This window comes from Saccharopolyspora taberi (assembly GCF_039534165.1).
Classification (GTDB): domain Bacteria; phylum Actinomycetota; class Actinomycetes; order Mycobacteriales; family Pseudonocardiaceae; genus Saccharopolyspora_D; species Saccharopolyspora_D taberi.
This window is the reverse complement of sequence record NZ_BAAAUX010000029.1, coordinates 34485-89154: the sequence shown is the minus strand read 5'-3', so window position 1 is coordinate 89154 and position 54670 is coordinate 34485. Positions and strand designations below refer to the sequence as shown.

Sequence of the window (54670 nt, the reverse complement as noted above, 5' to 3'; positions counted from 1 at the left end):
CGGCGTGCTGGTTTACCCCGGTGTGCTGGTTTCGCTGCCAGGCGAGGTCCCCGATGTGGCAGTGGCCGGCCCGGGACCAGATCCGCCGCGCGAGCCGCTGCATCGCGACCAGGTCGTCCGGCCCCGAGCAGCACCGGCTCACTGCGCGGACATGATCCGCTGCAACGCGTCCAGCGCCCGGCTCGCGGTGGACTTGACGGTCCCCTTCGACACCCCGGTGGCCTCGGCGATCTCGGCCTCGGACAGGTCGCCGTAGTAGCGCAGCACCAGCACCTCGCGCTGCCGCGGCGGCAGCTGCCCCAGCGCGGCGACCACCGCCTGGTGCTCGGCGGTCAGCATCGCCAGCGACTCCGCGGAGCGCGCGTCGGCCTGGTGCGGCGGCTGGTACTCGCGGGCCGTCTTGCGCCGCCGGAGCACCGACCGGCTGCCGTTGACCACGGCCGTGCGCAGGTATCCGATCGCCGCCCGCGCGTCCCGCAGGCCGGACCAGTTGCGGTAGAGGCCGGTGAACGCCTCCTGCACGACGTCCTCGGCCGTCGCGGGTTCGTCCACCAGCAGGATCGCCAGCCGGACCATCCGCATCCGCTGCTGCCGGTACAGGTCCTCCAGCGTCAGCGGCCGGTCCGCGGCTTCGGCGGACGCGGTGTCCAGCGCTCGCAGGTGCCCCAGGGTCCGCTCGACGCTCCGCTCGACTCCAGGTCCCAAAGAATCCCCGACCATGATCCGGGAACCTACCGGCTCGCTACTGCCCGTTGTCCCCCGACCGGGTAGCGTCGGCGAATCGGATCAGTGCCCCGATGCGGACCGTGCGGAGGACGAGGATGGCGAAGTTCGTGGTCGAGCTGGTGTACGGCGCGGACCGGGACCACCGGCTGGAGGTGCGCCCGGCGCACCGCGAGTACTCCAAGGGCCTCGGCGAGCGCGGGGTGCTGCTCGCCGGCGGGCCCTACGCCGACGACCTCGGCGCGCTGCTGATCTACGAGGTGGCCGACGCCGACGAGCTGCGCGAGGTGCTCGCCGCGGACCCCTACACCGAGGCCGGGGTGATCGCCGAGACCCGGATCCGGGAGTGGAACGCGGTGACCGGCTCCTGGGTCGCTTGATCCATACTCGGGTGGACAGGCGTGTGAGGATGTCCACAGGAGCAGTTCTCATCTGAATCCTGTCACCGGCTGGAACGCCGGGCCCCGGTGCGGCACTGTGACTCGAAAGTGTCGCGCCGATCCGGCACGCCCAGCTGCGGTGCCTCATAGGATGCGGCGCATCTTCCGCCACCCACAACTGACTCCACCCCGAGGAGGACGACCGATGCCCATCGCGACCCCCGAGGTCTACACGGAGATGCTGGACCGGGCGAAGGCGGGCGAGTTCGCCTACCCGGCCATCAACGTGACCTCGTCGGAGACGCTCAACGCGGCGCTGCGCGGTTTCGCCGAGGCCGAGAGCGACGGCATCATCCAGTTCTCGACCGGCGGCGCCGAGTTCGCCTCCGGCACCAAGGTCAAGGACATGGTCACCGGCGCCACCGCGCTCGCCGAGTTCGCCCACGTCGTGGCCGAGAAGTACCCGGTCAACATCGCGCTGCACACCGACCACTGCCCGAAGGACAAGCTGGACGGCTTCGTCCGGCCGCTGATCGAGATCAGCCAGGAGCGGGTGAACCGCGGCCAGAACCCGCTGTTCCAGTCGCACATGTGGGACGGCTCGGCGGTCGAGCTGACCGAGAACCTGGAGATCGCCACCGAGCTGCTGGACCTGGCGGCCAAGGCGAAGATCATCCTGGAGCTGGAGGTCGGCGTCGTCGGTGGCGAGGAGGACGGCGTCGCCAACGACATCAACGAGAAGCTCTACACCGCCCCCGGCGACTACGAGCGGACCGTCGAGGCGCTGGGCACCGGTGAGAAGGGCCGCTACCTGCTGGCCGCGACCTTCGGCAACGTGCACGGCGTCTACAAGCCGGGCAACGTCAAGCTGCGCCCGGAGATCCTCAAGCAGGGCCAGGAAGTGGTGACCGAGAAGCTGGGCCTGCCCGCCGGGTCGAAGCCGTTCGACCTGGTCTTCCACGGCGGTTCCGGCTCGCTGCTGGAGGAGATCCACGAGGCGGTCTCCTACGGCGTGGTGAAGATGAACATCGACACCGACACCCAGTACGCGTTCACCCGCCCGGTCGCCGACCACATGTTCAAGAACTACGACGGCGTGCTCAAGATCGACGGCGAGGTCGGCAACAAGAAGACCTACGACCCGCGCAGCTACCTCAAGGCCGCCGAGCAGTCGATGGCCGCCCGCGTGGCCAACGCCTGCGAGACCCTCAAGTCCGCAGGCCGCATGCTGGCGGGTTGAGGATCTTCGCGTCAGCGGGGTGGACTCCAGCGGCGTTCGCCGCGCCAGGACAGGGCGGCCCGTTCGCTTCGGCGGACGGGCCGTCGTCCGTTCCGGGCTCTGGGAGGATGGCGGCATGACGAACCTGCTTGAGCCGCCGGCGACGCTGCTGCCGGACAACGAGTCGGCGCAGGCCGAACTGGACGGCGGCGCCGCGCCCGCCGAGGTCGCCGCCCACCACCCGACCTTCTCCGCCGCATGGGCCCAGCTCGGCGAGAACGCCCTGGAGTCCGGCGAGGTCGTCGCCGCCTACGCCTACGCCCGCACCGGCTACCACCGGGGCCTGGACGCGCTGCGCAAGGCCGGCTGGAAGGGCTTCGGCCCGGTGCCGTGGAGCCACCGCCCGAACCAGGGCGTGCTGCGCTCGATCGCGGTGCTGGCCAAGGCCGCGAAGGAGATCGGCGAGGACGCCGAGTACGACCGCTGCCGCCAACTGCTCAGCGACAGCGACCCGGCTTCGCTGGAAGCCACCGGCCTGGCCTGACACCCGACCCGTGGGCCTTCGGCACCCGAAGGCTCACGGGACTTCTTTTTGGCAGGGACTTCTCTCTGGGCAGTTGGGCGGGGACTTACTCCAGGCGGGACTTGAGGTCGTCGAGCCGCGCCCGCCAGTACTCCCGCGTCGGCTCGACGTCGTCGGCCGACTCCAGGCGGCTGTGCTCGATCTGGATGCTGCACCTGGACTCGCCCCTGGCCACCACGAACACGTTGACCCGGGCGTGGTCGCCCCAGTCGAACCGCGCCGACTTCGGCGCCCGCGCGGTGCGCAGCCGCAGCGGCGCGTCCGCCAGCCAGTCCCGGCGCTTGCGGTCGTCGGTCACCGCCAGGTGCACCGCCGCGGCGTCGGCGTTGATCGTCTTCGACGCGTTCACCGTGAAGCCGTCGGCCTGCTGGTGCGCTTCGCGCATCCCGCGTTCCTGCTCGTAGGCGACCGCGACGGTCTGCGCCCACCAGCCGTCGACGCCGTGTTCGTCGCGCAGGTGGGCCGCGATTTCGGTGTGGTTGCGCCCGGTTCCGCCCCAGGCGTCGAGCAGCGCGAACCAGTCGTCCCAGCCGCGACCGGTGCGGTCGGTCAGCGCGTCCTCGGAAACCCGGTCGCGTTGTCGGCGTGGTGGCACGCGCACCTCCGTGATTCGTGCGGTCGTCCGCGTCCGAGGGGCCGCGGGTGGCGGACAATGTCCAGTGTGCACCGATTGCGTCAGGAGCTCAGCCGCCGAATGCGCCGCCTCATGCGCACCGGCGTCCCCATCGTCCAGTGCGCGATCGCGGCCGGGCTGGCGTGGGCGCTGGCCACGACCGTGATCGGGCATCCGCAGCCGTTCTTCGCGCCGATCGCCGCCGTGGTCTCGCTCGGGGTCTCGCTCGGCCAGCGGCTGCGCAGGTCGGCGGAACTGGTCGTGGGGGTCAGCGTCGGGATCGGCGTCGGCGACGTCCTGATCTCGGTGATCGGCACCGGGTGGTGGCAGATCGCGCTGGTCGTCGCGCTCGCCATGAGCACCGCCGTGCTGCTGGACAGCGGGGTCGTGATCGTGCTCCAGGCGGCGTCGTCGTCGGTGCTGGTGGCGACGCTGCTGCCGCCTGCGACGGCGGGCGGGCTGACCCGGATGATCGACGCCGCGGTCGGCGGTGCGGTCGGGCTGGTGGTGGCCGCGCTGCTGCCCGCGAACCCGCTCGCGGTCGCCCACCGCAACGGCCGGGTGGTGCTCGGCGCGCTCGCCGACGCGCTGCGCGGGATCGCCGGTGCGGTGGCCAGGCTGGACGCCGGGATGGCCTCCGACGTGCTGGCCAAGGCGCGCAAGAGCCAGGACTCGGTGGAGGAGTTCCGGTCCGCGCTGGAGGCGGGCCGCGAGATCGCGCGGATCGCGCCGATCCGCTGGCGGCGGCGCGGCGAGCTGGAGCGCTACGAGAGCGCGGCGACGCCGATCGACCGGGCGCTGCGCAACACCCGGGTGCTGGCGCGGAGAGCGCTGGCGGCGCTGCGCGATTCCGAACCGGTGCCCCGCAGGCTGCCCGGGTTGCTGGAGGAGCTGGCGGGCGCGGTGGTCCTGCTGCGCGACGAGCTGGCCAGCGGCGTGGATCCGCAGCAGGCGCGGGACGCCGCCCGCGCGGTGGCGAAGGGGTCCACTGTGGAACTCCTTGGCGAGGGCGACTTCTCGATGCAGGTGGTGGTGATGCAGGTCCGTTCGATCGCGGTCGACCTGCTCCAGGCCACCGGGCTCAGCCGCACCGAGGCGATCGCCGCCCTGCCCCCGCTCCACCCGCCGGAGCGCAAGAGCTGACGGTGGTTCCGCGCGGGAGTGCCGCGCGGAACCGGCGGGAACGTCAGCAGGAGCCGAGAGCCGTGGAGAGCGCGCCCTTCTCGGCCTCGGTGATGGTCAGCTGGTACTTGTGCTTCGAGGCGACCCACATCGAGGCGTAGGTGCAGTGGTAGCCGGTCTCCGACGGCATCCACTGGTCCGGGGTCTGGTCGCCCTTCTCCTGGTTGACGTTGTCGGTGACCGCGATCAGCTGCGGCGCCTCCAGGTCGTTGGCGAACTGCTCGCGCTGCTCCTGGGTCCACTGCGCCGCGCCCGAGCGCCACGCGGCGGCCAGCGGCACGACGTGGTCGATGTCGACGTCGGACGGCTGGGTCCAGCTGCCGCCGTCGTACGGGCTGTTCCAGGTGCCCGAGGTCGGGTAGCAGTCGGAGCCGACCTCCACGTTCTCGCCGTCCCGCTTGAGCACGGCCTCGCGGGTGTTGCAGCCGTCCGCGCCCTCGCTCCAGTGCGGGAACTTCTCCCGGTCGTAACCGTCCATCGAGCCCTCCGGGCCGACCTTCAGCTCGCCGAGCCAGGTCTGGGCGGTCGCCGGGTCCGGGATGCCCGGCGGTTCGGCACCCGCGGGCATGGCGAGTGCGGCGGTCAGCGCCCCGGCGAGGGGGAGCGCGGTCAGGGTGGCGCGCAGCGATCGGCGGAGTTGCATGGATCTTCCCTTCGCAGGGGGCGATTTCGCCGATGACCATGAAGGAGCCAGGTGGCCGAAGCAATGCTTCGGGGTGGCCGACAGGTGACCTGGCGTGAAATCGCCACCGATTCTCACACCATTCGGTGATTCATGCACCGGCCAACCGGAGGTCTTCGGTGTGCCGGTACCAGCCCCACTTCTCCGCCGGGCGCGGGTGCGCGACGCCGTCGCGCAGCACGGTCGCCGACCGGAAGCTCGCCTGCACCGCGCGACCGCGCGCGATCTCGGTGCGCCTGCGCAGGAACCCGCGCCGCACGGTGGTGACCCGGACGCCGTCGACCGCCGGTTCGAGATCGGCGGCCAGCGGGTCGGCGGTCGGTTCCGGCAGCGGTTTCGCGTTCGGGTCGGGGGAGATCTCGATGCTCAGCGCGGGGCCGTTGAGCACCTGCTGGTCGTCGCAGTAGACCTGCCCGGTGATCGGCTCGATGCGCCCGGAGGCGACCAGCAGCCCGCCGGAGTCGTCCCGGACCAGCGGCACCGGCCGGGCCGCGCCGTGCAGGGCGGCCTCGAAGCCGAGCGGCAGCCCGTAGAGCCGGGTCGCGGCGGACTCCTCGACCGGCGCGTAGCCGACGACGAGGTCGGCGATCCGGTTCTTGCGCAGCAGGCGCACCAGCACCGCGGCGAGGTCGGCGTCGGTGCCGTGCACGACCAGCCGGTCCTCGGTCTCGGCCAGCAGCGAGTCGACGTCCGCGCGCCCCGGAACGGCCGGGACGTCGACCCATCGCACTCCGTGCCCGGACGGGCGCGCTGTGCGATCGACGTTTCCGCAGGACAATGCAGTCGTACTCACGTTTGGCTCCTGGTTTACCCTGATCGACCGGCATACCCGTGGTGGACGCAGGTCCGCGTGAGCGACCACCCACAGTCCAGGTTGGAGTTTCACATGCCGGCGATCGTGCTGATCGGTGCCCAGTGGGGCGACGAGGGCAAGGGCAAGGCGACCGACCTGCTCGGCGAGCAGGCGCAGTGGGTCGTGCGCTACCAGGGCGGGAACAACGCTGGTCACACCGTCGTGCTGCCGGACGGGCAGGACTTCGCGCTGCACCTGATCCCGTCGGGGATCCTCACCCCGGGCGTGACCAACGTGATCGGCAACGGCGTGGTCGTCGATCCGGGCGTGCTGCTGGAGGAGCTGGCCGGGCTGGAGGAGCGCGGCGTGGACACCGGCCGCCTGCTGCTGTCGGCCGACGCGCACCTGATCATGCCGTACCACGTGGCCATCGACCGGGTCACCGAGCGCTACCTCGGCAAGAAGCAGATCGGCACCACCGGCCGCGGCATCGGGCCCTGCTACCAGGACAAGATCGCCCGCGTCGGGGTCCGGGTGCAGGACCTGCTGGACGAGAAGATCCTGCGGCAGAAGGTCGAGGCCGCGCTGGACATCAAGAACCAGATCCTGGTCAAGGTCTACAACCGCCGCGGCCTGGACGTCGACGAGGTCGTCGACACGGTGCTGGGCCAGGCGGAGAAGTTCGCGAACCGGATCGCCGACACCAAGCTGCTGATCAACCAGGCGCTGGACCGCGGTGAGACGGTGCTGCTGGAGGGCTCGCAGGGCACCCTGCTCGACGTCGACCACGGCACCTACCCGTTCGTGACCTCGTCGAACCCGACCTCGGGCGGCGCCTGCGCCGGTTCCGGCATCGGGCCGACCAAGATCAACGCGGTGATCGGCATCCTCAAGGCGTACACCACGCGCGTCGGTGCGGGCCCGTTCCCGACCGAGCTGACCGACGACGCGGGCGAGAACCTGCGCAAGGCGGGCGGCGAGTTCGGGGTCACCACCGGCCGCTCCCGGCGCACCGGCTGGTTCGACGCGGTGATCGCCCGCTACGCGACCCGCGTCAACGGCATCACGGACTACTTCCTGACCAAGCTGGACGTGCTCACCGGCCTGCAGACCATCCCGGTCTGCGTGGCCTACGACGTCGACGGCGAGCGCGTGACCGAGATGCCGATGACCCAGACCGGCGTGCACCACGCGGTCCCGGTGTACGAGGAGCTGCCGGGCTGGTGGGAGGACGTCAGCGGCGCCCGCAGCTTCGAGGAGCTGCCCGCCAACGCGCGGGCCTACGTCGAGCGGCTGGAGGAGCTCTCCGGCGCCCGGATCTCGGCGATCGGCGTCGGGCCGGGGCGGGATCAGACCATCGTCCGCCACACCATGGCTTGATTTCTTCCTGGTTCTGTCCTGCGTCCGAACGGCCGCCGGTCTCACCGACTGGCGGCCGTTCCGGTGCGGGGAATAGGCGGTGGCGGGCCGGGGTTGTGCAGCGCAGTTCGATCACTGCCAGAGAGGCCGTCATGCGCGCACTTCTTGTCACCCCAGGCACTACCTCCGGTCTGAAGCTCGGCGAGGCGGACGATCCCGTGCCCGCTGCGAACGAGGCTCTGGTGGACGTCGAGCACGTCTCGCTGAACTTCGGCGAGGTGTTCAACGCGCGCGAGTCGGGTGCCGAGCCCGGTGCGGTGCACGGCTGGGACGCCTCGGGCGTCGTCGCGCGGGCGGCGGCCGACGGCTCCGGTCCGGCGGTCGGCTCCCGCGTCGTGACCTTCGGCTACAGCGGGGCGTGGGCGCAGCGCCGGGCGGTGCCGGTCGCCGAGCTGGCCGTGGTGCCGGACGAGGTGGATCTGGCCGTGTCGTCGACCCTGCCGGTCGCCGGGGTCACCGCCCTGCGCGCCCTGCGGCGCTCCGGCCCGCTGCTGGGGCGGACGGTGCTGGTCACCGGGGCCTCCGGCGGTGTCGGGCGGATCGCCGTGCAGCTGGCCGCGCGGGCGGGCGCGCGCGTGATCGCGCAGGCCCGCCGGGGCGGTGGGCTCGCCGAGCTGGGCGCGCACGAGGTGGTGCCGGACCTCGACGGGGTCGGGGAGCTGGACGTGGTGCTCGACAACGTCGGCGGGCCGCAGCTGGTGCGGGCGTGGGAGCTGGTGCGGCCCGGCGGGGTCGTGCAGAGCATCGGGTGGACTTCCGGGGAGCCCGCCGTCTTCCAGCCGTACGCGACGGTCGGACCGGCGAAGTCGCTGACCTCGTTCCAGCCGGGCACGGAGTTCGGCGCGGACCTGGACTACCTGCTCGGCCTGCTGGCGCGCGGTGAGCTCGCGGTCGAGGTCGGCTGGCGCGGTTCGTGGCAGCGGTACGAGGAGGCCGCGGAGGCGCTGCTGGGCCGGAAGGTCACGGGCAAAGCCGTGCTTGACGTGGACTGACGATCGCGGATCGTCACGGATTTACCGCATGGGTGTCACCTGCTCGGGTCGAGCTGTCTAGGATTCACCGGTGCCGTGACGATCTGCTACCACGTTGCGGGCACCGCTCATGACCCGGCTGTCTGAGGATTGAACTTGAGCGATCAGCAGAGCACGAGCAAGAGCAGAGGACTGTGGCTTTCCCGGGCGGCGCTGGGATTCGTCGCGCTGGCGGCGGTGATGGGCTGGGGCGCGAGCTTCGTCGGCCTGCACGCCTACGGCCAGGACCAGATGGTCGGGTTCAGCTACTGGTCGGCCTGGCTGATCCCGGCGACCTTCGACGGAGCCGCCTTCGGCGCCACGCTGATCACCTACCGGGCGTCGATCCACGGCCGCAGCGCCCTGCGCGGCAGGCTGCTGATGTGGATCTTCACCGCGATCAGCTCCTGGATCAACTGGATCCACCAGACGACGCCGGAAGCGCGCATCGTGGCGGCCGGCCTGCCGGTCGCCGCGGTCGCGGTGTTCGACGTGGTGCTGGCGGAACTGCGCGCGGACTACGAGGAGAGGCACGGGAAGCGGCGCCTCCGGCTGCGGCCGGGCCTGCTGGCGCTGCGCTGGCTGGTGGACCGCGGCGGCACGTCGGTCGCGTTCCGGCAGCAGGTGACCGACATTCCGGTGTCGGAGATAGCCGGGCTGGGGACGTCGTACGTCGGCGAGGTTTCCGCCGCGCCGGAGCGCCCCGCGCTGTCGGATGCCGTGGTGGAGGCCGTCGCGGACCAGTCGGCGCGGGCGGAGGTGCCTGCGGCGAAGGCGGCGCCTGCGCTTGGGGCGGAAAGTGCCGCGGTGGAAAGTGCTGCGGTGGAAAGTGCCGCTGTGGCAACGGCATCGGTCGAAGGGCCGGTCGAGAAGGCTCAGGAGCCGGTGCGGGAGCCTGAGCCCGAGCCGAAGGCGGTCGAGGAGCCGGAAGCGAAGCCCGAGCCCGAGGCGGTGTCGGTCCCGGAGCCGGTCGTGGCGAAGGAGACCGAGCCCGAGCCCGAACCTGAGCCTGCGCCGAAGGCGGCCGAGGAGCCGAGCCCCGAGCCTGAACCGAAGCCCGAGCCTGAACCGGAGCAGGAATCGGCCCAGAAGCCCGAGCCGAAGCCGGTCCAGGCCCCGGAGCCGGAACCTGCCCAGCAGAAGGCGTCGGAACAGCCGGAGAACGAAGAACCCGGGAAGACGAACGAGGAATCCGAGAAAACGGAAATCCTCCCGGTGGTCAAACAAGAACCGATGACCGACCAGGAAAAGCGCGAAGCGGCCCGCCGCGACTACCGCCGCTCCCTGGAAGAAGGCCAGCCGCTGAGCGGCTCGGCCCTCGGCCGCCGCTACGGCTTCTCGCGGAGCTGGGGCCAGAGCCAGATCACCGCGGTCCGCGCCGAGCGCGCACGCGAAGAAGAACTGGTCGGCGTCGACTGAAACCCCCGCAGGACAGCCCCGCGGGCCCATGGACTGAAGCCCCGCGGGACCCGTGGACCGAAGCCCCGCAGGGCCCCGTGGACTGAAGCCCCGCGGGCGCCGCGAACTGAAAACCCCGCGCCTGGACTGAAACCCCCCGCGGGGCCTCCGGAATCCTCCGAAGGCCCCGCGGTCGGCCGAGCTCAGCGCCCTGCGAACTCGTCCCGTGCCTGCACGGCGATGTCCGGGTGGCCTGAGCAGAGGCAACCGCACGCATGTCCAGCAACCCGCTGGGCGCGGAACGCGCGCAACGCCTCTGTGCCTTTGGCGAGCAGGTTCTCCAAACCGAACTCCGAGGTGACGAGCTCGAACACATTCGGATCGCCGTCGCCGATCCGGAACTCGATCTCATCAGCACAGACGTTGTAGGCAATCGCGCAGCGATCGATCACCACCCACGCTTCCAGGTCCAGATCGCTCAAGGTTCCTCTCCCTCCGATGACTCCGGTCCTGTGTGCTGCGCTCAGGATGAGCATGCGCGGATTCGCTGATCACCTAGGTCTCGCTCTGCGCACGGTGGCGAAATGGGAGCAGCTCGGTGCGGACACTGTTCCGCGACCAGACACGCAAGCCGTTCTCGACACCGCCCTCGCGCGTGCTGACGCGGCGTCACAGGAGCGTTTCCAGGCGCTGCTCTCAGCGGTGCCCAATGTTCGTGCCGATGTTCCCAAGCCCCGCGCAGCCGAGTACGAGACGTGGACGGAAGATCTCGACCGGGTCGTCGTGTGCTTGAGCCGCCAGAACTTCGCGTTCGCGCAGAACCTGCTGAACCGGTGGCTGTGCCGGTGCGCCCCGCAGAACGTCGATGACAGGGCAGCTTGAGACTTCTGCTCGGCGGTACGAGAAGCTGGCGAAGGATGAGCGACTCAGCGGACGCGATCGCGCCCGAGCCCTCCTTTGGGTGGGAACGGCGCTCAGCAAGAACGGGAACAACGCCGCTGCGATCGAGGTGATGACGACCGCCGCCCGCGAGTTCGAGGACCTCGCGGAGCCCGAGGACTGGTGTGTCGCGCACCAGAAGATCGCGCTCGCCCACCGCGGGATCGGTGACCTCGTGCAAGCCGCTCGACACATCGAGATCGCGCGTTCCGCCGCCACCGCCGACTCGCCCTTGCATCGCGTGCGGCTGGACACCGCGCACGGGCACATCCTGCTGTCCGACGAGGCGACACGGGATTACGGACAATCCGTCCTGGACGGAGCAGCGCAGGTGGCCGGGCGCTACGGGCTGGGCCACCAACTGCGCAGCATCGAAGGCATCCGGCGGTCGTACGGCGAGCCGTCGAGTGCGTCAACGAAGTGAAACCGGGAGGCCCGATGCCGGGTGTGCTCAGTGAAGCGCAGTGGGACGACGCGAAGCTGATCTGGGACTACCACCAGATGAGTCACGAGCTGCGCCCGTGTTCGGCTGCGATCGGTCTCGGTAGCCACGATCTGGGTGTGGCGGCAAGGGCGGCTGAGCTGTACCGGGCCGAGTTGTTCCCCGTCCTGGTGTTCAGCGGTGGCAACAGTCCGACCACGGCCGCGCGCTTTCCTCGTGGCGAGGCCGTTCACTTCCGTGAGCACGCGCTGGAACTCGGTGTCCCCGCCGAGGCGATCCTGATCGAAACCGAAGCAAAGAACACCGGGCAGAACATTGCGTTCTCGCGTGCAGTGCTGGGAGAGGTCGAATCCGTGCTGCTGGTCTCCAAGCCGTACATGGAGCGACGCGCCTACGCGACGTGCCGCAAGATGTGGCCGGAAGTCGATGTCGTCTGCGCTTCCGAGTCGCTGGAGCTCGACGACTACGTCAAGTCCATCGGTGACGGGAAGCTCGTCGTGGACATGCTGGTCGGTGATCTGCAACGGATCGTCGAATACCCGAGGCTCGGCTTCGCCGTGGAACAGCACGTGCCACGCGATGTGCACTCCGCTTACGAGCGGCTCGCGCGCGCCGGGTTCGACAGCCGGCTCCTCTGAAACCCCCCGCGGGGCCTCCGGAATCCTCCGAAGGCCCCGCGGTCGGCCGAGCTCAGCGCCCGGCGAACTCGTCCCGCGCCTGCACGGCGATGTCCGGGTGGTCGGCGAAGACGCCGTCGATGCCCTGCTCGAACAGGGCGCGGTGGAAGGCGAACACGTCGCCCCACGCCGCCTTGTCCTCCGACGAGCGGAAGTCGGCGGGCAGGAAGTTGTTCTCCGCCCGCACCGTGTACGGCACGACCGTCAGGTCCGCGGCGTGCGCGTCCGCCACGACCGTCGTCGGCTCGGTCAGGTTGCCCTGCTCGTCCACCGGCAGGATGACCTTGGTGTCCGGGCCGATCACGTCCGCGTAGGTCGCGATCTCCTTCAGGCCCTCCGGCTTCACCATGTCCGCGTAGGTGCGCGGGTCGCCCGCCTCGACGAAGTCCTGCGGCGCGCCGCTGTTGCTGATCAGCTGCACCAGGCGCACCTTGAGCGGCCCGTTGAGCTGCTTGAGGTTGGCGACCTCGAAGGACTGCACCACCACCTTGGCCTTCTCCTGGTTCAGGCCGTTGCGGTCCAGCGCCTCGACCACGCCCGGCTCCAGCGGCAGCCCGATGCGGGCGAAGTAGCTGGGGTGCTTGGTCTCCGGCGCGATCCCGATCTCGCGGCCCAGCTCCTTGGACAGCCGGGCCCGCAGGTCCAGCACCTCCTGGAAGGTCGGGACCTCGAAGCGCCCGTTGTAGATCGTGTTGTTCGGGCGCAGGTCCGGGATGCGCTCGATCGCTCGCAGGGTCTTCAGCTCGGCCAGCGTGAAGTCCTCGGTGAACCAGCCGGTCAGCTCCGCGCCGTCGACCACCTTCGTGGTCCTGCGGTCGGCGAACTCCGGGCGCTGGGCGACGTCGGTCGTGCCGCTGATCTCGTTCTCGTGCCGCGCGACCAGCACGCCGTCCTTGGTGGGCACCAGGTCGGGCTCGATGTAGTCCGCACCCGTGCGCGCCGCCAGGTCGTAGGAGGCCAGCGTGTGCTCCGGCCGGTAGCCGGATGCGCCGCGGTGGCCGAAGACCTCGATCCGGTCTGCCTCGGCGGGATGGGCGGGAGCGGCGGACGCTGGCAGCTGGGCCACCGCGCCCAGCACCGCCGCTCCTGCGACGGCCAGCGCCGTCAGTCGTGCCCGGATCATGGAACCTCCATCTGGATCTCGTGGGCCGCGGCCCGATCGAACCGGGGCAGCCTCGGTCAAGACCCAATCCGGTGCAGGCAACGGCCCGTCCACCTGCAGTCGACCGGGCGGTGAACACGGGCCCACAGCTCCGGCTTCCGATCAGTGCACTGCGGGTGTCGATCACGTGAACATCTGCCGAATGTCCGATCCGACACATCTCAACGGGGGGCAGGGACCACCTGGAAGGCCGGAAGTTCTACGCTGCGGCCGTGCGAATCCTCGTGATCGGTGCCGGTGGCCGGGAACACGCGATCGTGCTGGCGCTGTCCCGCGACCCGTCGGTGACCGCGCTCGCCTGCGCCCCGGGCAACGCCGGGACCGCCGCCATGGCCGAGTCCTACGGCGTCGACGTCGCCAAGCCCGCCGAGGTCGCGGAGCTGGCCCGGACCTGGCGCGCCGACCTCGTCGTGTTCGGCCCGGAGACCCCGCTGGTCGCGGGCGCGGCCGACGCCTGCCGCGCGGCGGGCATCGCCTGCTTCGGCCCGTCGAAGGCCGCCGCCCGGATCGAGGGATCCAAGGCGTTCGCCAAGGACGTGATGCTCTCCGCCGGGGTCCCCACCGCGCACAGCGAGATCGTCGACAACCCGGCCAAGCTCGACGCCGCGCTCGACCGCTTCGGCCCGACCTGGGTGGTCAAGGACGACGGGCTCGCCGGCGGCAAGGGCGTGCTGGTCAGCGGCGACTTCGACGCCGCGCGGGCGCACGCCATGCGGCTGCTCGACGACGGCCACCCGGTGCTGCTGGAGTCGTTCCTGGACGGCCCGGAGGCGTCGCTGTTCTGCTTCGTCGACGGCACGACCGTGGTGCCGATGGTTCCCGCCCAGGACTTCAAGCGCGTCGGCGACGACGACCACGGCCCCAACACCGGCGGCATGGGCGCCTACGCGCCGCTGCCGTGGGCGCCGGACGACCTGGTCGACACCGTGGTGCGCACCGTCGTGCAGCCCACCGTCGACGAGCTGGCCAAGCGCGGCACCCCGTTCTCCGGGCTGCTCTACGCGGGACTGGCCCTGACCTCGTCCGGCCCGCAGGTGATCGAGTTCAACTGCCGCTTCGGCGACCCCGAGACCCAGGCCGTGCTTGCGCTGCTGAAGACCCCGCTGGCGTCGGTGTTCCAGGCCGTCGCGCACGGCGAGCTCGCCCAGCTGCCGCCGCTGGAGTGGGAGCCCGGTTCCGCGGTGACCGTGGTCATCGCCGCCGAGGGCTACCCCGGGCGGCCGCGCGTGGACGACGTCATCACCGGCGGCGACGGCCGCGGCGTGCTGCACTCGGGCACCCGCCGCCGGGAGGACGGCGCCGTGCTGTCGGCCGGAGGCCGCGTGCTGTCGGTGGTCGCGACCGGCGCGGACCTGGAGGCCGCGCGCGAGGAGGTCTACCGGCGGGTCGGCACCGTGCACCTGCCCGGATCGCACCACCGCACCGACATCGCGCTGCGCGCGGCGCGCGGGGAGATCAGAATTCCCTGACCCGCAGGGCGTTTCGCGTGAATCCGCCTGGCGATTTCCGGGAAATCCCGGTCGCCAGGCGGATTTTTCGGCCATCATGGCGATCGCTGGAACCGATCGGCTCCGCGCGCCATCACAGTGGCGGTCGAACGCGAGGAGGGGCTTGTGACCCAGGCCGGTTACAACATGGAAGCGCTGGAGAACTGCCGCTCGACGCTGGAGGGCAAGGCTGGTCCGGTCGGCGCCATCGGGGACGGGTTCGAGAACCAGCACGTCGACGCGGCGATCTTCGGCAAGCTCGACGCGGCGGGCACCATCGTCTCGGCGATCACCAACCTCGACAGCAGCGCCAAGCAGCAGTTCGACGCCGCCGAGCAGCTGCTGCGCAGCGCCAGCGGCGCCCTGGACGCGGTCCGCACCACGGTCGACAACATCGATCAGGCCAACGCCGACTCGATGAAGGTCTGAGAATTCGGGGACATGGGGAAACTTCGGGGTAGACATGGGGATCTCTGGAGAGGTAGCGGGCAAGCCGGGCGGCGCGGCCCTGGCCGAGCACCTGCGCAAGATCGAGGACAGCAAGCCGGAAGCCATCCGCGAGATCGGTCAGCGGTGGCGCGACGCGGCGACGAAGACCGGTGAGGGCGGCCAGGAGATCGGCCGCGCGGTCACCGGTCTGGACGGCGCCTGGGAAGGCGGCTCGGCGGACGCGTTCGTCGGCTACATGGGCAAGCTGACCGGCGGGTTCGACGCGGCGAAGCAGGCCGTGGAGTCGGCGGCCAGGGCGCTGGACAAGGCCGCCGAGGTCGTGAGCACCGCCAAGGACGCGGTCAACGCGATCGGCGAGCGCGCGCTGGCCGACGCCCGCAGGGCGGAGCAGGAGTACCAGCAGGCCGTCGAGAAGGCCGGGGACGACCAGGCCGCCAAGGACCGCGCCGCGCAGGAGCGGGACGAGAAGATCAAGACCGCGATGGAGCAGCACGCGCGGGAGGCCGGGACCAAGATCTCCGAGGCGAACGAGGGTCTCAACGGCGCCAACGGGGAGCTCGGCAAGGCCGCGGGCGGGCTGGACGGCGTGTTCTCGAAGCTGCCGAAGGCCGGCGAGCAGGCGTTCACGCCGGCGCCCGGGCGCAAGATCGACTGGGAGATCACCCCGGCGCCCGCGCCCGCGCCGACCGAGCAGCAGGGCGCCGGGCCCGGTGGTGCGGGCGGTGCCGGTGGTTCGGAGTCCGGTTCCGGTGCTGGGGGTTCCGGTTCCGGCTCGGGCGGCTCCGGCGGCTCGGGCGGTTCCGGCTCCGGGGGTTCGGGTGGTGCGGACTCCGGTGGCTCCGGCGGCGGTTCCGGCGGCCTCGGGCCGAGCGGTGGTCCGCCGTCCGGCGGCCCGCCGCCGGGCAACGTCGAGGACTGGATCCGGGAGGCCATCAAGATCCTCCAGGCCAACGGCGTCCCGGTCACCGAGGAGAACATCGACGAGATCTGGCAGATCATCGAGAAGGAGTCCGGCGGCAACCCGCACGCCATCAACAACTGGGACTCCAACGCGGCCAAGGGCACCCCGTCGAAGGGCCTGATGCAGTGCATCGACCCGACGTTCCAGGCGCACAAGCTGCCGGGGCACGACGACATCTACAACCCGGTCGACAACATCATCGCGGGTGTCCGCTACACCTTCGACCGCTACGGCGGGTTCGAGGGGCATCCGGGGCTGAAGTCGATGGCCGGCGGCGGCGGTTACCAGGGGTATTGATCGGCGGGCTTCGGCGGTTTGCGTGGCGGTGCGGGTGGCGGAACCTCAGGCGCCCGCTGGCTCCGGAATCTTTTTCCGACGTATGTCCAATACGACGGAAAAAGCTGTCCTCGCCAGCGAACGCCTGAGAACCCGCGGCGGTGCCGGTTGGTCGGGTGGGCTAAGCGGCTGCGCCGCTTGAGGACGATGGCTGGGCTGGGGGTGCGGGTTCCCGGCTGGCTTACGGTGTGGGCATGTCCGACTCCGCCTTCGCTGCTGCTGCCCGGGCCGACGTGCCGCCGTTCCACGTGATGGAGGTCGTCTCGGCCGCCGCTGCCCGGCAGCGCGCGGTCGGTGACGTCGTGTCGCTGGCCGCGGGCCAGCCCTCCAGCCCCGCCCCGAAGGCGGTCCGCGAAGCCGCCGCCGACGCGCTGCACCGGCAGGCGCTCGGCTACACCGAGCAGCTCGGCCTCGCCGAGCTCCGCGACGCGATCGCGTCGCACTACGACCGCGCCTACGGCCTGGCGGTCGAGCGCGACGACGTCGTCGTGACCACGGGCGCCTCCGGCGGATTCCTGCTCGCGTTCCTCGCCGCGTTCGACGCGGGCGACCGGGTGGCGCTGGCGCGTCCCGGGTATCCCGCGTACCGCAACATCCTGCGGGCCCTCGGCTGCGAGGTCGTCGAGCTGCCCTGCGACGAGTCCACCCGGTTCCAGCCGACGGTGGCGATGCTCGAAGCGCTCGACGAGCCGGTGCGCGGGCTGATCGTGGCGAGCCCGGCCAACCCGACCGGCACCGTGCTCGGCCGCGACGAGCTAGCCGAGCTGGCGGTCTGGTGCGAGCGCAACGGCGTCCGGCTGATCAGCGACGAGCTGTACCACGGCATCAGCTACGCCGAGCCGCTGCACTGCGCGTGGGAGTTCTCCCGCGAGGCGATCGTCGTGAACAGCTTCTCGAAGCTCTGGTGCATGACGGGCTGGCGGCTGGGCTGGATGCTCGTCCCGCCCCGGCTGCTGCGCGCGGTCGACTCGCTGACCGGGAACTTCACGCTGTGCCCGCCCGCGCTGTCGCAGTACGGCGCGCTGGGCGCGTTCGAGGCGGCGAGCTACGCCGAGGTCGAGGCGCACGTCGACGTCTACCGGACCAACCGGGAGCTGCTGCTGTCCGGGCTGGCCGAGCTGGGCATCACCCGCGTCGCGCCCGCCGACGGCGCCTTCTACGTCTACGCCGACATCGGCCACCTGGCCGGGGATTCGATGGACTTCTGCCGCAGGCTGCTCGACGACACCGGGGTCGCGGTGGTCCCGGGCATCGACTTCGACCCGGTGCAGGGGCACCGCTTCGTGCGGATGTCCTTCGCCGGGAGCACCGCCGACATCACCGAGGCGCTCGCCCGGATCGCGGCCTGGCTGCGCTGAGGGGGTTCGCCTGGCGGACGGCTACCACGCCGCGAGCCGCCCGCCAGGCGAGTCTTCAGGCGACGAAGTCGCGGACCTGCTGGGACACGCCGTCGTCGGTGAGCAGGGCGAGGTGGTTGATGCACCCGGTCCGGGTGTTCGAGGCACCGTCGACGACCGTGCTGTCGGCCGGGTTGATGACCCCGTCGCAGGTCGACCACCAGGTGCCGTAGTTGGTCCCGTCCGGGGTTTCGTCGCCCTCGTTGAGCCGGCCGAGGAACTCCGAGCCGACGCGCATCTCCTCGCAGGAGGTGTCGAAGCACAGGCCGGCGACCTCGGTTCCGTGGTTCGGGCCGCCGATGGAGACCCAGTCGTCGACCTTGGCGGTGCCGCCGAGGAACTTCAGGTACCAGCGGGAGTTCAGGCCGCCCATGGAGTGCGTGATGATGTCGACCTTCTCGGCTCCGGTGGCGGCGAGGGTTTCGCCGACGAGGGTCGAGAGCTCCTCCGCGGTGGTCTTGTTGGACTGGGTGTGGTCGTAGTCCCAGGCGATGAGCCGGTCGTCGGCGTACCCGGCCGCCTTGAAGTCGGAGACCATGTCGTTCCAGTTCCAGGCGCCGCCGTTCCAGCCGTGCACGAAAATCACCGGATCGGGGTCGGCGGGGGCGGCGGTGGCCGGTGGGGCGGCCAGTGCTGTGACGGAGGTCAGCGCGGCGACGGCGGTCAGGATCCAACGTGCGGAGCGCATGCTCACCCTCTCTCCAACGGACACCGGCACCTTTGCCGGCATGCCTGGAGAACGAGCATGTGATCGGGGAGTTTCAGCGCGCCCGGTCAATGTGTCCGTGCTGTGACCTCGGTTACTTCTTGTGGGGCAACGCGGTGCTACCCCGAGAACCCTGATATTTCCCCGAATGTCGCTTCGACCAGGTCATCCGCGTGCCGCGGTCTGGCACGCTGGAGCCGTGGCCCCGTCCGGGGCCGGGTTAGAGGTGCTTGCACATGTTGTGGAAAGTCATCGGCGCGCTGCTGCTGATCTGGCTCGTGATCTCGGTGGCGGGCGTCGTGATCAAGGGCCTGTTCTGGCTCGCGGTGATCGGCGGCGTGCTGTTCGTCGCGACAGCGGCGCTCGGCTGGGCAAAGGACCGCAAGCAGCTCAAGTGACCTCATTGTCGCGAGCCCGCGGCTTGCGTGGCGGTGCGGGTGGCGGAACCTCAGGCGTCCGCTGGCTCCGGAATCTTTTTCCGACGTATGTCCAATACGACGGAAAAAGCTGTCCTCGCCAGCGAACGCCTGAGAACCCGCAGTCGGTCGCCGTGCTCGGGTGGGCTAAGCGGCTGGCGCCGCTTCAAAGAGTGAGCAGGCCCCGCGCCGCCAGTTCCCGGCGGGCCGCTGCCGCGCCCTGCCAGATCGACGCGTGCAGGCCGGCCCGGATCGCGGCGTCGACGTTGTCCTGCCGGTCGTCGAAGAACAGGCACTCGGCGGGCCGGGCGCCCAGCACGTCCAGCAGCGCCCGGTAGATCGCCTCGTCCGGCTTGACCACCTCCAGGTCACCGGAGAAGACCAGGTGCTGGAAGTGCCCGGCCCAGGGCTGCTGCTCGACGGCCCGCCCGAACGACGACGGCGCGTTGGACAGCACCGCGAGCGGCACCCCGGCGCGGTCCAGGTCCTCGATCAGCTGCACCGCCTCCGCGTCTATGTGCAGCCAGCCGACGATGTCGTGCCCGGTCAGCGCGTTGACCAGCGAGTCGTCCGGCGCGGCCCCGAAGTGCGCGGCCACCGCGTGCCAGAACTCCAGGTCGGTGCAGCCGCGGTCGTAGGCGACGCGCTCGGCGTAGTAGGCGCGCGCGAACTCGTCGGCGTCCACGCCCAGCATCCCGGCGAGCGCGGGCAGCGCCGGGGTGGGCTCGCTGATCACCTCGCCGTAGTCGAACACCACCCACTTCATGACGGCTTGCCCAGCCGCCGCAGGGCGTCCTCGATGTCGTCGCGGCCGACGTCGCGGTGGGTGACGAAGCGGACCTGCCCGTTCATCGGCACCGCCAGCACCCCCGCCCGGCGCAGCCGCTCCAGCGTCCGGCCGGTGTCGGGGACCGCGGCCAGCACGATGTTGGTCTGCGGGGTGGTGACGTCCCAGCCGCGTTCGGCGAGCCCGTCGGCCAGCAGCCGCGCGTTCTCGTGGTCGGTGGCCAGGGAGTCGATCCGGTCCAGCGCGACCAGGCCCGCCGCGGCGAGCACCCCGCCCTGCCGGACGCCGCCGCCGAGCATCTTGCGCATCCGGCGCGCCTCGGTGACGAACTCCGCGGTCCCCGCCACGACCGAGCCGACCGGCGCGCCGAGGCCCTTGCTCAGGCACGCCTGCACGGTGTCCACGCCGACGGTCAGCGCGGCGGGCGGCACCTCCAGCGCCACCGCCGCGTTCCAGATGCGGGCGCCGTCGAGGTGGACCCGCAGGCCGCCGTCGCGCGCGGCGGCGGCGAGCTGCGCGTGCTCGTGCGGCGGGACCACCGAGCCGCCCGCGCTGTTGTGCGTGTTCTCCAGGCACAGCAGCGTCGTGTGCAGGGCGTCGTAGCGGGTGCTCCGGCCGCGCAGCGAGCGGACCAGGTCGGCGGTGGGCCTGCCGGGTCCGGCGTTCCACTCCAGCGCCTGCGGCATCCCGCCCGCGAGCCACGCCGCGGTGCCGAGCTCGTGGTCGAGCACGTGCGCGCCGCGCGGGGCGAGGAACCGGTCGCCGCGCTGGAGGTGCAGGGACAGGGCGATCAGGTTGCCCATGGTGCCGCTGGGCACCCACAGCGCCGCGTCGGTGCCGAGCAGGCCGGCCACCCGCTCCTCCAGCGCGCGCATCGTCGGGTCGTGGTCCAGCACGTCGTCGCCGACCTCGGCCGCGGCCATCGCCGCGGACATCTTCTCGTCGGGACGCGTGACCGTGTCGGATCGGAGATCGATGGCCACCGGTTTGGTCACGAACCGATCACACCACACCGGGGCCCCGACGGGGAAACGGCCCGGTGGGTGAACGCGAGCCGGGCTTCGGTATGAATCCGGGTGTGAACGCCCCGGTCGACCTGCGCGGCGACCGCTGAGGCCGCCCTTCGCGCGGGGCGGGTTCAATGGCAGGCTCAGGAAGCTGGATCGGCGGCATCCCGCGTGCAACCGTGGGGGCCGGGCGTTCCGTCCAACCAGTGGCAGCACGGACGAGCGGAGAGTTCCGCGTGGACCAACGCGAAGAGCAGGAGTTCGCGGAGTACTTCGTGGCTCGGCGGGAGGCGGTGCGTCGGATGGCGTACATGATGTGCGGTGACTGGCACCGCGCGGACGATCTCGCCCAGACCGCGTTCATCGCGCTGCACCGGCACTGGCGCAAGGTCCGGGACAAGGGGGCCCTCGACGCCTACGTCCGGCGCACCCTGACCAGGGCGGTGATCGACGAGTCCCGGCGGCCGTGGCGCCGGGAGCGCTCGACCGAGGTGCTGCCGGACGCGCCGTCGGCCGCCGGCGACGTGGAGAACGCGGTGGCCACCAGGCAGACGCTGCTCGCCGGCCTGCAGAAGGTGCCGACCAAGCAGCGGGCGGTGCTCGTCCTGCGGTTCCTGGAGGGGCTCGACGTCGCGGGGGTCGCCGAGGTCATGAAGTGCAGCGAGGGCACGGTGAAGAGCCAGTGCGCGCGTGGGCTGTCCGCCCTGCGGGAGGCCCTCGGTGACCAGCTCGGCGACCTGCGGTCGGCGTTGTGAGGAGGTGCGGGTAGGTGGACGAGCGCAAGCTTGAGGAGCTGTTCCGCGACGCGGTGCAGTCGGTCCCCCCGGCGTCTTTCGACGAGGCCGACGTCGCGCGGGGCGCGCGCCGGGTGACGGCGCGCCGCCGGACGGCCGCGGCGGGCGGATCGGTGGTCGCGGCGGCGGCGCTGTTCGTCGGCGTCGGGGTCGGGACCGGGATGTTCGGCGGTCAGGAGAGCCAGCTGGCGTCCACACCGGAGACGCCCGAGGTGCGGACCGAGAACGTCCCGAAGACCAACGGCCCGATCGTCATGGGCGACCCGAACTCGCGCTCCGGGTGCGGAACGCCGGACTCGGCCCTGGCCGGGGCGCTGGCCGCCGAGCTGCCGGAGGCCGCGGGGCGGCCGTCGGTGCCTGCCAGCGGGCCGTGCCCGTCGGGGTCGAAGTCGGCCGGGTTCGCGGTCAGCGAGGGACCGGCCGCGGGCAACGTCAGCGTGATCCTCAGCCCGGCTTCCGCGGTGGCGCCGGAGCAGGCGAAGCCGACCGAGGTGCGCCGCCCGGACGGCACCGAGCAGGTCGTGCGGCACGCGGGCAGCGGTGACGTGCTGACCGTGCGCAGCGATCCGGACGGGGCCACGGCGGCGCCGTTCGGTGCGCGCCTGGTCGCCATCGCGGACGGGCTCGCTCCGCGGCTCTGACGGGTTGGCGGCGGGTCTGAGGATGGCCGTGGGTTTGCGGCGTGGCCGCGGTGCTGTAGGTCAGTCGACGTGGAGTTGGTGGCGGGTCTGAGGACGGCTGCCGGTTTGCGGCCGTGGCGATGGCGCTGTGGGACGGCCGGCGGGGAGTGCGCGGCGGGTCTGAGGACGGCCGTTGGCCTGAGTGGTGGACGGGCGCGGCTTGCCGGGTGGCCGCGGGTCTGAAGGACGCCCGCGGGCTCTGAGGAGTTGACGGCCGGGTCTGGCCTTGGTCGCCGCCGGGTCTCGCCCTGGTCGCCGCCGGTCCTGACCCTTGCCGCCACCAGCCCCGGCTCTGGCCCAGCCCCAGCCCCAGCCCCAGCCACCTCCACCTTCCCGCCCCAGGTGCGGTCGGTCACCAAAATGGTACCCACGTACCAATATTTAGGTACGTTGGTACCAGTTCCCCGGATGAGAGGTGACCGGAGATGGCCTGGGTCGTGTTGATGCTGTCCGGCATGCTGGAAGCCGGGTGGGCCATCGCGCTCAAGATGTCCGACGGCTTCAGCAGGCTGTGGCCCACGGTGTGGTTCGCCGTGCTGGCCGCGGGCAGCTTCGCCGGGCTGGCGTGGGCGATGCGGACGCTGCCCGTCGGACCCGCCTACGCCGTGTGGGTCGGCATCGGTGCGGCGCTGACCGCGATCATCGGCATGGTCTGGCTCGGCGACGGCGTCTCGGTGTTCAAGATCGTCTCGATCGTGCTGATCGCCGCCGGTGTGGTCGGGCTCAACCTCAGCGGTGGCGGGCACTGATCCGCCGAATAGGATCGGCGACCATGACTGCGGCCAGTACCCCCAAGGGCGAGCGGCGACGGCAGGCGCTGGTGGTGGCCGCCGGGCAGCTGCTGGCCGAAGGCGGCTTCGACGCGATCCGGCATCGCGCCGTGGCCGAGCGGGCCGGGCTGCCGCTGGCGTCCACCACCTACTACTTCTCCAGCCTCGACGACCTGGTCGGCGCGGCGGTCGAGCACGAGGCCCGCCAGGAGCTCGCGGCCGGACGCGCCCAGCTCGACGCGCTGGCCGACGCCCGCCGCGACACCGGCACGGTCGTCGAGCTGATCCTGGACCTGCTGCTGGGCACCGAGTCCAGGCACGGCGGCGTCGAACCGGTGCTGCTGCGCTACGAGCGCCTGGTCGGCACGCCCCGCCGCCCCTACCTGGCGCCGCTGATCCGGGAGCTGACCGCCGAACTCCAGCAACTCGTGGCCGAGATCCTCGCGCGCAGCGGGGCCGAGGCCGGCCGCGAACACGTGCGCTACCTGTTCGCGCTCGTCGACGGCTCGGTGGTCAACGCCCTGATCGAGAGCGACCCCGACCCCCGCGGCGCCGCCCGGCGGATGCTCAGCGCCCACCTGGAGCAAAGTCCCTAAGCAGGCGCCCCCGCGGCGCGGTGCAGCGCGGCGTAGGAACCTCCTGCGGCAAGCAGCTCGTCGTGAGTGCCGAGCTCGACGATCCGGCCCTCCTCCATCACCGCGACCTGGTCGGCGCTGCGCGCGGTGTGCAGCCGGTGCGCGATCGCGATGACGGTCCGACCGGACAGCAGCGTCGACAACGACTTCTCCAGGTCCCGCGAAGCGGCGTTGTCCAGCAGCGAGGTCGCTTCGTCGAGCACGAGCGTGTGCGGGTCGGCCAGCAGCACGCGCGCGAGCGCGATCTGCTGCGCCACCGCCGCGGGCACCGGGTGCCCGCCCGCGCCGAGCGTGGTCGACAACCCCGAGGGCAGCCGGTCCACCCAGTCGGCGAGACCGACCGTCTCCAGCGCCGAGAGCAGCTGCTCGTCGCTGCGCTCGGCGTCGGCGGGCAGCGACAGGTTCTCCCGCAGCGAGCACGCGAACACGTGGTGCTCCTGGGTGAGCAGGACGACCTCGCGGCGCAGCCGGTCGGTCGGCATCGAGGTGACCTCGGTGCCGCCGAAGGCCACCGAACCGGAGTCCGGCCGGTTCACCCCGGCGATCAGCCTGCCCAGCGTGGACTTGCCCGCGCCGGACGGGCCGACGATCACCAGCCGCTGCCCGGCGGCGACCTTCAGGTCCACGCCGTGCAGGATCTCGGCACCCTCCCGGTAGGAGAACCGCGCTCCGCGCACCACCAGGTCCCGCGTGCGGTCCTGGTCGTCGGCCGGGTCGGTCGCTTCCACCTCCGGGTCTCCCCGGCCGACGCCGAGGATCCGGCGCAGCGCCGCACCGCCGATCTGGAGCTCGTCGATCCACGCGAGCAGCTCGTCCAGCGGGTCGACCATCGCCTGGGCGTAGAGCACGACCGTGGTGATCGTGCCCAGCGCGACCAGCCCCGACTGGTGCGCCCAGCCGCCGATCAGCAGGATCGCCGCGATCGGCAGCACGTACGACATCCCCAGGAACGGCAGCCAGATCGCGATCAGGTTCCGCTGCCTGCGCTCGGAGTCCACGGCCGCGCCGAGGACGCGTTCGTTGTGCGCGATGCGCCGCTCGGCCAGCCGCAGCGACTCGACCGTGCGGGCGCCCTCGACCGATTCGTGCGTGCTGGACTGCACGTCGGCCCACGACGAAAGCGTCCGCTCCAGCACCGGCCGCACCCGCGGCAGGTACCAGCGGGTGCTGAGCACGATCAGCGGGACCGCGACGAGCATCCCGGCGGCCAGCAGCGGCGAGGTGGCGACCATGGCGATCGTGGTCAGCACCAGAGTGATCAGCGCGACGGCGATCTCGGGGACGGCCTCGCGGACCGTGTGGTCGAGCCGGTCGACGTCGGTCGTGGAACGGCTGAGCAGGTCACCGGTCCCGGCGGCCTCGATGGTGCTCAGCGGCAGCCGAAGCGCGTTCCCGACGACCTCCTCGCGCGAGCGCGCCAGCAGCTGTTCGCCGAGCAGCACCGCGCGCATCCACGCCGCCCGCGTCAGCACCGCCTCAAACACCAGGACCGCGAGGAACACCGCGGCGAGCACGTCCACGCGCAGCGTCGAGGTGCCGTTGACGACCGAGTCCACGAGCATGCCGAGGACCTGCGGGCCGACCAGGCCGACCACGGTCGACAGCCCGAACAACGCCAGCAGCGCCAGGTAGCGGCCCCGGTAGGCGCGGGCGGTCCGCCCGATCCAGCCGCGCACGGCGGCCCGGTCCGCGATCGGCAGATGGGTGTCCATCAGCGGATTCCTCCCAGCACCACGGTCCTGTCGGCCGCTTTGCTCCACAGTGGACTCTGGCTGAGCACGACCGTGGTGCGTCCCGCGCGCAGGTCGCGGACCCGCCGCACGATCCGCGCCTCGGTGTGCGCGTCGACCGCCGAGGTCGGCTCGTCGAGCACGAGGACGTCCGCGTCCGCGCACAGCGCGCGGGCCAGCAGCAACCGCTGCCGCTGACCGCCGGACAGCGACCGCGCGCGCTCGTCGAGCATCGCGTCCGCGGGCAGCGCCTCGACCACGTCGTGCGCGTCGGCGGCGTGCAGCGCGGTGTCGACGTCCACGGCCGAGCCGAGGTCGAGTTCGGCCCGCAGCGGGCCCGAGAACAGCAGATCCTGGTTGTGCGCCAACAGGATCCGGCGACGCACCTCGGCGGGGTCGGCCTCGTCCAGCGCGACGCCGCCCGCCAGCACCCGGCCGTCCCGCCGGTGCAGGCTCAGCCGCTCGGCGAGCGCCTCGCCGTCGGCGCCCGCGTCGATCACCGTCAGCACTCCGGCCTCTATCTCCAGCCCGCTGGTCTCGTCGGACAGCGACAGCGCACCGGCGGGCAGCGGCTTGGGGTTCGCGGGCGGTTCGATCTCCGGCCTGATCGCGAGCAGCGTGCAGACGTGCCTGGCGGCCACCTGCGCCCCGGCGTAGGTGTAAGCGGCCTCGCTCGCGGTGCGAACGGGGACCACCAGGTACGCCGACACGCCGTAGAAGGCGACCAGCTCGCCGACGCTGATCGAGCCGGACAGCGCCAGCCGCGCGCCGAGCCAGGTGACCAGCACCGTCACCAGCCCGGGCAGCAGGATCTCGGCCGCCGCCAGCCACGAGGCCACCCGGCCCGCCGCCACACCCGCCGCGCGCACCTGCTGGCTGGCTTCGGTGAACCGCCGGTGGAACCGCGACTCCCCGCCGACCCCGCGCAGGATCCGCAGGCCGGACACGATGTCGGAGGCCAGCGCGCTCAGGTCGGTCAGCCGTTCGCGCTGGGCGTCCTCGCGGCGGCGCAGCGGCGCCAGCAGCGGCCCGATGCCGAGCGTGGCCAGCGGCACGCCGATCAGCACCACCAGCCCCAGCACCGGTGAGAGCAGCAGCACCGCCACCGCCGCGGCCAGGAACGCGACCAGCGACCCGGCGGCCCGGCCGACGACCCCGCACAGGTTCGCCACCTGGTAGATGTCCGACGAGCTGATCGCGACGACCTCGCCCGCGCGGGTCCGGCGGGTCAGCGTGGCGCCGAGCCGGGCCACGTGGTCGAGCGCGACCCGCTGGGTGTCGGAGGCGCCGCGGAACCACAGCGTGTCCGCGGTCCAGGACAGGCCGCTCGAACTCGCCGTCTGCACCAGCCCGAGCCCGATCACGGCCAGCAGCCAGCCCAGCAGCGCGCCGCCGTCACCGGGGCGGATCCCGGCGTCGATGGCGTTGCCGATCGCGATCGGCATCAGCGCGCTCGGCAGCATCCAGAGCGCGCCGGTCAGCACGGACGCGGCCAGCAATCCCTTGCGGCGCACCAGCACCGACCAGAGGAAGCGGGTGGGACCGCGGGTGTCGAGTGCAGTCATGGTGCGGCCGACGGTAGCCGCGGGCCGAGTCCGCGAGCGACTGATTTTGCGGCAGGCCCCGGAAGCCAGAAGTCAGAAGTCCCAGAAGACCGCCGAGAAACCCGAGTCCTCGACTTCCCGCGCGCATTCCGGGCACAGTTCGGTGACCGCTTTCGAAGCGGGTTCCCGGCCCAGCGGGGTCGCCTGCGGAATCTTCACCCGCGCCGCGCACAGCACGGGTACCTGCTGTCCGGAATAAACCGCGCCAGGGCGCATGGTCGTCGCGTGCCGGAGCCGGGCGCCGGTACCCACTATCCAGAAAACGTCCTGGCGTTCCTGGCCGAACATGTCACGAGACCATCCGTTCGAGTTCCTCCGCGACCCGGGTCGGCGTTGTTCCGGGCGATGCGGGACACGATCGCACCCGAGCGGCGGCGAATCCAATATTGAGAATTCAATTGACTGGATAACACAGTCCGCACGAACGGACGAAGGCGGCGAACCGTCCGCAATGGACCCGCATTTCGCCGCAATTGCGCGATCTGCCCTGATGACGGCGTTGCCCGCGGGTCAGTTCCGGGGCATCGCCATGATGATCATCACACCCGCGGCGCAACTCCCGCCGCGTCCGCGCGTCCTCGCTCGTGCAACCCCTTCGCGCAGCCGTCCGTACTGCGGGTGGTGGTGCGGAAAGGGGATCGACCGGATGCGGGCCGAAAAGGAGCAGTCCTTCCGCGAGTTCGCCAGGGACCGCGCGCAGCCGTTGCGGCGGTCGGCGTACCTGCTGTGCGGGGACTGGCACCTCGCCGAGGACCTCGTCCAGAACGCGTTCATCAAGCTCTACCGGGCTTGGCGGCGGGTGGACGAGACCACGGCCGACGCCTACGCGCGCCGGACCCTGCTGCGGGTGTGGCTCGACGAACGGCGCAAACCCTGGCGCCGCGCGGAACAGCGCGACGGCGTCGTGCCGGACTCCGGCGATCACCTGTCCGACCCTGCCGTAGCAGGCCAGCGGGCGCGGGACCGGGACCTCGTCCTGCGCGCGCTGGCCGAGGTCCCGCCGCGGCAGCGGGCGGTGCTCGTCCTGCGCTACTGGGAGGACCTGCCGACGGCCGAGGTGGCCGCCGCGCTCAGGTGCTCCGAAGGAACGGTCAAGAGCCAGGCATCGCGCGGCTTGCGACATCTGCGGGAAGCGATCGCGAGAACCGACTCCGAACTGGCCGGAGCGGTCGCGAGGAGGAGCGAGTGATGGATCCGGAAGTCCTGCGCGACGGTCTGCGGGCGGCCGTCGCCGACGAGCCGCCGCTGGGCTTCGACCCGGACGACGTGGTGGCCGAGGCCGCGCGGCGGCACCGCCGGAGGCGGGCGACCGCGGGCGCGGGCGTGGCGACGCTCGCGCTGGTGGCGGTGATCGCCGGAGCGGTGCCCGCGCTGCTGGAGCCGGCGGAGGTCCCGCCTGCGGGAACCGAGGTGGCCGACGCCGAGCAGTGGCCGCCGCCGGGGACGCGACCGCTGGAGATCACCCGCGAGGAGCTGCGGTCCCGCACCGACCGGGTCCAGCTGGACTGGGCGCGGGCTGTTCGCGGCGCGGTGCCGGACGCGATGGGCCTGCGGGTGAGCCCGTCCGAGACCCGCGGTCCGGCCCCCGGTCGCCGGGGCTCGGCGGTCTTCGGGCTGTCGTCGGACTTCGTCCGGAAGGCCCCGGGAGGCAGGGTCCACCTGACCGGGCGGATCTTCGGACCTGGGTCGGTGCGGCTCTCGCTGCGGGACGCCTGCGAGTACCCGGACGGCCTGGTGGAGGTGCTGGAGTGCCGCCGGAAGGCGCTGCCGGACGGGTCGCTGGTCGTCGACGTCGTCAAGCGGCTGAAGTCCGGGCCGCCGTCGCACGAGCTCTACAACCTCCGGCCGGACGGGACGGTCGTGCAGGTCTCCGCGGACTTCGGCGCCGACAGCGCGGACGCGGTCTCCGAACCGCCGCTGAGCTCCGCCGAACTCATCGCCCTGGCCACCGACCGGCGGCTCACGCTCGCCGAGTGAACGGAGGAAGCACGCATGAACGCCAGGACCTGGATCGCGGGGGCGGTCGCGGTCGCCGGGGCGATCGGGCTGGGCGGGTTCGTCCTCGCCGAGCCCGAGCCGCCGCCGGTCGCGGCACCGGTGGACCGGGAAATGCCGTGGCCGCCTCCCCGCGCCAAGCCCGTCGAGCGGACCGAGCCCGAATTCCGGGCGGCGATCGAGGATTTGAGCGGATATGTGGGGTCGGTCTTCCCCCGGCTGGTGCCGGAGGCGACCGGCATCCGGTCCGCGGTCGACTGGCAGTCGACGCTCTCGCTCCCCGGCGAGACCGGGGTCGGCATCAACGTCCGGTACTCCGACGCCTTCGGGCCGATCACCGCGGTCGTCCGGGTTTCCGCGCCGACGACCGTCAAGGAGCCCCCGCGGCGGGAATGCGAGAACGACCCGATCTCCACCATGGCGCCCGCGGACTGCCGGGTCCTGCCGCAGCCCGACGGTTCGGCCCTGGTGGACGTGCTGTTCAAGAGCAAGGACGAACCGATGATGCCGCCGACGATCCGCTCGGTGGAGCACTACCGGACGGACGGCTCGGTCGTCTCGGCCACCGCGTACCTCTACGACATCCACCTGGCGGAGGAGCAGGTCCTGCGCAGCGAGATCGCACTCACCTCGGGACAGCTCACCGCGCTGGCCACCGATCCCCGCCTGACGCTGGCCGGGTGACCGCGCCTCATCGCCGCAGGCCCGGCCCTGCGCTGGGCCGGCGGCGCGCAAGTATCCTGGCTGCTCGTGACGGTCAAGCCCACCCTTCCGAACGTGCTCGCCGCCCGCTACGCCTCGCCGGAGCTGGTCGAGCTGTGGTCCCCGCAGCACAAGGTCGTCCTGGAGCGGCGGCTCTGGCTGGCGGTGCTGCGCGCGCAGGCCGACCTCGGCGTCGAGGTGCCCGAGCAGGCGCTCGCCGACTACGAGCGGGTGCTGGAGCAGGTCGACCTGGACGCGATCGCCGAGCGCGAGCGCACCACCCGGCACGACGTGAAGGCCCGCATCGAGGAGTTCAACGCCCTGGCCGGGCACGAGCAGGTGCACAAGGGCATGACCTCGCGCGACCTCACCGAGAACGTCGAGCAGCTGCAGATCCGCCGCAGCCTCGAACACGTCCGCGACCGGGTGGTCGCGGTGCTGGCCAGGCTCGGCAAGCTGGCGGGCGAGTACGGCGAGCTGGTCATGGCGGGCCGCTCGCACAACGTCGCCGCGCAGGCCACCACCCTGGGCAAGCGGTTCGCCACCGCCGCCGACGAACTGCTCGTCGGCTTCCGGCGGCTGGAGGAACTGCTCGACCGGTACCCGCTGCGTGGGATCAAGGGCCCGGTCGGCACCGCCCAGGACATGCTGGACCTGCTCGGCGGCGACCCGGACAAGCTCGCCGAGCTGGAGCGCCGGGTCGCCGCGCACCTGGGCTTCGGCTCGACGCTGACCAGCGTCGGCCAGGTCTACCCGCGGTCGCTGGACTACGAGGTGCTGACCGCGCTGGCCCAGCTCGCCGCGGCCCCGTCGAACGTGGCCACCACGGTCCGGCTGATGGCGGGCAACGAGCTGGTCACCGAGGGCTTCAAGCCCGGCCAGGTCGGCTCCAGCGCCATGCCGCACAAGATGAACACCCGGTCCTGCGAGCGGGTCAACGGGCTGTCGGTGGTCCTGCGCGGGTACGTGTCGATGACCGGCGAGCTGGCAGGCGACCAGTGGAACGAGGGCGACGTGTCCTGCTCGGTGGTGCGCCGGGTCGCGCTGCCGGACGCGTTCTTCGCCTTCGACGGGCTGCTGGAGACGTTCCTGACCGTGCTGGACGAGTTCGGCGCGTTCCCGGCGGTGGTCGCCCGCGAGCTGGACCGCTACCTGCCGTTCCTGGCGACCACGAAGGTGCTGATGGCCGCGGTGCGCTCCGGCGTCGGCCGGGAGACCGCGCACGAGGCGATCAAGGAGAACGCGGTCGCGGTCGCGCTGGACATGCGCGAGCGGGGCGCGGAGCGCAACGACCTGCTCGACCGGCTGGCCGCGGACGCGCGACTGCCGCTGGACCGCGAGGCGCTGGACGCCCTGCTCGCCGACCGCCTGGCCTTCACCGGCGCCGCGGCCTCCCAGGTCGCCACGGTGGTAAACGAGATCGAAAAGATCCTCCACCGCCACCCCGAGGCAGCCACGTACACCCCGTCACCGATCTTGTAGGGCCCCCAACGCAACCATCGTCCTCAAGCGGCGAAGCCGCTTAGCCCAAGCACGCAACCGGCACCGCCACCCGCACCGCCACGCAAAGCGGGTCTGGAATCAGACCTTCCAGTGCGCGTTGAAGAAGTCGAGTTCGCATCGGGTGGCCTGTTGGAAAATACGCAGACACCGCGCCCGCTCCCGCTCGTCCAGCTCGGCGCCGACGCGGTCCAGCTCGCCGCACAGCCAGGTCACCCAGCGCTGGAAGTCCGGGTTGCGGTGCAGCGCGATCCACTCGGCGTGCACGAAGTTCTCCGGTGGGGCGGCGGGCGCGCGCATCGCCCACTCCAGGTAGGTCCACTCGGCGACGGTGAGCACCGCCAGCACCTCGGGGTAGCTGCCGCGGGCGTTGGTGTCCGACATCAGCTCCCGGAACGCCAGCGTGGCCTCGTCCAGCGCCGGGTGCACCCGGTCGGACTCGCCGACGCCGAGGGCGTCGAACGCCCGCTGGAAGTAGGTGTTCTCCTCGTTGGTGACCACGCCGATCGCGCCGGAGAGGACCAGCCGCGACGAGTACCGGTCGGCCTTGGCCACCGCCGAGCCCAGCAGCGCCAGGAAGTCGTCCACGAACTGGTAGTCCTGCACCAGGTAGGAGCGCATGTTCCCGGTCGGGACCAGCCCCTCGAACAGCGCCTCGGTGAAGGGGTGCGTGACGGTCGCCGTCCAGTCCGGTTCGCTGCGCGCGCGGAGCCAGTCCGTGAATGTGTCGGTCACGCCGCCAGTGATACCAGCCCCGACCGGTCGGTGCCCGCCGCCGATGGGGGAGAATCCCGGCGTGGCTGCACTCGCTGATTACCCCCAGATCGCGGCGGGCAAGGTCCGCCAGCTGCACGCCGTGGACGACGAGCACCTGCTGCTGGTGGCCTCCGACCGCATCTCGGCGTTCGACCACGTCCTCAGCACCCCGATCCCGGACAAGGGCCGGGTGCTGACCGCGATGAGCGTCTTCTGGTTCGGGTTGCTCGGCGACGTCGTCGCCAACCACCTGGTCGCCTGGGACGACCCGCGCATCCCGGCCGAGGTGCGCGGCCGGGCGCTGCTGGTCCGCAGGCTGGAGATGCTGCCGGTCGAGTGCGTCGCGCGGGGTTACCTGACCGGCTCGGGCCTGGCCGACTACCGCGCGACCGGCGCGGTCTGCGGCGTCGAGCTGCCCGCCGGGCTGACCGAGTCCTCGCGGCTGCCGGAGCCGATCTTCACCCCGGCGACCAAGGCGGAGCTGGGCCAGCACGACGAGAACGTCAGCTTCGACGCGGTCGCCGCCGAGGTCGGGCAGCAGCGGGCCGAGCAGCTGCGCGAGGTGACGCTGGAGGTGTACGGGCGGGCGGCCGAGCACGCGGAGTCCCGCGGCGTGATCCTCGCCGACACCAAGTTCGAGTTCGGCGTGGCGCCGGACGGTTCGCTGGTCATCGGCGACGAGGTGCTGACCCCGGACTCCTCGCGCTTCTGGCCCGCCGACGCCTACGAGCCCGGCCGGGTGCAGGAGTCGTTCGACAAGCAGTTCGTCCGCGACTGGCTGACCTCGGACGCCTCGGGTTGGGACCGCGCCTCCGACACGCCCCCGCCGCCGCTGCCGGACGACATCGTCGCCGCCACCCGCTCCCGCTACGTCGAGGCGTACGAGCGGATCACCGGCCTGGACCTCGCCGACTGGCCGACAGGCGGCGCAGCCGCTTAGCCCGCCCGCGCCGCCGGCCAAGGCGCCCCGAGACCGTTCGCCGGAACGGCGCCCGGGGGTCACTTGCAGGTCAGGCGGCGGACACTCGCGGCGTGCCCAATAGGTTTTCGTGAGCATGCCGCTCGTCGTGTCGCTGTCCGGGCTCGACCACCGGGCGCTGGACCAGTGCGCGGACTTCGCCGCTGAAATGGACCGCCGCCGAGTACCGATGTCGCTGCTGTTCGCACCGCGCCAGCAGCCCGACCCGCAGCTGCTGGACTGGATCCGGGACCGGCAGCGCGGACAGGACACCGTGGAACTGCACGGCTTCGGCCGTGGCGAGTCGGCCAAGCGCGTGTTCAGCCGCCTCGCCCGCCCGGCCGCGACGCTGCGCGGTTCGGAGTCCGCGACCATCCCGGCGCACGAGGCCGGCCTGCGCCTGCTGCCCGCGCTGGCGACCCTCGACCGGATCGGCCTGCGCACCGGCACGTTCGTGCCGCCGCGCTGGTTCTCCTCACCGGGCACGCTGACCGCACTCAGGCGCCAGGGCTTCGAGGTCTGCGCGGACGCGCTGGCGATCCGCGAGTTGTCCACCGGCCAGGTGCACCGCGCCCGCGTGCACGCGCTGGGCTCCAGCGCGCGGGCCGAACCCTGGTGGTGCCGGGCGCTGGTGCTCGGCGTCGCGCGCGCCGCGCGGCGGGGACGCCTGATCCGGATCGCGGTGGACGCCGCCGAGCTGCCGCGGTCCGGTCCGCGGCAGGCGGTGCTCGACGCCGTCGACCTGGCGCTGCACCACGGCGCGGTGCCCACGACCTACGGCGCTTACGCCGGACCGGTGCGGATCCCGCGCCCCCGCACACCGGAGAACGAGGTGCGGAACTCCGATCCGCTGTCGAGCTGACCGCGCATGAAGACGGCTTCATCGGCGGCTCAGGGGGTTTTCACCCCGCGCCGCGAAGCTGGTCCTGTCAGGCGGAAACCGCACTGGAAGGACAGGACATGCGCGTTCGGAACGGCAAGCGGACCTTGGTGATCGTCGCGGCGGTGACGGCGGCGGTGGGGCTCGGCGGCGCGGGAGTCGCGCTGGCCGGCGCCGACGCGGCCCCGCCGCAGGAGCCGGTCGTGGTGCAGCCGAACCAGCTGGCGCCCGCCCCGGCCCCGGTCGGCTGCGTCGACGACGACCGCTTCGACAACGACTGGGACGACCGGGACGACCGGTTCGACGTGGACGACCGGTTCGACGACTGCGACGACGTGAACGACCCCGACGACGTCAACGACCTCGACGACCGGGACGACCTCGGCGACGGCCGGGACCTCGACGACGTGCCCGGCCATGACGACGACCGGCACGACATCGACGACTGAGCCGGCACGTCAGACCCCGCTGGCGCGCTCCCGGTCGAGCACGGCGAGGTCGGTGCCCTTCGGCCCGAGCTGCTCGAACAAGCGGTAGTGCATCTCCGGCCGGGCCAGCACCGCCTCGTGGATCGGGACCGCGACCCGCGGGGCGACCGCGCGCAGGAAGTCCACCGCCTCCGAGAGCTTGAGCCAGGGCGCCCCGGTCGGCAGCCCCAGCACGTCGACCCGCTGCTGCGGGACGTGCAGGGAGTCGCCCGGGTGGTAGAAGCCGCCGCCGTCCACCAGGAACCCGACGTTGTCGACCAGCGGCAGGTCGGGGTGGATCACCGCGTGCTTGCCGCCGACCACGTCCACGGTGGTGCCGCCGAAGGTCAGCACGTCACCGGGCTGGACCGCGGTGACGCCGAACCCCTTGCTCTCGGCGATCTCCGCCGACTCGGGGTCGGTGACGAAGCGGGCGTGCGGGTTGTCCTCCAGCAGCTGGGGCACCCGGTCGAAGTCGAGGTGGTCCGGGTGCTGGTGGGTGATCAGGACGCCGTCCAGGTCGCGCAGGTCCTCGAAGCCGGTGGCGAAGGTGCCGGGGTCGAGCAGCAGCCGGGCCGATCCGGTTTCCAGCAGCACGCACGAATGTCCGAAGTGGGTGATCTGCAACGTCGGTTTCCCTTCTCTCGCAGCAGTTTCACTGTGCCACAGCGGGCGTGTCCGAAATGGACCGTTCACCAGATGCGGTGCGGCAGGGTCGCCAGCAGCTCGGCCTCCTCCTCGGCGGTGAGACCGGCCTTGCGCTCGCGGTCCACGCCCAGCCCGCGCTCGGTGTCCAACGCTACGCGCGCGGTCTCGGCGACGGGTCGCGTCCGCAGGCCGGCCGCGACGATCGCGGAACCGTCCCGCGAGACGAAGCCCTGGTGCGTGTCCGGTGCCCACAGCGGCAGCGACTTCGGTCCCGCCCAGTGCGCCACCCCGGCTTCGACGAGGTGCTCGGGCGCGATGCCCACCAGCGCAGTGCCTTCGGGGCCGACCGAGTCGGAGGGCACTTCGGGGCCGACCGAGTCGGAGGGCACTTCCGGGCCGACCGAATCGGAGCGCACCTCCGGCGCGACCGCCTCGGCGATCTCCCCGAGCAGGGCGCCGAGCTGGAGCACCGGCCCCACGGCGTCGAAGATCCCGGTCGTGCGGCGCTCGGCGGAGTCGACGATCCAGCCCGCGAGGTCGAGAACGTCGATCTGCTGGATCGGCTGCGCCGGAACGTCGGGCACGACGACCCGGCCGCCCCGGCTGAGCCGGTTCGCCCAGTAGCCGAACCGGTCGTGGACGTCCCGCGCACCGGTGATCAGCCCGGGCCGCACGATCAGCGCGCGGTCGCCGAGGGCGTCGAGGACCGCGTTCTCGCTGGCCACCTTCACCCCGCCGTAGACCTCCGGGCTGTTGTCGGAGGTCTCCTCGGTGATCGGTTCCAGCAGCTCCGGGCCGGGGACCGCGGTGTCCTTGTAGACGTTGATGGTCGACACGAAGGTCCAGTGGTCGGCCCGGACCGCCGCGAGCGCGTCGCGCACCCAGCGGTACGACATCCGCGCCACGTCCACGACCGCGTCGAACCGCTCGCCCGCGAGGGGCTCCACGCCGACCTCGCGGTCCACCCGGACCAGCCGCGCCCCCGCGGGGACGGTGCCGCTGACCCCGCGGGCGGCGCACACCACCTCGTGGCCGCGCCGCGCGGCGTCGTCGGCCACCGCGTAGGACAGGAACTCGGTGCCACCCAGCACGAGAAGTCTCATGTGCTCACCTTGGCCGCCCCCGGAAGCTCCAGCGAGGGTTCTCGCTACCGGCGAACGGTCACTCCACGACGGTGATCTCCAGCTGCGGCCCGGCCCCGCCGCCGACCCGGGTGTGGACCGGATAGGTGCCTGCCGGGACCTCGGCGATGGTCGCGGTCGCGTGGGCGTGGCCGTCGCGGTCGGCCACCAGCCGCGCCACGCCCTCGTCCGCCCCGACCGGGTGCTCGCCGGTGCGGACGAACGCCGGCGACGAGATCCAGCCGAACACCTCCTCGCCGTGCTCCAGGTCGAGCTCCAGCTGCTCCCCGGCGCGGACCACCGACTTGTCGACGGTCAGCGGTGGCTGGTCGGCCGGTGCGGTGGCCAGCGCGGGTGCCGCGGTCGCGAAGGCGAACCCGCAGAGCAGGGCGGCCAGAACGGACTTGCGCATGGTCGGAATCCTCTCCGTTTAGTTAATCATTAACCAGAAACAGCATCGGAAGGTTAGCTAGCAACCATCGGGTGCGCCGCCCGGTCCGACCGGTTGGGTGACGTCGTCGTGACGTGAGCCACGCCGCACCCGGGCCTCCCTGTGTTCCGGGGTGAACTCCCAGGTCAGTTACCCTTTGGCGGTACTGCTGGCCATCCACCGGCTCGCGCGCGGGCGGTGGATCCGCACGGAAACCGGGAGCAGCACCAGTGGCCCGAGTCGTTGTCGACGTCATGCCGAAGCAGGAGATCCTCGATCCACAGGGTCAGGCGGTGGCCAATGCGCTGCCCCGGCTCGGTTTCGAGGGCATCTCCGAGGTCCGCCAGGGGAAGCGATTCGAGCTGGAGGTCGCCGACGACGTCGACGACGCCACCATCGCCAGGATCGCCGAGACCCTGCTCGCCAACCCCGTGATCGAGGACTTCACCGTGCGCCGGGCGGACGCATGAGCGCGGGAGAGAACATGAGCGCAGGGGCGAGGATCGGCGTCGTCACCTTCCCCGGCACCCTCGACGACGTCGACGCGCAGCGCGCGGTCCGCCGCGCCGGGGCCGAGGCGGTCGCGCTCTGGCACGGCGACCACGACCTGCGCGGGGTCGACGCCGTGGTGGTGCCCGGCGGGTTCTCCTACGGCGACTACCTGCGCTGCGGCGCGATCGCGAAGTTCGCGCCGGTGATGACCGAGATCGTCGAGGCCGCGGGCAAGGGCATGCCGGTGCTCGGCGTCTGCAACGGCTTCCAGGTGCTGTGCGAGGCCGGGCTGCTGCCCGGCGTGCTGACCCGCAACGAGGGCCTGCACTACGTCTGCCGCGACCAGTGGCTCAAGGTCGAGAACAACTCCAGCGCCTGGACCACCCGCTACGAGCAGGGCGCCGAGCTGCTGGTCCCGATCAAGCACGGCGAGGGCAACTACGTGGCCGACGAGGCCGTCCTCGACGAGCTGGAGGGCGAGGGCCGGGTGCTGTTCCGCTACGCGGGGGAGAACCCGAACGGGTCGCGGCGCGACATCGCGGGCATCACCGACGCCCGCGGCCGGGTCGCGGGCATGATGCCGCACCCCGAGCACGCGATCGACCCGCTGACCGGACCGACCGACGACGGTCTCGGCATGTTCCTGTCCGTCCTGGATGCACTGGTGGCAGCGTGACCGACACCGACCTCCACGTGGATAGCGTTCAGCGCGCGAAGTCCACGCCCGATACGCCTCAGCCCTACAAGGAGCTGGGTCTCAAGGACGACGAGTACGCCCGGATCCGCGAGATCCTCGGCCGCCGTCCCACCGAAGCCGAGCTGGCGATGTACTCGGTGATGTGGAGCGAGCACTGCTCCTACAAGTCGTCGAAGGTGCACCTGAAGTACTTCGGCGAGACCACGACGCCCGAGATGCGGGCCAAGATGCTCGCGGGCATCGGGGAGAACGCCGGCGTGGTCGACATCGGCGACGGCTGGGCGGTGACCTTCAAGCTGGAGAGCCACAACCACCCGTCCTACGTCGAGCCGTACCAGGGCGCGGCCACCGGTGTCGGCGGCATCGTCCGCGACATCATGGCGATGGGCGCGCGCCCGGTCGCGGTCGCCGACCCGCTGCGCTTCGGCCCGGCCGACGCCGACGACACCAAGCGGGTGCTGCCCGGCGTGGTCGCCGGTGTCGGCGGCTACGGCAACTGCCTGGGCCTGCCCAACATCGGCGGTGAGGTCGTCTTCGACGAGAGCTACGCGGGCAACCCGCTGGTCAACGCCATGTGCGTGGGCGTGATGAAGACCGAGGACCTGCACCTCGCGCACGCCAGCGGCACCGGCAACAAGATCATCCTGTTCGGTGCCCGGACCGGCCTCGACGGCATCGGCGGCGTCTCGGTGCTCGCGTCGGAGACCTTCGACGGCGACGAGTCCGAGGGGGGCCGCAAGAAGCTGCCCAGCGTCCAGGTCGGCGACCCGTTCGCCGAGAAGGTGCTCATCGAGTGCTGCCTGGAGCTGTACCACTCGGGCCTGGTCGTGGGCATCCAGGACCTCGGCGGCGCCGGCCTGTCCTGCGCCACCTCCGAGCTGGCCTCCGCCGGGGACGGCGGCATGCGGGTCGACCTGGACCAGGTGCCGCTGCGCGCCAAGGGGATGAACCCCGCCGAGATCCTGTCCAGCGAGTCCCAGGAGCGCATGTGCGCGGTCGTCAAGCCCGACGACGTGGACGCGTTCATGAAGGTCTGCGAGAAGTGGGACGTCACCGCGACCGTGATCGGTGAGGTCACCGAGGGCGAGAACCTGGAGATCTACTGGCACGACGAGCTGGTGGTCGACGTGCCGCCGCGCACCGTCGCGCACCAGGGCCCGGTCTACGAGCGCCCGGTGGAGCGCCCGGCCGAGCAGGACCTGATCGCCGCCGACAGCGCGAACACGCTGGCTCGTCCGTCCACCCCGGACGAACTGCGGGAGACCGTCCTGCGGATGGCGGCCTCGCCGAACCTGTGCTCGCGGGCCTGGGTCACCGACCAGTACGACCGGTACGTGCGCGGCAACACCGTGCTCGCCCAGCCGTCCGACGGCGGCGTGCTGCGGGTCGACGAGGAGACCGGCCGCGGCATCGCGGTCGCCACCGACTGCAACGCCCGCTACACCAGGCTCGACCCGTACGCGGGCGCGCAGCTGGCGCTGGCCGAGGCGTACCGCAACGTCGCGGTCACCGGCGCGACGCCGCTGGCGGTCACCAACTGCCTGAACTTCGGCTCGCCGGAGGACCCGGGCGTGATGTGGCAGTTCCAGCAGGCGGTGCGCGGGCTGGCCGACGGCTGCCGGGAGCTGGGCATCCCGGTCACCGGCGGCAACGTCAGCTTCTACAACCAGACCGGCGCCAAGCCGATCCTGCCCACCCCGGTCGTCGGCGTGCTCGGCACCATCGACGACGTCACCCGCCGCATCCCCACCGGCATCGGCGGCGAGGAGGGCGAGACGCTGATCCTGCTCGGGGAGACCCGCGAGGAGTTCGGCGGTTCGGAGTGGGCCAAGGTCGTGCACGACCACCTCGGCGGCACCCCGCCGCGGGTCGACCTGGCCAGGGAGAAGCTGCTGGCCGAGGTGCTGGTCGCGGGCTCCCGCGACGGCATGATCTCGGCCGCGCACGACCTGTCCGACGGCGGTCTCGCGCAGGCGCTGGTGGAGACCGCGCTGATCGGCGAGACCGGCGCGCGGGTGGTGCTGCCGGAGGGCGCCGACCCGTTCGTCTGGCTGTTCTCCGAGTCGGCGGGCCGGGTGCTGGTCGCGGTGCCGCGCAGCGAGGAGCTGCGGTTCACCGAGATGTGCAGCGCGCGTTCGCTGCCGTGGGCCAAGGTCGGCGTCGCCGACGCCGGCTCGCAGAGCCTGGAGATCCAGGACGTCGCCGACATCCCGCTCGCCGAGCTGCGCGAGGCCTGGGAGGGAACACTGCCGAAGCTGTTCGGCTGAAGCTCGCGGGCCCTCCGGACCGCTACGCCGATCCGGAGGGCTCCCGGGCCCAGTCCGCGGGCAGGTTCAGCTTGCGGTGCGGGCTGAAGGCGATGCCGTCCGCGCTCACCCTGCCCCGCCAGGTGGTTCCGCCGAAGTCGACGTTGTGGTTGAACCGGACCGCGTCGAAGTTCGCGTCCTCGACGAAGGCGCAGTCCCGCACCGACACCGGACCGTCCATTGTGGAGTCGGCGAACTTGGACCTGCCGCCGAACACGGTCCCGATGAACTCGGCGCGGTCGTGCAGGTGCACCCGGCTGAACCAGGCCCGGTCCTGGAACTCCGTTTCGCTGCACCGGAAACGCCCCCTGAGCCGGGCGGAACCGGTGGTCATGCCGGTGAACCAGGCCGGTCCGGTGAACACGCAGCGGCTCAGGTTGGTGCTGCTGTAGAGCCGCGAGTACCGCAGGACCAGGGTGCCGATGACGCGGTCGGCCAGGTCGAAGTACTCCAGCGTCGCGCCGGTGAGGTCCAGGTCGTAGTGGGTCGCGCCGGAGTCGCCGACCTTCGGGAGCAGGTCGGCGATGATCCGCTGCGCGGTCAGCCGGACCTGGAGCTTGCGCTCGGCGTTGTTGGCGGCCGGTCCGGTCCACTCCTCCGACTTCGTCGGCGCGTCGCCGTAGCGCGGGTGCAGGAACGGCCGCCGCAGGTACGAGCAGAGGACGTCGAGCACGGTCTGGGTGTAGGCGGGGTTGCTGCGGGCGAGCCCGGCGAGCGCGTGCAGCGCGCCGACGCGGACCTGATCGGCCTCGTGGCCGAGGAGTTCGACCGCGCGGGCGAAGCGCTCGTCGGAGACGCGGTCGCGGTCGAGATCGGTGCGCCGGTTCTCCAGCTGCTGGCGCTCGGTCTCCACCGCCTGGCGCTGCTCGTCGACCCGGCGGCGCCGGTCGTTGAGCCACAGCGCGTACAGCGCGATGACCGAGCCGCCCGCGAGGCCGCCGGTGCGCAGCGCGTCGGCGCCGGTGGTCCGCGGGTCGAGGAGCAGCAGCGCGGCGCTGACGCCGACCAGCGCCGCGACGGCGAGCGCGATCGTGACCGCCAGGCCCAGTTTGCGTTCACCCATGCGGATGATTATGGATCAGCAGGCCGTTCTGGACGGCCCATTCGGCAGGCAGGCAGTGGGCTTCCGCGACCCGGGTGTCGTCGAGCAGCGCCTCCGGTGCGCCGCCGACCGGCGTGAAGTGCAGCTCCCCGGTGATGCGCGCGTGCCGCAGGTCGACCCCGCCGTGGAACGCCGAGTCCCGGAAGTACGCGGGCGAAGTGAGTTCGACGCGCTTGACGTCGACCGGCCCGCGGAAGTCGGCGCGGTCGAAGTCGAAGCGCTCGAACGTGCGGATCCCCCGCAGTTCCAGGCGGTCCTCGAAGGTCGAGGCCACCGCGCGGACCCGGCCTAGGAACGTGCTGTCGCGCAGGGCGACCGGGCCCCGGAACACCGCGCCGTTGAGGTTCGTGGTGTGCCGGAACCGGCACGCGAACGCCGCCACCCGGCCGACGAGCCGCCCGGAGAGGCTGAACCGCTCCAACCACGCGTTGGTCAGGTCGAGGTCGTAGGGCTGCGCCCCGGGGTCTGCCGCGCTGGGCAGCAGCTCGGTGATCAGCCGTTGCGCCGTCTGCCGGACGTAGCGCTCCAGCTCCAGCTCCGAGGTGACGCCGGTGTCGTCGTCCGTCCACTTCGGATGGACGAACGGGCGGCGCAGGTACGAGCAGAGGACGTCGAGGACGGTCTGGGTGTAGTCGGGGCTGCTGCGGGCCAGGCCGGCCAGCGCGTGCAGCGCGCCCACCCGCACCTGGTCGGCGTCGTGGCCCAGCAGCTCGACCGCGCGGGCGAAGCGCTCGTCGGCGCTGCGGTCGCGTTCGTGGTCGGTGCGCCGGTGTTCCAGTTCCTGGCGGCGCTGCTCCAGCGCGTAGCGCTCGCTGTCGAGTTCCTGGCGGCGGTGCTCCAGCCGCTGGCGTTCCTCGTCGACCTTGCGGCGCCGGTCGTTGAGCCACAGCGCGTACAGCGCGACCACCGAGCCGGCGGCGAGGCCGCCGGTGCGCAGGGCGTCGGCACTGGTGACCCGGGGGTCGAAGACCAGGAGCGCGGTGCTGGCGCCGACGAGCACCAGCACCGCGGCGAAGATGGTCAGCGGTAAGCGGCGATCACGCATGCACGTGATCTTCGCCGGTCGGGTCAGCCGTTGGCGAGCGCCTGCAGGCGGTCGTAGGCGCCGTTGAAGGAGTTCTGGTCGATCGGCGACGAGCTGTACTGCCAGATCGTGTGGAAGCCCCAGTTGTACGGCAGCTGCCCCACGGTGCTCGCGTAGCGGGCGACCCACAGCGGGTTGGTCGAGCTGAAGTCGCCGTTGACGCACGAACTCCACCAGCTCGTGCTGGTGTAGATGACCGGCCAGCGGCCGGTGCGGGCGTGGTAGGTGTCGCTGAAGTCCTTGATCCACGCGGTCATCTGGCTCGGCGTCTTGCCGTAGCAGGTTCCGCCGTAGGGGTTGTACTCCATGTCGAGCGCGCCGGGCAGCGTCTTGCCGTCCCTGGACCAGCCGCCGCCGTTGTCGACGAAGAAGTTCGCCTGCGCCGCTCCGCTGGAGCGGTCCGGCAGCGCGAAGTGGTACGCGCCGCGGATCATCCCGATGTTGTAGGAACCGTTGTACTGCTGGGCGAAGTACGGGTTCTCGTACCCGGTGCCCTCGGTCGCCTTGACGTAGGCGAACCGCTTGCCCTGGTTCCACCAGTACTGCCAGTCGACGTTTCCCTGGTGGCCGCTGACGTCGATGCCTGCCACCGTGGCCTGCGCGTCGACGTCCTGCGGGACGGCTTCGGGGTCGCCGCCCTCGTGCTTGCGGATCTGCGAGCCCATCGCGGCGTCTTCGGCCTGATCGCTCATCGGCTGTTCCATTCCTGGAGGGGGAGTGGTTGCGTGCGCCGGTGCGCAGAGAAGGACAAAACTGGCGCAGGCAACCGATAGTAAGGAGATCAACCGGCGCTTGCGACCACGTCCACTCGGATGGTTCATCGGATCTCTCTCAGGGGATCATTGCCGCAGCTACCCCGAGGTTGGGGGCCGGGCGGCTCCTTCGTCCGAAAGTGTGGCCAGCTTTTTTCGCAATAGATAGATCTCATGTTATTTTCTCACCGGAATGGCCCAGTTCGGTTACCGGCGGTTCATCGGACGCGAAGGGGGTGGTGCAAGTGCCGCGCAACCCGGCGGCGGCGCTGGGCGTCGAACACTCGACGGGACGTGCGCGAGCACGGATCGTGACCGGGTTCGGCAACTTCGGCTCGGCTACCACCGAAGAGCACATCTGTCCTGCTCATCCAGCGCGGATCGCTACCCTGGGTGCAGTGGCCGGATGTTCGACCACCGAGTAGTCCCAATCGTATGCTCCGGACGAGATGGCCTAGGGGACTACGACGACTGGAGGGCGTCGCAGGCATGACCGGCTGGACAGCGCCCGTCCCCAGCGCTCGCGAGGTGACCAGCGTCGTGAGCCGGGCGGATCGCAGGCGTTTCGCGGCGGCCTGGGCTGAGGCACTGATGGGGACCAGCTACGTGCCGATGACCAGCGCCGAGGTGGAAGGCCGCCTCTGCGGCTACACCGACCGGCTGGTCGACGCGCTGCTCAGCGATCCGTTCGACCCGTCGCCCGCGCGCACCGTCGGCGTCGAGCTGGTCGGCGTGCACTTCACCTCCGCCGAGTCCCTGGCCCGCACCGTCGACCTGTTCGGCGAACACCTGCTGCGCATGCTCAACCTCGGCGACGGCCCCGGCTGGGACGGCCGCGTCGCGGCGATCCAGGGCGCGCTGTGCTCCGGGTTCGTGCAGGCGGTGCGCAAGCGGACCCTGGACGAGCAGGAGGCGATCCGGCAGGCGGTGCTCGACGCCCGCGACTCCGTCGAGCAGGCGCTGCGCACCAGCGAGGCGCGCTTCCGCGCGATCTTCACCGAGGCCGCGATCGGCATCGGCATCGCCGACATGTCCGGCCGCATCCTGGAGGTCAACGCCTCGCTGCGGCGAATCCTGGGCCGTCCGGCGGAAAAGGTCCGCGGCTCGCTGGTCTACGACTGGATCCACCCGGCCGACAACGAAGGGCTCTGGGAGCTCTACGAGGAGATGGCCCGCGGCGAGCGCGACCAGTACCGGGTGGAGAAGAAGTTCAGCAAGCCCGACGGCGGTCTGGTGTGGACCGAGATGATCGTGTCCCTGGTGCGCGGCGAGGACGGCCTGCCGCTGTACCAGGTCGCGATGATCGAGGACGTCACCGACCGCAGGCTGCTCCAGGAACGCCTGCGCCACCAGGCGATGCACGACCCGCTGACCGGCCTGCCCAACCGCGCGCTGTTCCTGGAACGGCTCGACAGCGCGCTCGCCCGGCAGGACCCGCAGGACCGGGTCGCGCTCTGCTACATGGACCTGGACGGCTTCAAGGTCATCAACGACAGCCTCGGCCACCACGTCGGCGACGACCTGCTGGTGGCGGTGGCCGAACGGCTGGCGCGCTCGGTGCGCGGGCGCAACCGGCTGGTGGCCCGGATGGGCGGGGACGAGTTCGTGATCCTGCTGCCGGAGTCGGCGGGCACCGACAAGGCCGTCGAGGTCGCCGACGAGGTGCTGGAGGCGCTGGTCGAGCCGATCCGCATCGGCGGCCACGAGCTGTCGGTCTCGGCCTCGATCGGCATCGTCGAGCGGCCGGTGCACGGGCAGACCGCGGCCGAGCTGATGCGCGACGCCGACGTGACGCTGTACTGGGCGAAGGCCGAGGGCAAGGGCCGGTGGGCGCTGTTCGACCCGGACCGCAACGCCACCGAGGTCGCCCAGTTCCGGCTGTCGGCGAAGATGCCCGCCGCACTGGACGCCGAGGAGTTCTACGTCGAGTACCAGCCGCTGGTGGGGCTGCGCGACTTCGGCATCGTCGGCGCCGAGGCGCTGGTGCGCTGGTGGCACCCGGAGCTCGGGCGGCTCGGGCCGGACCGGTTCATCGGGCTGGCCGAGGAGACCGGGCTGATCGTGCCGCTCGGGCGCTGGGTGCTGCGCCAGGCGTGCAGGCAGGCGCGGCAGTGGCAGGACGAGTTCGGCGACGCCGCGCCGTTCGTCAGCGTCAACCTCGCGGTCCGGCAGTCCCGCGACCCGAACCTGGTCGACGACGTCGCCGCGATCCTGGCCGAGACCGGGCTGGAGCCGTCGCGGTTGCAGCTGGAGCTGACCGAAAGCGCGATCATGGGCACCGCCGACGAACCGCTGGACGCGTTGCGCGCGCTGTCCCGGATGGGCGTGCGGATCGCCATCGACGACTTCGGCACCGGCTACTCGAACCTGGCCTACCTGCGCCACCTCCCGGTGCACGAGCTCAAGATCGCCGGGTCGTTCATGGAAGGTCTGCGGGATCCGGAGCAGGCCGACCCGGTGGACGCCCGGATCGTGGGCACCCTGGTCGACCTGGCGCACGCGCTCGGCCTGACGGTCACCGCCGAGGGCGTGGAGACGCACGCGCAGGCGCGGCGGGTGGCCGGGATCGGGTGCGAGACCGGGCAGGGGTACTTCTTCGCCCGGCCGTGCTCGCCGGAGCGGATCACCGCGTTCATCGCCGATCATCTGAGCTGAGCACCTGGAACCGACCCGGCCGGCTGGGCCGATCCGGTCACCTGAGTTGATCAACCGCATCCGCCGCACGGCCGGGTGAAATTCGAAGATCATCCGATCAGCCCTTGCTCCCCTGATCAGGTGTGACCTGATCGGGTTGCCCGGCTCAGCGCCTGCTGGGTTGGTGCCGGGTCCGGCCGCCCTGCAGCACCGCGGCCGAGTTGACCAGGGCGAGGTGGGTGAACGCCTGCGGGAAGTTGCCCGCGAACCGGCCGCTGCCGAGGTCGTACTCCTCCGCGAACAGGCCGACGTCGTTGGCCAGCCCGACCAGCCCGTCGAACAGCTCCTCGGCCTCCTCCCGCCGCCCGCTCAGCGCCAGCGCGTCGACCAGCCAGAACGAGCACGCCAGGAACGCGCCCTCGCGCCCGCCGAGCCCGTCGACCTCGTTCACCTCGTCGGTGGTCGAGTACCGCTGGACGAACAGCCCGTCGGTCTGCAACTCCCGCTGCACGGCCCGGATCGTGCCCCGCACCCGCTCGTCGTCGGCGGGCAGGAACCCGACCGCGGGCATCAGCAGCGTCGCCGCGTCGAGCTCGGTCCCGCCGAAGTACTGCGTGAACGCACCGACCTCGGGGTTCCACCCCTTGGCCAGCACCTCCTCCCGGACGGCGTCGCGCACCTTCCGCCACCGGCGGACCGGGCCGGGCAGGCCGAACTCCTCGGCCGCGCGCACCGCCCGGTCGAAGGCGACCCACACCATCACCCGGGAATGCGTGAAGTGCCGCAGCGGACCGCGGATCTCCCACAGGCCGTGGTCGGGCTGCGACCAGATCCGCTCCAGCCGCCGCATCATCCCGCACTGCACCGCCCAGGACTCCTCGCTCTCGGGCAGCCCCCGCTCCCGCGCCAGGTGCAGCACGTCCATCACCTCTCCGTAGACGTCGAGCTGGCGCTGCCGGAAGGCGGCGTTGCCGATCCGCACCGGCTTGGCGCCCCCGTAGCCGGGCAGCCAGTCGGCCTCCCACTCCAGCAGGTGCCGCTCCCCGCCGACCCCGTACATGATCTGCAGGTCCGCCGGATCGCCCGCGGTCGCGCGGACCAGCCAGCGCCGCCACGCCGCGGCCTCGCTCCGGCAGCCGAAGTTGTCCAGCGCGAGCAGCACCAGCGTGGCGTCCCGCAGCCAGCAGTAGCGGTAGTCCCAGTTCCGGCTGCCGCCGGGGGTTTCCGGCAGCGAGGTCGTCGGCGCGGCGATGATCCCGCCGGTGGGCGCGTAGGTCAGCGCCTTGAGCGTGGCCAGCGAGCGGTGCACCGCGTCGCGGTGCGGTCCGGTGTAGGTGATCTTGCGGGTCCACCTGCGCCAGTAGTCCTCGCAGTCCTCGATCTCCTGCTCCGGATCCATCGGCGGCGGCAGGTCGTCGGGATCGGACGACCACTGCATCACCCACGACGTCCGCTCCCCGGCCCGCAGCGTGAACACCAGCTCGTGCGCCCCCGCCGCGCCCAGCGGGAGCCGGTCCCCGCGCAGCACCACGACGTGCGGGCCCGCGATGGCCAGGACGTACTCGTCGAGCACCGGATCGGTCTCGCGGACCCGCCGCACCCACGGCACGGCGTCGCCGTAGGCGAACCGCACCACCCAGCGCAGCCGGACGTCGACCTCGCCGGAGATCCCGACCACCTGCCGGACGACGCAGGGCTGGTCGTGCAGGTTCTTCTCGTGCGGCGGCATGCTGTCGACCAGCCGCACCACGCCGTGGTCGGTGTGGAAGTCGGTTTCCAGCACCAGCGTGTTGTCCCGGTACCGGCGCTCGACCCGCCGCACCGGCGCGACGGGCGCGATCCGCCAGTGCCCGTCGCGCCCGGTCCCGAGCAGCCGCGCGAAGCAGGACGGGGCGTCGAACCTCGGCAGGCAGAGCCAGTCGATCGACCCGTCCGAGCCCACCAGCGCCGCGGTCCGCAGATCGGACAGCAGCGCGTAGTCCTCGATCGGCCTCGCGAGGCGCTGATCGGCGGCCATGCGGCGAGGCTAGGCCCGACGGGCGGCCGGTGCCAGGCAGCTCGGGATCAGCCGCGTTCCTCGGCGGTGCGCACCAGGACGCTGTTCGGGATGACCGCCCGGATCGCGTCGTCGAGGTTCAGCCCCAGGTCGAGCCCGCCGAGCACCTCGGGCAGGTCGGCGCCCGCGACGGTCCGGTAGCCCGGCCAGCTCTCCGGCACCCGCTCCGCCGAGGTGCAGGCCGGGACGAGCTGGCTGCCGTCGGACATCTCGGCCGCGAACACCACGTCCGGCTCGTCCTCCTCGGCGTAGAGCAGCAGCTCCGCGTCCAGCACCGCGGGCGGCAGCTCGGCTTCGGGTGCCTGGCCCGCCGCGATCCGGTGCAGCACCCGCTCCAGCTCGTTGACCGGCTCGGGCAGCGAGGTGGCCATGTCCGACGGCTGGTACTCGTCGTTGAACTGGAAGTCCTCGTCGATCTCCCCGGCGGAGTCGATCCGGTACGCGCCGATGACGCCCTCCGGCGGCACGTCCTCGGAGTCCTGGTACCCCGGGTCGACGATGTAGAGCCAGCTGTCGGGGGTCTGCCGCGCCTCCTCGCGCATCTGGTCGGTGATCGGCGGCGCGGTGCGCTCGGGCTGCTCGGACATGGCTGCTCCGTCGTGTTCGCTTTCGGGTGTCGCCGTCGAGGGTGCCAGCCGCGGTCGCGACTGTGCTCAGTGGACACCGGAACGGCTCGACCTGGCCCGGTGCCGGGGGAGAGCGCAGACTGGCACGGGCGGCGGGCGGAGAGCGGGGTTGGGCGATGATCGGTCAGCGCGAGGCACTGCGGTTGTTCGGTTGCGAGGTCTTCGATCCGGAAGGGCATCGGATCGGGATCGTCGGCCAGCTGTTCCTCGACGACAGGACCGAGCAGCCCGTCTGGATAACCGTGCAAACAGGACTGTTCGGCACCAACGAGAGCTTCGTCCCGCTGCGCGGCGCGGCCTTCGACGGAGACACCCTGACCGTTGCCGTGCGCAAGGCAGCGGTGCGCCACGCCCCGCGCGTCCCGCTCGACGACGGGGATTTGCCGCCCAAGCAAGAACAAGCCCTGTACCTCTACTACGGCATCGCCTACGCCGATGACCCCCGTTTTGGTTAATGGTCCGTTGCTGAACTTGCTCTGCGCATAAACGGCCTCCCGGGACGGGGGCAAAAGCGTGATCGCAACACCCCCGACGCCGGGGTGCGGTGACGCGTTTTCCTTCTGGTTCCCAATAAGAAACCCGCAGCTGGGAACGGTTTCATCCCCCGGAACCACTGGTTGGCGACTACTCGCCATTCCGGCCCGATCGTGGATCACGCTGGTTACGTTCCGTCCCGAACACCATCAGGTCGCGCTCGGCCCCACCCGAGCGCCACTGAAGGAGGGGACCACATGAAGAAGCTTCTCTACGGGACCGGAGCCGGCGTCGCCGCCGCGGCGCTCGTGTTCGCCGCCGCCCCGGCCGGTGCTGCTCCGCAGATCGAACTCGCCCCGCTGACCCTGCACCCGCAGGCGGCCAACGCCGCCGCGGACGCCGACACCTACATCGTCAACCTCAAGGAAGGCGTCTCCCCGCTGGGCGTCGACCGCGAGCTGGGCGTGCAGGCGCGGCACGTCTACACCCACTCCATCAACGGCTTCTCCGCCAAGCTGAGCCCGGAGCAGCTGCAGAAGGTGCGGGAGAGCGGCAAGGTCGAGAACATCTCGCAGAGCTTCCGGATCCAGGTCGAGCCCTCCAACAAGGCGCCCGAGGTCGGCTCCTGGGGCCTGGACCGCCTGGACCAGCCGGAGCTGCCGCTGGACAACAACTACGCCCCCAAGGGCAACGGCGAGGGCGTCACCGCCTTCATCCTCGACACCGGCATCGACCCCTCGCACGAGGACTTCGGTGGCCGCGCCGAGATCGGCTTCGACGCCACCGGCGGCAACGGCCAGGACGGCCACGGCCACGGCACGCACGTCGCGGGCACCATCGGCTCCAACACCTACGGCGTGGCCAAGGCCGCGAAGCTGGTCGGTGTGAAGGTCCTGGACGACCAGGGCAGCGGCACCACCGAGCAGATCGTCCAGGGCATGGACTGGGTCGCCCAGAACTCCAACGGCCCGTCCGTGGCGAACATGTCGCTGGGCGGCTCGAAGGACCCGGCGCTGGACGAGGCCGCGACCAAGCTGGTCAACGACGGCGTCTTCCTCGCGGTGGCCGCCGGTAATGAAAGCCAGGACGCCGCGAACGTCTCCCCGGCCAGCGCGGAGGGCGTGTTCACCACCGCCGCTTCCGGCCAGGACGACACCTCCGCCGAGTTCACCAACTTCGGCAAGGTCGTCGAGGGCTACGCGCCCGGCGTGGACATCGTCTCGCTGAAGCCGGGCGGTGGCACCGACACGATGAGCGGCACCTCGATGGCCAGCCCGCACGTCGCCGGTGTCGGCGCCCTGTACCTGCAGGCCAACCCGGACGCCAAGCCGGCGGACGTGATCACCGGGCTGCAGGGCCAGGCGGCCAAGGGCGTCGTGCAGAACGCGCCGCAGGACACCATCGCCGACCTGCTGCAGATCGGCGAGCTGTGAACCGGTAATTCCCGGTGAACTCTGCTCGGGCCCTTCCTCCACCGGGGGAAGGGCCCGAGTTTTTGCCATTATTGCCGCAGTTCAGGGCGCATTCGTGCGTCATCCGGGGGAGCCTGGAGCTACGCCGATCGGAGCTAATTCGAAGGTTGTTCGTTTAAATCCTTCTAAAGTCGGTTCCTGGCCCTGTCCCGGGGTGGTTACGTTCTGATCGAGGGGGCCGTTCGGTGCCGGTAGCGGTGCTGATCAACAACAGTGCTGCTGGCACATCGAGGAGGGGTGTTCCGTGCTACCCGGATACACCGAAGCGCTGGACGCGCAGCCGGACGGAAGCCGCACCGACGGCGTCACCGAGCGGGCGGTGCAGGCGCAGGTCGAGGCCCGGGAAGCGGTCGCGTCGGTGGCCAAGGCCGCCAAGTCGCAGTCCGGCACCGGCGGGGTCCTGCAGGTCGTGCACGGCGCCAAGCGGGTCGGCTGGGCGGCCTACGAGTTGCAGCGCAACGCCACGCAGCTGGTGCAGGGAGTGGCCAAACCCCCCTACATCACGACCGGTCCGCTGGACTCGCTGGAATCCCGCAAGCTCGCCGAGGGGGTCGAGTTCCAGGTCCTCTACGACCGCTCCGCGCTGGCCCGCCCGCCGCAGCTGGAGATCACCTCGAAGCTGGTCGCCCTGGGCGAGCAGGCGCGGGTGATCCATGTGGCCCCCACCAAGCTGATCGTGGTGGACAACGAGATCGCGCTGCTGCCGCTGACCGCCAGCGAGCAGTCGGTGGAGAGCGCGGTGGTGATCCGCAGCTCCGCGATGCTGGCGGCGCTGGCCCGGATCTTCGAGGACCTGTGGCGGTTCGCGGCCCCGTTCACCGCCGACCAGGATCTGATGATCGGCGACAACCAGCCGTCGGAGGAGGAGCGCTGGATCCTGTCGCTGCTGGCCTCCGGCGCCACCGACGACACGATCGGGCGGTTGATGGGCTTCAGCGCCCGCACCGCGCACCGGCGGGTCCGCGAGCTCATCGCGCGGCTGGGCGTGGAAACCCGGTTCCAGGCCGGGATGCAGGCGGTCAAGCTCGGCTGGCTCTGATCTCCAGGCAGCAGCGGACGAAGTCGAGCACGACCGGGTCGGCGTCCGGCTGCCAGGCGATCCCCACCCGGCTGGGGCCGATGCCGGTCACGGGCCGGTAGGTGACGCCGGGACGTGCGTAGAAGCGGGCCGCCGACTCCGGCGCGAGCCCGATCCCGTAGCCGTTGGCGATGGCCTGGAGCCAGTCGTCGGGTCGTTCGGTGGTCGCGCCGATCCGCGGCTCGCGGCCCCCGCGCTCGCCGATCGCGAGCCAGTGGTCGCGCCACACGCCGGCCGCCACCGGCGCGTCGACGAACGGCTCGTCCAGCAGCTCCTCGAACGCGATCAGCTCGCGTCCGGCCAGCGGGTGCCCGGAGGGCAGCACGACCGATCGCGGTTCGGTGAGCAGGACTTCGACGCGCAGCGCGTCCTGGCCGGGGAAGGGCAGCCGGAGCAGGGCGGCGTCGACCTCGCCGTCGGGGAGCCCGGCGGACGGGTTCGCCCAGGTCGCCTGGCGCATGTCGACCCGCCAGCCGGGCCGGAGCCGGGTGAAGGCGGCGATGATGTCCTGGGTCGCCTCGTTGGCGGCGCTGGCGATGAACCCGACCCGCAGCACCCGCGCCGCGCGGGCGGCGGCGCTCCTGGTGTCCCGCAGCGCGCGGTCGAAACCGGCGAGCAGCGCGGGAGCCTGCTCGGCCAGTGCCCGCCCGGCGGCGGTGAGCGACATCCCTTCGCGAGATCGAGTGAACAGCGAAACCCCGAGCAGGGCTTCGAGGTTCTTGATCTGCTTCGTCAGAGCGGGTTGTGACACGTAGAGCCGCGCGGCGGCGCGAGTCAGGCTGCCTTCCTCGGCGACGACGGCGAAGTAACGCACGAGCCGCGTGTCGACATCCATTCCGCCAGGTTATAGATGCAGGTATTGGACGCGAAACCGGTCCCCGCGCGACGGTTGGAGGTGTTCCGGCAAGAACTTGGGAGGACCGATGTTCACCGCATACGTCGTAGTGGCGGTCGCGACGGCGCTGGCCAATGGCGTGGCATCCGCGGTCGATTTCCGCCAAGGACCGTGGATCCTCGCCAACCTGGAGAAGTGCCGCGTCCCGCGATCGTGGCTGTACCCGCTGGGCGCGGCGAAAACGGCCGGCGCACTTGGGCTTCTGGCGGGCCTTGCCGTGCCACCACTCGGAATCGCCGCAGCGGCTTGCCTCACCGCGTACTTCGTGGGCGCGGTCATCACAGTTCTGCGCGCCCGCGCCTGGTCCCAAGTCGCGTACCCGACGCTCTACCTCGCCCTTTCCGCCGCCACGCTCGCATTGGCCCTGCTTGCTGGGCTGTCCGGGTGATTTCCCGGCGACCACCCCCTAACGGAGTGATCACGGTCATAGCGTCATCTGGGCATGCTTGCTGACGGTCACCAACCGATCGTGCAGGATGCTGACTGACGACTTGTGTCAACTCCAAAGGGGGACGGTTACTAGTGGCGGGCTTCGACGTAGACCCGGCCGCGCTACGGGCGGCCGTGGAAGAGCTCAAGGACCAGCAGAAGCAGCTCGATCGACTCTCCACGCAGGCGCGACGCGGTATCCCGTCGGCTGAGCTGACCGCGGGCGATCAGGCGACGACGCAGGCGCGAGAAGTTCTCGAGAAGCGCGCTGCGGAGGGCCCGGGTTCGCTCGCCGCTGCCGCTCGCGACCTTCGTGACACCCTTGCGAAGAAGATCGAGGCGTTCGAGCAGACGTTGAAGCAGTACGAACTGGATGACACAACGGCTGCCGAGGACGCTCGCCGGGTGAGTTCGTAGACGTGATCGTGCGATGGGTGTGGTGATGAGCGGTTTCAAGCGTGGTTCGGTGCTGGGTGCAGGTCTGGCGCTGACGTCGTTGCTGGCGGCGTGCTCCGGTGGTGCGGAGCCCCCAGCGGGGGAGACGCCGCAGGAACAGCCGAAGGTGGCCGTCAACAATCCGAAGGACGCATCGGCAGTGCCCCTGTGCAGCCTGCTCTCGGACGACTTCGCCCGCTCGCTGGAACTTCAAACCCCGGGCGAGCACGTGCCGCAGATGGTTTCCGGGGCCGGTGAGGCGTGTGAGTGGCGATCGGACGAAGCTGACAGCCTGTCGGTGTCGCTCTCGGTGCTGGATCGCAAGATCGCTGACTATTACGCGAAGCCGCCGTTCCCCTACTTCTCGGAACGGTCGGTCGCGGGAAATCCGGCGGCCGTCACGCTGGACTCCGATCCCATGCAGCTCGGTATCTGCGATCTCTACCTCGGTACGCAGGAGAACCAGATGCTGGTGAGTCAGGTGATCCTTCCGAGCACGGACAAGGGGAAGAAGGATCCGTGCCAGGTGGCACAGCAGACGTTGGAGGCGGCCGTGACGACTTTGCCGCCCGCTAAGTGATGGGGGGTCAGACATGGCTTTGATGGAACCGTGCTACGCGAGTGGCGCGAGGGCGTACCGGCAGCAGATGGCAGGGGATGCCAACGCTGCGGACCTTCGGCCGCCGTCGGGGACGACCGGTGCTGAAGGCTGGGGCGGTACGGCCAAGTTCTTCGAAGAGCTCAACAACAACATCAAGGCCTCGATGAAGAAAGCGGCGGACGCCCACCATGGCGCGGCCGCCGAGGCGGGGCAGCAGTCGCTGCAGGAAATGCTCCCGCGCATCGAGAACTGCACGAACACGGCGAACGGCATCAAGGGTGCCGTCGAGCAGCAGGCCGCCTACCAGCGCGAGACGTTCCAGGCGCTGCCCGCCGAGGGCGAGACGCTGGACAACGGCAGGCCGGTCAAGCTCGACCCGCCGCAGAAGGGCTGGGTCGAGGACTGGGGACTCGACGGCAACCCCATCACCGGCTGGATGAGCAGCTACGAGGACGACATGGAGGACTTCAACGCGACGAACGATCGCGCTGAGGTCGCCATGCAGAAGTACCAGGGCCAGACCGACTCGCTCGTCGCCGGGATCCCGGACTTCGCGCCCGAGGCTCCGCCGCCGCCCCCGCCGCCGGCGCAGCCGAGCCAGCCGCAGACCCCGACCGGCACCGACTCCGGGTCGGGCACCTCGAGCTCCCCGGCCTCGTCCTCGTCGTCGTGGGCTTCGGTGGCTTCCTCGCCGTCGGCTTCGTACTCGCCTCCTGCGGGGCACACCGCGGGTCCCGCGGGCACCACCTCGGCCTGGGCGACCCCGCCCACGACCTCGCCGAACAGCCTGCCGCCGAACGTCGTGCGCGGGCCGGACGGCACGCTGTACCGGCAGAACCCGCAGACCGGTGCCTGGGAACGGCAGAACCCGTACAACGGGCGCTGGGCGCCCTCGCCGCAGGGCGGACCCGGCGGTGGTCGTGGTCCTGGTGGCGGCGGTGCCGGTGGCGCTCGCGGCGGCATGGGCGCGGGCGGTGCCGGAGGCCGCGGTGGCATGGGCGTCGGTGCCGGCGGCCGTGCCGGTGTCGGCGGCTTCGGCCCGGGTTCGGGCGGCGCGGCCGGTGGTGCCGCGGGCGGTGCGGCCGGTGGCCGCGGCGG

General features: G+C 71.4%; 58 protein-coding genes and 1 pseudogene. 37 read left to right on the top strand and 22 right to left on the bottom strand.

The annotated features are described in order from the left end of the window. Positions 1 to 138 precede the first annotated feature (138 nt). A complete protein-coding gene (locus tag ABD691_RS29300; protein ID WP_344685230.1) occupies positions 139 to 720 on the bottom strand; it encodes a SigE family RNA polymerase sigma factor in 582 nt (193 codons plus the stop codon). Between the two features lie 101 nt (positions 721 to 821). On the opposite strand from ABD691_RS29300, the gene ABD691_RS29295 reads away from it, so the two are divergent. The 3 genes from ABD691_RS29295 (at position 822) to ABD691_RS29285 (ending at position 2866) form a co-directional block, all read left to right on the top strand. Then, on the top strand, positions 822 to 1103 hold the full coding sequence (locus ABD691_RS29295; protein ID WP_344685228.1) for a YciI family protein: 282 nt from the start codon (positions 822 to 824) through the stop codon (positions 1101 to 1103). 205 nt (positions 1104 to 1308) lie between these two features. Beyond that, positions 1309 to 2343 carry a class II fructose-bisphosphate aldolase gene (fbaA, locus tag ABD691_RS29290; RefSeq protein WP_344685226.1) on the top strand — a complete coding sequence of 345 codons (1035 nt, stop codon included), beginning with the start codon at positions 1309 to 1311 and terminating at the stop codon, positions 2341 to 2343. A 115-nt stretch (positions 2344 to 2458) separates the two neighbouring features. Next, positions 2459 to 2866, top strand: coding sequence for a DUF3151 domain-containing protein (locus ABD691_RS29285; protein ID WP_344685224.1), 408 nt, complete (start codon positions 2459 to 2461; stop codon positions 2864 to 2866). An 85-nt stretch (positions 2867 to 2951) separates the two neighbouring features. On the opposite strand, the gene ABD691_RS29280 is transcribed toward ABD691_RS29285, so the two are convergent. Next, entirely contained in the window at positions 2952 to 3500 is a 549-nt protein-coding gene (locus tag ABD691_RS29280) for a DUF4287 domain-containing protein (protein ID WP_344685222.1), read from the bottom strand. Between the two features lie 99 nt (positions 3501 to 3599). Between ABD691_RS29280 and ABD691_RS29275 the strand changes: the two genes are divergently transcribed. Continuing rightward, the gene (locus ABD691_RS29275; protein ID WP_344685221.1) at positions 3600 to 4661 is read left to right on the top strand and encodes an FUSC family protein; all 1062 of its coding nucleotides are present in this window, start codon (positions 3600 to 3602) and stop codon (positions 4659 to 4661) included. Between the two features lie 43 nt (positions 4662 to 4704). Here the strand turns inward: ABD691_RS29275 and ABD691_RS29270 are convergent, their stop codons facing one another. Further along, on the bottom strand, positions 4705 to 5343 hold the full coding sequence (locus ABD691_RS29270) for an HNH endonuclease family protein (protein WP_344685219.1): 639 nt from the start codon (positions 5341 to 5343) through the stop codon (positions 4705 to 4707). Positions 5344 to 5473: 130 nt separating this feature from the next. Next, a complete protein-coding gene (locus ABD691_RS29265) occupies positions 5474 to 6175 on the bottom strand; it encodes a hypothetical protein (protein WP_344685217.1) in 702 nt (233 codons plus the stop codon). Between the two features lie 93 nt (positions 6176 to 6268). Here ABD691_RS29265 and ABD691_RS29260 point away from each other — a divergent pair, with 93 nt between their 5' ends. From ABD691_RS29260 to ABD691_RS29250, 3 genes are all read left to right on the top strand, one after another. Beyond that, a complete protein-coding gene (locus ABD691_RS29260) occupies positions 6269 to 7555 on the top strand; it encodes an adenylosuccinate synthase (RefSeq protein ID WP_344685215.1) in 1287 nt (428 codons plus the stop codon). A gap of 131 nt (positions 7556 to 7686) precedes the next feature. After that, positions 7687 to 8586: a zinc-binding dehydrogenase gene (locus ABD691_RS29255; protein ID WP_344685213.1), complete on the top strand. Its 900-nt coding sequence runs from the start codon at positions 7687 to 7689 to the stop codon at positions 8584 to 8586. Between the two features lie 135 nt (positions 8587 to 8721). After that, the gene (locus ABD691_RS29250) at positions 8722 to 10023 is read left to right on the top strand and encodes a DUF2637 domain-containing protein (protein WP_344685211.1); all 1302 of its coding nucleotides are present in this window, start codon (positions 8722 to 8724) and stop codon (positions 10021 to 10023) included. Between the two features lie 182 nt (positions 10024 to 10205). Here the strand turns inward: ABD691_RS29250 and ABD691_RS29245 are convergent, their stop codons facing one another. Further along, a complete protein-coding gene (locus tag ABD691_RS29245) occupies positions 10206 to 10484 on the bottom strand; it encodes a hypothetical protein (RefSeq protein ID WP_344685209.1) in 279 nt (92 codons plus the stop codon). A gap of 16 nt (positions 10485 to 10500) precedes the next feature. Between ABD691_RS29245 and ABD691_RS29240 the strand changes: the two genes are divergently transcribed. The 3 genes from ABD691_RS29240 to ABD691_RS29230 all read left to right on the top strand — a co-directional run bounded on the left by ABD691_RS29240 (position 10501) and on the right by ABD691_RS29230 (position 12021). After that, a complete protein-coding gene (locus tag ABD691_RS29240; protein WP_344685208.1) occupies positions 10501 to 10884 on the top strand; it encodes a helix-turn-helix domain-containing protein in 384 nt (127 codons plus the stop codon). A gap of 79 nt (positions 10885 to 10963) precedes the next feature. Then, positions 10964 to 11365 carry a hypothetical protein gene (locus tag ABD691_RS29235; protein WP_344685206.1) on the top strand — a complete coding sequence of 134 codons (402 nt, stop codon included), beginning with the start codon at positions 10964 to 10966 and terminating at the stop codon, positions 11363 to 11365. A gap of 14 nt (positions 11366 to 11379) precedes the next feature. Further along, positions 11380 to 12021, top strand: a complete 642-nt coding sequence (locus tag ABD691_RS29230) for a YdcF family protein (RefSeq protein ID WP_344685204.1) — start codon at positions 11380 to 11382, stop codon at positions 12019 to 12021. 52 nt (positions 12022 to 12073) lie between these two features. Here the strand turns inward: ABD691_RS29230 and ABD691_RS29225 are convergent, their stop codons facing one another. Then, a complete protein-coding gene (locus ABD691_RS29225; protein ID WP_344685202.1) occupies positions 12074 to 13183 on the bottom strand; it encodes a glycerophosphodiester phosphodiesterase in 1110 nt (369 codons plus the stop codon). A gap of 251 nt (positions 13184 to 13434) precedes the next feature. Between ABD691_RS29225 and purD the strand changes: the two genes are divergently transcribed. The 4 genes from purD (at position 13435) to ABD691_RS29205 (ending at position 17814) form a co-directional block, all read left to right on the top strand. Then, the gene (purD, locus tag ABD691_RS29220; protein ID WP_344685200.1) at positions 13435 to 14691 is read left to right on the top strand and encodes a phosphoribosylamine--glycine ligase; all 1257 of its coding nucleotides are present in this window, start codon (positions 13435 to 13437) and stop codon (positions 14689 to 14691) included. 144 nt (positions 14692 to 14835) lie between these two features. Next, entirely contained in the window at positions 14836 to 15138 is a 303-nt protein-coding gene (locus ABD691_RS29215; protein ID WP_344685198.1) for a hypothetical protein, read from the top strand. Positions 15139 to 15172: 34 nt separating this feature from the next. Continuing rightward, positions 15173 to 16417 (top strand): transglycosylase SLT domain-containing protein, encoded by a 1245-nt coding sequence (locus tag ABD691_RS29210; RefSeq protein WP_344685196.1) that lies wholly within the window; start codon positions 15173 to 15175, stop codon positions 16415 to 16417. A gap of 233 nt (positions 16418 to 16650) precedes the next feature. Beyond that, entirely contained in the window at positions 16651 to 17814 is a 1164-nt protein-coding gene (locus ABD691_RS29205; RefSeq protein ID WP_344685194.1) for a pyridoxal phosphate-dependent aminotransferase, read from the top strand. A gap of 55 nt (positions 17815 to 17869) precedes the next feature. On the opposite strand, the gene ABD691_RS29200 is transcribed toward ABD691_RS29205, so the two are convergent. Beyond that, positions 17870 to 18541: an esterase/lipase family protein gene (locus ABD691_RS29200; protein WP_344685192.1), complete on the bottom strand. Its 672-nt coding sequence runs from the start codon at positions 18539 to 18541 to the stop codon at positions 17870 to 17872. A 254-nt stretch (positions 18542 to 18795) separates the two neighbouring features. On the opposite strand from ABD691_RS29200, the gene ABD691_RS29195 reads away from it, so the two are divergent. Beyond that, positions 18796 to 18957: a hypothetical protein gene (locus ABD691_RS29195; protein WP_344685191.1), complete on the top strand. Its 162-nt coding sequence runs from the start codon at positions 18796 to 18798 to the stop codon at positions 18955 to 18957. 184 nt (positions 18958 to 19141) lie between these two features. Here the strand turns inward: ABD691_RS29195 and ABD691_RS29190 are convergent, their stop codons facing one another. Both ABD691_RS29190 and ABD691_RS29185 read right to left on the bottom strand, forming a co-directional pair. Further along, positions 19142 to 19741: an HAD family hydrolase gene (locus ABD691_RS29190; protein WP_344685189.1), complete on the bottom strand. Its 600-nt coding sequence runs from the start codon at positions 19739 to 19741 to the stop codon at positions 19142 to 19144. Further along, positions 19738 to 20745 carry a threonine aldolase family protein gene (locus tag ABD691_RS29185; protein ID WP_425565188.1) on the bottom strand — a complete coding sequence of 336 codons (1008 nt, stop codon included), beginning with the start codon at positions 20743 to 20745 and terminating at the stop codon, positions 19738 to 19740. The genes ABD691_RS29190 and ABD691_RS29185 overlap by 4 nt, the downstream gene beginning before the upstream one ends. A 260-nt stretch (positions 20746 to 21005) precedes the next feature. Here ABD691_RS29185 and ABD691_RS29180 point away from each other — a divergent pair, with 260 nt between their 5' ends. From ABD691_RS29180 to ABD691_RS29165, 4 genes are all read left to right on the top strand, one after another. Next, positions 21006 to 21524 (top strand): SigE family RNA polymerase sigma factor, encoded by a 519-nt coding sequence (locus ABD691_RS29180; RefSeq protein ID WP_344685185.1) that lies wholly within the window; start codon positions 21006 to 21008, stop codon positions 21522 to 21524. A gap of 14 nt (positions 21525 to 21538) precedes the next feature. Then, a complete protein-coding gene (locus tag ABD691_RS29175; RefSeq protein ID WP_344685182.1) occupies positions 21539 to 22204 on the top strand; it encodes a hypothetical protein in 666 nt (221 codons plus the stop codon). A gap of 464 nt (positions 22205 to 22668) precedes the next feature. Continuing rightward, a complete protein-coding gene (locus tag ABD691_RS29170; protein WP_344685181.1) occupies positions 22669 to 22992 on the top strand; it encodes a DMT family transporter in 324 nt (107 codons plus the stop codon). A 23-nt stretch (positions 22993 to 23015) separates the two neighbouring features. Next, positions 23016 to 23609 carry a TetR/AcrR family transcriptional regulator gene (locus tag ABD691_RS29165; RefSeq protein WP_344685179.1) on the top strand — a complete coding sequence of 198 codons (594 nt, stop codon included), beginning with the start codon at positions 23016 to 23018 and terminating at the stop codon, positions 23607 to 23609. On the opposite strand, the gene ABD691_RS29160 is transcribed toward ABD691_RS29165, so the two are convergent. The 3 genes from ABD691_RS29160 to ABD691_RS29150 form a co-directional block, all read right to left on the bottom strand. Further along, the gene (locus tag ABD691_RS29160) at positions 23606 to 25360 is read right to left on the bottom strand and encodes an ABC transporter ATP-binding protein (RefSeq protein ID WP_344685177.1); all 1755 of its coding nucleotides are present in this window, start codon (positions 25358 to 25360) and stop codon (positions 23606 to 23608) included. The two genes, ABD691_RS29165 and ABD691_RS29160, sit on opposite strands and share 4 nt — an antisense overlap. Next, the gene (locus tag ABD691_RS29155) at positions 25360 to 26943 is read right to left on the bottom strand and encodes an ABC transporter transmembrane domain-containing protein (RefSeq protein ID WP_344685176.1); all 1584 of its coding nucleotides are present in this window, start codon (positions 26941 to 26943) and stop codon (positions 25360 to 25362) included. Before ABD691_RS29155 ends, ABD691_RS29160 begins: the two co-directional genes overlap by 1 nt. 72 nt (positions 26944 to 27015) lie before the next feature. Further along, positions 27016 to 27270, bottom strand: a complete 255-nt coding sequence (locus ABD691_RS29150; RefSeq protein WP_344685174.1) for a hypothetical protein — start codon at positions 27268 to 27270, stop codon at positions 27016 to 27018. A gap of 358 nt (positions 27271 to 27628) precedes the next feature. Here ABD691_RS29150 and ABD691_RS29145 point away from each other — a divergent pair, with 358 nt between their 5' ends. The 4 genes from ABD691_RS29145 (at position 27629) to purB (ending at position 31161) form a co-directional block, all read left to right on the top strand. Next, on the top strand, positions 27629 to 28171 hold the full coding sequence (locus ABD691_RS29145; RefSeq protein ID WP_344685172.1) for an RNA polymerase sigma factor: 543 nt from the start codon (positions 27629 to 27631) through the stop codon (positions 28169 to 28171). Beyond that, complete coding sequence (locus ABD691_RS29140; RefSeq protein ID WP_344685171.1) at positions 28171 to 28959, top strand: hypothetical protein; 789 nt, start codon at positions 28171 to 28173, stop codon at positions 28957 to 28959. Before ABD691_RS29145 ends, ABD691_RS29140 begins: the two co-directional genes overlap by 1 nt. Positions 28960 to 28974: 15 nt before the next feature. Next, entirely contained in the window at positions 28975 to 29661 is a 687-nt protein-coding gene (locus tag ABD691_RS29135) for a hypothetical protein (RefSeq protein WP_344685170.1), read from the top strand. A 66-nt stretch (positions 29662 to 29727) separates the two neighbouring features. After that, positions 29728 to 31161, top strand: a complete 1434-nt coding sequence (purB, locus tag ABD691_RS29130) for an adenylosuccinate lyase (protein ID WP_344685168.1) — start codon at positions 29728 to 29730, stop codon at positions 31159 to 31161. A 99-nt stretch (positions 31162 to 31260) separates the two neighbouring features. On the opposite strand, the gene ABD691_RS29125 is transcribed toward purB, so the two are convergent. Further along, on the bottom strand, positions 31261 to 31914 hold the full coding sequence (locus tag ABD691_RS29125) for a TenA family protein (RefSeq protein ID WP_344685167.1): 654 nt from the start codon (positions 31912 to 31914) through the stop codon (positions 31261 to 31263). A gap of 61 nt (positions 31915 to 31975) precedes the next feature. On the opposite strand from ABD691_RS29125, the gene ABD691_RS29120 reads away from it, so the two are divergent. From ABD691_RS29120 to ABD691_RS29110, 3 genes are all read left to right on the top strand, one after another. After that, on the top strand, positions 31976 to 32875 hold the full coding sequence (locus ABD691_RS29120; RefSeq protein ID WP_344685166.1) for a phosphoribosylaminoimidazolesuccinocarboxamide synthase: 900 nt from the start codon (positions 31976 to 31978) through the stop codon (positions 32873 to 32875). Between the two features lie 115 nt (positions 32876 to 32990). Continuing rightward, positions 32991 to 33755, top strand: coding sequence for a DUF2334 domain-containing protein (locus ABD691_RS29115; protein WP_344685457.1), 765 nt, complete (start codon positions 32991 to 32993; stop codon positions 33753 to 33755). 98 nt (positions 33756 to 33853) lie between these two features. Continuing rightward, positions 33854 to 34222, top strand: a complete 369-nt coding sequence (locus tag ABD691_RS29110; protein ID WP_344685164.1) for an ATPase — start codon at positions 33854 to 33856, stop codon at positions 34220 to 34222. Between the two features lie 9 nt (positions 34223 to 34231). Here the strand turns inward: ABD691_RS29110 and ABD691_RS29105 are convergent, their stop codons facing one another. From ABD691_RS29105 to ABD691_RS29095, 3 genes are all read right to left on the bottom strand, one after another. Continuing rightward, entirely contained in the window at positions 34232 to 34867 is a 636-nt protein-coding gene (locus tag ABD691_RS29105) for an MBL fold metallo-hydrolase (RefSeq protein ID WP_344685163.1), read from the bottom strand. 65 nt (positions 34868 to 34932) lie between these two features. Beyond that, positions 34933 to 35991, bottom strand: a complete 1059-nt coding sequence (locus ABD691_RS29100) for a Rossmann-fold NAD(P)-binding domain-containing protein (RefSeq protein WP_344685161.1) — start codon at positions 35989 to 35991, stop codon at positions 34933 to 34935. A gap of 58 nt (positions 35992 to 36049) precedes the next feature. Continuing rightward, positions 36050 to 36421 carry a hypothetical protein gene (locus ABD691_RS29095; protein WP_344685160.1) on the bottom strand — a complete coding sequence of 124 codons (372 nt, stop codon included), beginning with the start codon at positions 36419 to 36421 and terminating at the stop codon, positions 36050 to 36052. 248 nt (positions 36422 to 36669) lie between these two features. On the opposite strand from ABD691_RS29095, the gene purS reads away from it, so the two are divergent. Genes purS through purL form a run of 3 tightly spaced genes read left to right on the top strand, consistent with a single transcriptional unit; the run spans position 36670 to position 39895 of the window. Beyond that, the gene (gene purS / locus ABD691_RS29090; RefSeq protein WP_344685158.1) at positions 36670 to 36909 is read left to right on the top strand and encodes a phosphoribosylformylglycinamidine synthase subunit PurS; all 240 of its coding nucleotides are present in this window, start codon (positions 36670 to 36672) and stop codon (positions 36907 to 36909) included. Positions 36910 to 36923: 14 nt separating this feature from the next. Continuing rightward, on the top strand, positions 36924 to 37607 hold the full coding sequence (purQ, locus tag ABD691_RS29085; RefSeq protein WP_344685156.1) for a phosphoribosylformylglycinamidine synthase subunit PurQ: 684 nt from the start codon (positions 36924 to 36926) through the stop codon (positions 37605 to 37607). After that, entirely contained in the window at positions 37604 to 39895 is a 2292-nt protein-coding gene (gene purL, locus ABD691_RS29080; protein ID WP_344685155.1) for a phosphoribosylformylglycinamidine synthase subunit PurL, read from the top strand. Before purQ ends, purL begins: the two co-directional genes overlap by 4 nt. A gap of 22 nt (positions 39896 to 39917) precedes the next feature. On the opposite strand, the gene ABD691_RS29075 is transcribed toward purL, so the two are convergent. Genes ABD691_RS29075 through ABD691_RS29065 form a run of 3 tightly spaced genes read right to left on the bottom strand, consistent with a single transcriptional unit; the run spans position 39918 to position 42812 of the window. Further along, positions 39918 to 40997 (bottom strand): pentapeptide repeat-containing protein, encoded by a 1080-nt coding sequence (locus ABD691_RS29075; RefSeq protein ID WP_344685154.1) that lies wholly within the window; start codon positions 40995 to 40997, stop codon positions 39918 to 39920. Further along, entirely contained in the window at positions 40990 to 42081 is a 1092-nt protein-coding gene (locus ABD691_RS29070) for a pentapeptide repeat-containing protein (protein ID WP_344685152.1), read from the bottom strand. The genes ABD691_RS29075 and ABD691_RS29070 overlap by 8 nt, the downstream gene beginning before the upstream one ends. 23 nt (positions 42082 to 42104) lie before the next feature. Then, positions 42105 to 42812 (bottom strand): lysozyme, encoded by a 708-nt coding sequence (locus ABD691_RS29065; protein WP_344685150.1) that lies wholly within the window; start codon positions 42810 to 42812, stop codon positions 42105 to 42107. Between the two features lie 600 nt (positions 42813 to 43412). Here ABD691_RS29065 and ABD691_RS29060 point away from each other — a divergent pair. Continuing rightward, a complete protein-coding gene (locus ABD691_RS29060; protein ID WP_344685148.1) occupies positions 43413 to 45527 on the top strand; it encodes a putative bifunctional diguanylate cyclase/phosphodiesterase in 2115 nt (704 codons plus the stop codon). 145 nt (positions 45528 to 45672) lie between these two features. On the opposite strand, the gene ABD691_RS29055 is transcribed toward ABD691_RS29060, so the two are convergent. Then, positions 45673 to 47523: a glycoside hydrolase family 15 protein gene (locus tag ABD691_RS29055; protein ID WP_344685146.1), complete on the bottom strand. Its 1851-nt coding sequence runs from the start codon at positions 47521 to 47523 to the stop codon at positions 45673 to 45675. A 47-nt stretch (positions 47524 to 47570) separates the two neighbouring features. Further along, positions 47571 to 48149, bottom strand: coding sequence for a type VII secretion system-associated protein (locus tag ABD691_RS29050; protein WP_344685144.1), 579 nt, complete (start codon positions 48147 to 48149; stop codon positions 47571 to 47573). Positions 48150 to 48304: 155 nt separating this feature from the next. Here ABD691_RS29050 and ABD691_RS29045 point away from each other — a divergent pair, with 155 nt between their 5' ends. The 3 genes from ABD691_RS29045 to ABD691_RS29035 all read left to right on the top strand — a co-directional run bounded on the left by ABD691_RS29045 (position 48305) and on the right by ABD691_RS29035 (position 51173). Beyond that, positions 48305 to 48643 (top strand): PRC-barrel domain-containing protein, encoded by a 339-nt coding sequence (locus tag ABD691_RS29045; RefSeq protein ID WP_344685142.1) that lies wholly within the window; start codon positions 48305 to 48307, stop codon positions 48641 to 48643. A gap of 276 nt (positions 48644 to 48919) precedes the next feature. Continuing rightward, entirely contained in the window at positions 48920 to 50095 is a 1176-nt protein-coding gene (locus tag ABD691_RS29040; RefSeq protein ID WP_344685140.1) for a S8 family peptidase, read from the top strand. A 283-nt stretch (positions 50096 to 50378) separates the two neighbouring features. Further along, a complete protein-coding gene (locus tag ABD691_RS29035) occupies positions 50379 to 51173 on the top strand; it encodes a DNA-binding response regulator (protein ID WP_344685138.1) in 795 nt (264 codons plus the stop codon). Here the strand turns inward: ABD691_RS29035 and ABD691_RS29030 are convergent. Beyond that, positions 51154 to 52047, bottom strand: coding sequence for a LysR family transcriptional regulator (locus tag ABD691_RS29030; RefSeq protein WP_344685136.1), 894 nt, complete (start codon positions 52045 to 52047; stop codon positions 51154 to 51156). The genes ABD691_RS29035 and ABD691_RS29030 overlap by 20 nt on opposite strands. An 88-nt stretch (positions 52048 to 52135) precedes the next feature. Here ABD691_RS29030 and ABD691_RS29025 point away from each other — a divergent pair, with 88 nt between their 5' ends. The 4 genes and pseudogenes from ABD691_RS29025 to ABD691_RS29010 all read left to right on the top strand — a co-directional run. After that, positions 52136 to 52495, top strand: coding sequence for a DoxX family protein (locus ABD691_RS29025; protein ID WP_344685134.1), 360 nt, complete (start codon positions 52136 to 52138; stop codon positions 52493 to 52495). A 134-nt stretch (positions 52496 to 52629) separates the two neighbouring features. Continuing rightward, positions 52630 to 52953, top strand: coding sequence for a hypothetical protein (locus tag ABD691_RS29020; protein ID WP_344685132.1), 324 nt, complete (start codon positions 52630 to 52632; stop codon positions 52951 to 52953). Positions 52954 to 52978: 25 nt separating this feature from the next. Continuing rightward, the gene (locus ABD691_RS29015; RefSeq protein ID WP_344685130.1) at positions 52979 to 53551 is read left to right on the top strand and encodes a DUF3558 domain-containing protein; all 573 of its coding nucleotides are present in this window, start codon (positions 52979 to 52981) and stop codon (positions 53549 to 53551) included. A gap of 67 nt (positions 53552 to 53618) precedes the next feature. Continuing rightward, positions 53619 to 54670, top strand: a pseudogene (locus tag ABD691_RS29010) (hypothetical protein); the annotation flags it as partial.

Coding starts and splice junctions, on each gene's coding strand:
- ABD691_RS29300 (WP_344685230.1), bottom strand. CDS start 720: ATGGTCGGGGATTCTTTGGGACCTGGAGTCGAGCGGAGCGTCGAGCGG.
- ABD691_RS29295 (WP_344685228.1), top strand. CDS start 822: ATGGCGAAGTTCGTGGTCGAGCTGGTGTACGGCGCGGACCGGGACCAC.
- fbaA (WP_344685226.1), top strand. CDS start 1,309: ATGCCCATCGCGACCCCCGAGGTCTACACGGAGATGCTGGACCGGGCG.
- ABD691_RS29285 (WP_344685224.1), top strand. CDS start 2,459: ATGACGAACCTGCTTGAGCCGCCGGCGACGCTGCTGCCGGACAACGAG.
- ABD691_RS29275 (WP_344685221.1), top strand. CDS start 3,600: ATGCGCCGCCTCATGCGCACCGGCGTCCCCATCGTCCAGTGCGCGATC.
- ABD691_RS29270 (WP_344685219.1), bottom strand. CDS start 5,343: ATGCAACTCCGCCGATCGCTGCGCGCCACCCTGACCGCGCTCCCCCTC.
- ABD691_RS29260 (WP_344685215.1), top strand. CDS start 6,269: ATGCCGGCGATCGTGCTGATCGGTGCCCAGTGGGGCGACGAGGGCAAG.
- ABD691_RS29255 (WP_344685213.1), top strand. CDS start 7,687: ATGCGCGCACTTCTTGTCACCCCAGGCACTACCTCCGGTCTGAAGCTC.
- ABD691_RS29240 (WP_344685208.1), top strand. CDS start 10,501: ATGACTCCGGTCCTGTGTGCTGCGCTCAGGATGAGCATGCGCGGATTC.
- ABD691_RS29230 (WP_344685204.1), top strand. CDS start 11,380: ATGCCGGGTGTGCTCAGTGAAGCGCAGTGGGACGACGCGAAGCTGATC.
- ABD691_RS29225 (WP_344685202.1), bottom strand. CDS start 13,183: ATGATCCGGGCACGACTGACGGCGCTGGCCGTCGCAGGAGCGGCGGTG.
- ABD691_RS29210 (WP_344685196.1), top strand. CDS start 15,173: ATGGGGATCTCTGGAGAGGTAGCGGGCAAGCCGGGCGGCGCGGCCCTG.
- ABD691_RS29205 (WP_344685194.1), top strand. CDS start 16,651: ATGTCCGACTCCGCCTTCGCTGCTGCTGCCCGGGCCGACGTGCCGCCG.
- ABD691_RS29200 (WP_344685192.1), bottom strand. CDS start 18,541: ATGCGCTCCGCACGTTGGATCCTGACCGCCGTCGCCGCGCTGACCTCC.
- ABD691_RS29195 (WP_344685191.1), top strand. CDS start 18,796: ATGTTGTGGAAAGTCATCGGCGCGCTGCTGCTGATCTGGCTCGTGATC.
- ABD691_RS29190 (WP_344685189.1), bottom strand. CDS start 19,741: ATGAAGTGGGTGGTGTTCGACTACGGCGAGGTGATCAGCGAGCCCACC.
- ABD691_RS29170 (WP_344685181.1), top strand. CDS start 22,669: ATGGCCTGGGTCGTGTTGATGCTGTCCGGCATGCTGGAAGCCGGGTGG.
- ABD691_RS29165 (WP_344685179.1), top strand. CDS start 23,016: ATGACTGCGGCCAGTACCCCCAAGGGCGAGCGGCGACGGCAGGCGCTG.
- ABD691_RS29160 (WP_344685177.1), bottom strand. CDS start 25,360: ATGGACACCCATCTGCCGATCGCGGACCGGGCCGCCGTGCGCGGCTGG.
- ABD691_RS29155 (WP_344685176.1), bottom strand. CDS start 26,943: ATGACTGCACTCGACACCCGCGGTCCCACCCGCTTCCTCTGGTCGGTG.
- ABD691_RS29150 (WP_344685174.1), bottom strand. CDS start 27,270: ATGTTCGGCCAGGAACGCCAGGACGTTTTCTGGATAGTGGGTACCGGC.
- ABD691_RS29145 (WP_344685172.1), top strand. CDS start 27,629: ATGCGGGCCGAAAAGGAGCAGTCCTTCCGCGAGTTCGCCAGGGACCGC.
- ABD691_RS29140 (WP_344685171.1), top strand. CDS start 28,171: ATGGATCCGGAAGTCCTGCGCGACGGTCTGCGGGCGGCCGTCGCCGAC.
- ABD691_RS29135 (WP_344685170.1), top strand. CDS start 28,975: ATGAACGCCAGGACCTGGATCGCGGGGGCGGTCGCGGTCGCCGGGGCG.
- ABD691_RS29115 (WP_344685457.1), top strand. CDS start 32,991: ATGCCGCTCGTCGTGTCGCTGTCCGGGCTCGACCACCGGGCGCTGGAC.
- ABD691_RS29110 (WP_344685164.1), top strand. CDS start 33,854: ATGCGCGTTCGGAACGGCAAGCGGACCTTGGTGATCGTCGCGGCGGTG.
- ABD691_RS29100 (WP_344685161.1), bottom strand. CDS start 35,991: ATGAGACTTCTCGTGCTGGGTGGCACCGAGTTCCTGTCCTACGCGGTG.
- ABD691_RS29095 (WP_344685160.1), bottom strand. CDS start 36,421: ATGCGCAAGTCCGTTCTGGCCGCCCTGCTCTGCGGGTTCGCCTTCGCG.
- purQ (WP_344685156.1), top strand. CDS start 36,924: ATGAGCGCAGGGGCGAGGATCGGCGTCGTCACCTTCCCCGGCACCCTC.
- ABD691_RS29075 (WP_344685154.1), bottom strand. CDS start 40,997: ATGGGTGAACGCAAACTGGGCCTGGCGGTCACGATCGCGCTCGCCGTC.
- ABD691_RS29070 (WP_344685152.1), bottom strand. CDS start 42,081: ATGCGTGATCGCCGCTTACCGCTGACCATCTTCGCCGCGGTGCTGGTG.
- ABD691_RS29065 (WP_344685150.1), bottom strand. CDS start 42,812: ATGAGCGATCAGGCCGAAGACGCCGCGATGGGCTCGCAGATCCGCAAG.
- ABD691_RS29055 (WP_344685146.1), bottom strand. CDS start 47,523: ATGGCCGCCGATCAGCGCCTCGCGAGGCCGATCGAGGACTACGCGCTG.
- ABD691_RS29050 (WP_344685144.1), bottom strand. CDS start 48,149: ATGTCCGAGCAGCCCGAGCGCACCGCGCCGCCGATCACCGACCAGATG.
- ABD691_RS29045 (WP_344685142.1), top strand. CDS start 48,305: ATGATCGGTCAGCGCGAGGCACTGCGGTTGTTCGGTTGCGAGGTCTTC.
- ABD691_RS29040 (WP_344685140.1), top strand. CDS start 48,920: ATGAAGAAGCTTCTCTACGGGACCGGAGCCGGCGTCGCCGCCGCGGCG.
- ABD691_RS29030 (WP_344685136.1), bottom strand. CDS start 52,047: ATGGATGTCGACACGCGGCTCGTGCGTTACTTCGCCGTCGTCGCCGAG.
- ABD691_RS29025 (WP_344685134.1), top strand. CDS start 52,136: ATGTTCACCGCATACGTCGTAGTGGCGGTCGCGACGGCGCTGGCCAAT.
- ABD691_RS29015 (WP_344685130.1), top strand. CDS start 52,979: ATGAGCGGTTTCAAGCGTGGTTCGGTGCTGGGTGCAGGTCTGGCGCTG.